The following is a 52,989-nucleotide window of genomic DNA, read 5'->3' on the forward strand; positions in this document are numbered from 1 at the left end:
CCTACAGGGGCGCGCGATCCTCTGTAGGAGCGGCCTTGTGCCGCGAAAGGGTCGCAAAGCGACCCCGGCAATCTTGAAAACCGCAGAAGCCTTGAAAAGCGGCGCAAAGCGCCCCCGTCTTTGGGGCAGCCTCCCCAATACTCTCCACTTGTTTCTCCAACGCACTGATTCAAAACACTTTTATTGATGGCATAACGCTTGCTTCCACCCTCCACAGAACCCTTGAGCCCCGTGGAGGTGCAGCATGGTCATCCCGCTCGAAGGCGCTGTCCCGTGCGCGCCCACCCCTGCCAGCGGAGCGCGGGCATGAACCGCAAGCTGCGCCCAGCCTACCTGGGCCTGCTGCTGGGCACGGCGCTGATCGGCCTTGGCGTCGCCTACGAAAAGCTCTGGTGCGACCCCCGCGAGCTGCTGCAGGAAGCCGCCGACCCCCAAGCCCTGCATACCCTCAACCGCGATGGTGTGACCGTGGAGTTCGAGGCCCGCCCCCTGAGCGGGGGTGAGCTGCGCGAGGGGGATTTTGCCAACATCCGCTTCAAGGTCAGCGACCAGACCAGCGGCCAGCCCTTGTCGGGCATGGCCCCCGGCGCCTGGCTCGACCCCGCGCAGTCGGCGCCGGTCGGCGACCGCGACAGCAGCTGCAAGGCGCGAGTGGCGTTGTTCCTCAAGAGCAGCATCGGCGCTCGTCCTTTGCTCGATCTGAACAGCTACTTCCTGCTGGTGCTGAACAAGGACGCGAGCCTGACCGTGATCGACCCGACCGTGTCGGTGGGCGGGGTCACCAGCACCCTGGCGCGCATCGACCTGCCGGGGCGGCCCATGGACTGGGTGGCCACCGGCGATGACAAGCAGGTGTTCGTGTCCATGCCCGAACGCAACCAGGTGGCGCTGATCGACACCGAGACCTTCACCCGCGTGGCCACCCTGGAGGCCGGCGAGCAGCCGCTGCGGGTGGCGCTGCAACCCGACCAGCGCCTGCTGTGGGTGGGCAACAACAGCCAGGACCCGGCCAAGGGCGGGGTAACGGTGATTGACGTGCCCAGCCGCACCAAGCTCAAGTCGTTCGTCACCGGCTCCGGCCACCACGAGATCGCCTTCAGCGCCGATTCGCGCTTCGCCTTCGTCAGCAACCGTGACGGCGGCACCCTGAGCGTCATCGACACCGCCCAGATGCGTCTGGTGAAGACCCTCGAAGTCGGCCCGCATCCGCTGTCGGTGGCGTACTCGCCCTTGTCGCAGGCGGTGTATGTGGTCGATGGCCAGGAGGGCTCGGTGCGGGTGATCGATGCGCGCAGCCATAGCCTGCGCCATACGGTCAAGGCCGAGCAGGGCCTGGGGCCGATGCGCTTCAGCCACGATGGCCGCTACGGCGTGGTGCTCAATACCCTGGAGAACCAGGCGTTGGTGATAGATGCCAGTACCGACCAGCTGATCCACCGCATCCCGGTGGCCGCCGAGCCTTACCAGCTGACCTTTACCAAGGCCTACGCCTACGTGCGCGGCCTGGCCTCACCGAAGGTGAGCATGATCAACCTGGCAAGCCTCGGGCAGGGGCGCACGCCGATCGTCCAGGGCTTCGAGGCCGGCCCGGCGGCGCCGCGCCAGGCCGGCGACCTGCCGCTGGCCCAGGGGGTGAGCATCTCCCGCGACGACAACTCGGTGTTCGTGGTCAACCCGGTGGACAACACCACCTACTTCTACGCCGAGGGCATGAACGCACCGATGTCGGGCTACAACAACCGCGGCCACCAGGCCCGCGCCGCGCTGGTCGTCGATCGCAGCCTGCGCGAGGTGGCGCCGGGGGTGTATGGCTCGACGGTCAAGCTGCCGGCGGCCGGCACCTTCGACGTGGCGTTCCTGCTCAACCAGCCGCAGATCATCCACTGCTTCAGCACCGAGGTCGCGGCGCTGCCGCAGTCGAGCCTGCGCAAGCGGGCCCATGCCGAGTTCATCGGCACTGCCCGGCCGTTGCAGCAGCACGCGCCCTACATGGCCCAGGTACGCATCCTCGGCGAGGACGGCAAGCCGCGCCAGGGGCTCGATGACCTGAGCCTGCGCTACTTCCTGGCGCCTTCGTCGCTGCCGCGTGACGTGGCGCTGGTCGAGGTGGGCGACGGGCTCTACCAGGCACCGCTGGAGCTGGCCGAGGCCGGCGCCTGGTACCTGCACGTGCAGTCGCCCAGCCTCGGGCGCGCCTTCACCGAAGACAACTACACCAGCCTGCGCGTCCTGCCGGCCGCAGCAAAGCCCAGTACTTCCCAAGGGGAAGCCAGGAGTGTGCGATGACGCGTCTGCATGGCGGAAAACTGCTGGGCCTGAGCCTGCTGCTGGCCAGCAACCTGGCCCTGGCCCACGCCGGCCACGATCACGGCGGCCAGCCCGAGCAACCCCCGGCCGCACGCCAGGAGAAAGCCAGCGTGCGCTTCGCCGACGTGGCGCTGCTGGACCAGGACGGCATGCCAGTGCGTCTGGAGCAAGACCTGGTGGGCGATCACCTGGTGGTCATGGGCTTCATCTACACCAGCTGTACCACGGTGTGCCCGGTGGTCTCGTCGATCATGAGCAAGGTCCAGCAGCAGCTGGGCGGGCGGGTGGGCGAGGAGATCCGCCTGGTATCGATCAGCGTCGACCCGCAGCGCGACGACTCGAAACGCCTGGCCGGCTATGCCCGGGCGTTCCAGCACGGGCCGGGGTGGAGCTGGCTGACCGGTTCGCCCTATGCCATCAGCGAGACGCTCAAGGGGCTGGGCAGCTTCAGCGCCAACCTCAGCGAGCACCCGCCGCTGATCCTGGTCGGGGACGGTCGCAGCGGGCACTGGACGCGCTACTACGGCTTCACCGACCCCAACGTGTTGATCGGCGAGATCAACCGCCTGAGCGCGCGCCGGGTGCACGCCAAGAGCACGGCCATCGCCGGCCAGGAGGTGCGGCCATGAGCGCGCAGACCTCACGCCATGCCGGCATGCGCAGCCTCGACTGGCTGGTGCTCGGCGGCTGCCTGTGGATCCTCGCTTCGGTCGCGTTCGCCCACGAGGGCCACGCGCCGGCACCGCAACCCGCGCCGCAGCCCATGGTTAGCGGCGGCGGTACCCGCGATGCGCAGACCTGGTTCACCGACACCGTGCTCAAGGACCAGGACGGCCGCGAACTGCGCTTCTACAGCGATGTGCTCAAGGACAAGGTGGTGATGCTCAACGTGATCTTCACCCACTGCAACGATGCCTGCCCGCTGATCACCCGCAAGTTGCGCGAGGTGCGCGAAGCCATGGGCGCCGAGCTTGCGGCGCAGGTGACCTTCGTCTCGGTGAGCAGCGATCCGCTGAACGACACGCCCGAGGTGCTCAAGGCGTTTGCCCGCAAGCAAGGGGTGGACGGGCCGAACTGGCTGTTCCTCACCGGCGACAAGGCCAGCGTCGACCTGGTGCTCGGGCGCCTGGGGCAGTTCCTGCCCAGCCCCGAGCAGCATTCGACGCAGTTGATCGCCGGTGATGTGGCAGGCAAGCGCTGGAGCAAGATCCGCCCGGACGCGCCACCGGCGGCGATCGCTCAGCGCATGCAGCTGCTGACCCAACCGCTGGCGGGGCGGTGACTACCATGTACTTACCGACCCCTGTAGGAGCGGCCTTGTGCCGCGATCGGGCGCGAAGCGGCCGTAAATCAGGCGACGCCGATATGCCTGATATACCCCATCGCCTGTCATGGCGGCCGCTGCGCGCCCGATCGCGGCACAAGGCCGCTCCTACAGGGGCACTGTGGCTGGTGCTGCTATGCACCCCAGCCCTGGCCCTGGACCTCACCGACCACGAACAAGCGGGCAAACGCCTCTACCGCGAAGGCCTCTCCAGCAGCGACGCCCAGTTGCTGGCCCGGGTCGGCCCCGCTGACATTAGCGTGCCGGCCAGCGTGCTGCCCTGCGCCAGTTGCCACGGCAACGACGGGCGCGGCCGCAGTGAGGGCGGGGTGCGACCGCCGAGCCTGGACTGGCAGCGCCTGGCCCTCGGCCCGGGCGATCGCGAGGTCAACAACCGACGCTACCCGGCCTATACCGAAGCCAGCCTGGCGCGGGTCGTGCGCAGCGGCGTCGATCCCGCCGGCAACCACCTGGACCCGGCCATGCCGCGCTTCGAGCTGAGCCTGGCCGACCAGCGCAACCTGGCGGCCTACCTCAAGCGCCTGGGCGAAGACCGCGACCCGGGCGTGGAGGAGGGCAGCCTGCGCCTCGGTACCTTGCTGCCCGAACAGGGCCCGCTGGCCGAGGCCGGGCGGACGGTGCGGGCGGTGCTGGAGGATGGTGTCGCTCAGCTGAACCAGGCGGGGGGCATCCATGGCCGTCGACTGCAGCTGATCGCGCTGGACCCAGGGCCGGATCCAGCCAGTACCGCACAGGCGCTGGACCAGCTGATCCAGCGCGAGCGGGTTTTCGCCCTGATCGCGCCCGTGGCACCGCTGCTCGACAGTCGTCAGTTGGCACAAGCGGGCCTGCCGCTGATCGGCGCCACGCCGCGCAGTGGCGGCAGCGCGCAGGTGTTCGACCCTTTGCCGGGCGTACCCGAGCAATTGCTCAGCGTGGCCTTGCATGCCCGCGACAGCCTTGGCCTGGCAGCCGATGCCGTGCAGGTGATCTACGCCGGTGACGACCAGGCCGAGGCGGCGCAGGTTGTACAGCAGCGCTTGCGCCAGTTGGGCTTTCCTGGCGTATCCGCGCAAGCGTTCACCGGCCAGGCGCTGGCGGGCGAGGGCATCGTCTTCCTGGGGCGCGCCCAGGCGTTTGCCGAGCTGGCCGCCAGCCTGCAGGCCGGCGGACGCAACCCATACCTGATGGCCGCGTCGAGCCAGGTGGCCGGTGCCGTGCCGGGGCTGGCACCGGCCTGGTCGCGACGCGTGCTGCTGGCCTATCCGTTCGTGCCTGGCGACTGGACCGCGAGGGGCCGGGCGACCTTGGCCGGCGTGCAGCAGCGCCAGGGGCTGGAACCGCGCCAGGCGTCGCTGCAGGTGAGCACGCTGTGCGCCTGGCAGTTGCTGGTCGAAGCCCTGAAACAGGTGGGGCGCGACGCCAGCCGTGAACAACTGCTCGGCGCCCTGGAACAGTTGCATGACGTCGAGACCGGGCTGACGCCGTTGCTGGGCTTCGGCCCTGGGCGCCGCCAGGGCATGGCCGGCGCCCACGTGGTGGTGGTGAGCCTGCCGGGGCCGGGCTATGTCGAGGTGGCGCCGTATCGTCCGGTACCGGACTCACCATGACCCTTTCAGGAGTGGATGACCATGCGTGTACTGATTGCCTGCCTGCTGTCACTGCTTGCCCTGGCAAGCCACGCCGACACGCCGGCGGCGCGGGTCAATGGCGTGGACATCGGCGTGCTGCGGCTGGAGCGCTATTTCAGCGAATACCTGCAGGCCCAGGGGCGGGCGGTGGCGAGCATCCGCAACCCCAACCTTTACCAGCGCCTGCGCGAGCAGGCCCTGGATGAACTGATCGACAAGGAGCTGCTATGGCAGGAGGCCAAGCGCCAGGGCGTCGAGATCAGTGATGCGCAGCTGACGGCCCGAATCGACGAGGTGGAGGCGGCCTTCGGCAGTCCCGCGGTGTTCGAGCGCCGCCTGGAGGAGGCGGGCTTCGATCGGCGCAGCTTCGCTGACTACACTCGTCAGGAGATGGCCGCCCAGCAGGTCTACGCCCGGCTGACGGCGGTGGTCGAGCCCAGCGAAGCCGAGGTCGCGGCCTTCCATCAGGCCAATCGGCAAAGACTGCAAGGGATGCAGAACCAAAGTGATAATACTTCTGTCTTACCTGAACACGGCCTGCGCCTGGCCAGGGCAGCGCTCGTCGCGCAATTGCAGGCCCAGGCGCGTCAAGCGGTGCGCCAACGTTTGCGTGATTCCGCTACAGTGGAGCGCGCCGATTGAAGCCGCGCCAGGGCGTTCCCCCACTGTTGGGGAATGCCCCAAAGGCAAAGTGCCATCAGCTTCCCCGGTTGTGGGGGGACGGCCTGCCGGCACGGCTTGAAGTGGATTGAAAGCAACAACGATATCAATGACTTGAAAGCGGTGCGCAATGACTTTTCATGCCTGGCACGAAGCCTGCTCAAGCCTCTACAAGGCCGCACTTCGCAGACCGGGAAACCGGGCAGTTCATGGGAGTGGACCTTGGTGAACAGAGTATTGGTAGTCGATGACGAACAGACCCTTGCGCAGAACCTGCAAGCGTATCTGCAGGCGCAAGGCCTGGAGGTCCATCTCGCCCATGACGGTGCCAGCGGCATCGATCAGGCCGAGAACCTGGCACCGGACGTGATCGTGCTGGATTACCGCTTGCCCGACATGGAGGGGTTTCAGGTCCTGGAGACCGTGCGCAGGAACAGGTCGTGTCATTTCGTGCTGATCACCGCCCACCCGACCGCCGAGGTCCGTGAGCGCGCCGCCGAGCTGGGTGTGACCCATGTCCTGTTCAAGCCGTTCCCGCTGATGGAACTGGCCCGCGCCGTCTTCGACCTGATGGGCATCGAGCGCCAGCGCAGGAGCACCGACCAGCCGGCCACGGGGTTCGTCGAACGACGCCAGAACAGGAACGAGTCGTTCCCCTTGCAGTTGTACGATGGCAGCTGGGTCCTGGCCGACCGCCGACGCAACGGCGCCAAGCCTCCCGAACCTGACGACGATCAACTGCTCACCGGGGAATAGCGGCGCCCAAGGTCCCCCAGCCTGCAGCGCCGCCCCTGAGCGGAGTCGCAGGCCATGTCCCAGGCATTCGATACAGATCCACTGGACCCATCGCGGGGCAAGCCCGCTCCCACGCAACTGGCTACGGACTCGTGGGAACGGGCTTGCCCCGCGATTGCTGGCTACCCCCGCGATCTCCTGACCCAGGCCCGCCAGCAAGCCGGCGAAGAGCGCCTGCTGGCCTGTCTGGAACGCCTCGCCGGTGACACGCCCGCCACCTTCACCCAGCGCCTGGCCGCCACCCTGCATTACCCGGCACTCGCCACCCAGACCCTGTTCGCCTGCGCCCCGGCCTTCGACCAGGTCAGCCTGGCGCAATGCCTGAAGCGCGAATTCGCCCTGGTCGAGCACAACGGCGAGCGGGTCGGCGTGTTCGCCGACCCCTTCGACAGTGCCCGCCTGGCCTGGATCGACGACTGCCTGCAGGGCGCGCCGCTGTACCTGGTCCACGCCGCCGACCTGGCCGCGTTCCTGGCCCGCCACGAAGAGAGCTTCCACGCCGTCGACGCCCTCGGCCACGACGCCGAGGCCGGTGGCGAGGCCGACCCGCTGCAGCGCCTGTCGCTGACCAGCATCAGCGAAGACCAGAGCCGGGTGGTCAAGCTGGTCAACTCGACCCTGTACGACGCCCTCAAGCTGCACGCCAGCGACATCCACTTGGGCATGACCGGCCAGGGCCTGACCATCAAGTACCGCATCGACGGCGTGCTCAACGGTGCCGGCAAGGCCAGCGGCAGCGCCTTCGCCGAGCAGGTGATCTCGCGCATCAAGGTCATGGCCGAGCTGGACATCGGCGAGAAGCGCGTGCCCCAGGACGGGCGCTTCAAGGTGGCCATCGGCGAGCGGCAGATCGACTTTCGCGTCTCGATCATGCCGAGCATCTTCGGCGAGGACGCGGTGCTGCGGGTGCTGGACAAGCAGGACCTGTCCGACCAGGTCAGCGGCGTACAGCTGCAGGCGCTGGGTTTCGAGGAGCACACCCTGCGCGCCCTGCGCCGCCTGGCCAGCGAACCCTACGGCATGATCCTGGTCACCGGGCCCACCGGCAGCGGCAAGACCACCACGCTGTACGCCATGCTCAGCGAGATCAACCACGGCGTCGACAAGATCATCACCATCGAAGACCCGGTCGAGTACCAGCTGCCCGGCGTGCTGCAGATCCCGGTCAACGAGAAGAAGGGCCTGACCTTCGCCCGCGGCCTGCGTTCGATCCTGCGCCACGACCCGGACAAGATCCTGGTCGGCGAGATCCGCGACCCGGACACCGCGCAGATCGCCGTGCAGTCGGCGCTTACCGGGCACCTGGTGTTCACCACCATCCACGCCAACAACGTGTTCGACGTGATCGGCCGCTTCAGCCAGATGCAGGTCGACCCCTACAGCTTCGTCTCGGCGCTCAACGCCGTGCTGGCCCAGCGCCTGGTACGCCTGGCCTGCCCGCATTGCGCGGTGCCCTGCGAGCCCGACGACGAACTGCTGGCCGCCTCGGGCCTGGCCCGTGACGCGGTGGCCGGCTGGCGCTTCGTGCGCGCCCAGGGTTGCGGCCAGTGCCGTGGCAGTGGCTACCGCGGGCGCAACGCCATTGCCGAGCTGCTGCACCTGGACGACGACCTGCGGCAGATGATCGTCGAACGCCGCCCGCTCGCGCAGATCAAGCAGCTGGCCTGCCAACGCGGTCTGCGCCTGCTGCGTGCCTCGGCCCTGGACCTGGTCCGCAACGGCCGCACCACACTCGAGGAGATCAACCGTGTCACATTTATCGCCTGATCGGTATTGCGCCGTACTCGGCGCCGAGGGTGTCGGCCTGGGCCGCTGGCACGGTCATCAACACCAGTGGCTGGGCAGTCGCGCCTTCAACTGCGACGCCGCCCAGCCGGCCTGGGCCGCGGCCCTGGAGGCCCTGGCCGGCCTGCTCGACGAGCACCCGGCACGCGGCGCGCAACTGCGGGTGCTGCTCTCGGCCCGCTACAGCCGCTTCTGCCTGGTGCCCTGGAGCGACGCCATAGGCACCCCGGGCGAGCTGGACAGCTACGCCCGGGCCTGCTTCGAACATCTCTACGGCCAGGCCCTGGACGATTGGCGCATCGTCCTGTCGCCGGAGCCGGCAGGCGCCGCGCGCATCGCCACCGCGCTGCCCGAGGCGCTGCTCCAGGGCCTGCAGGCCCTGGGCCGGGAAAGCCGGCTGAGCCTGCGCTCGGTGCAGCCGTACCTGATGGCCGCCTACAACCGCTGCTCGGCACAGCTGGCCCAGGGCGACTTCCTGTTCGTGCTCGCCGAGCCGCGCCGCAGCGTGCTGCTGCTGGCCGCCGGCGGCGCCTGGCAACAGGTGCTGGCCCAGGGCTGCGCCGACAGCGACCAGGCCCTGCAGGCGCTGATCGAGCGCACCTGCGAGCTGTACGGCGAGCAGCTGCCGCGGGTGTACCTGCACGCGCCGGGACGCACGGCGGCCTCGCAGCTGGCGGCGGTGCAGCTGTGCGCGCCTTGCGCCGAGGCCGACCCGCTGTGCGCCATGTGGCGGGCGGTGGCCTGACATGCGCCGCCTCGACCTGGAATTCCAGCCCCGTCACAGCAGCCCCCTGGCCTGGTCGCTGCTGGCCCTGGGCGGCGCCGTGCTGGCGGTGCTGGTGCTGGCCCAGCAGCAACTGGTGAGCGAGCAGGTGGACCTTGAAGGCCGCGTGCACCAGCTCGAACTCAAGCTCGGCCGGCGCCCGGCCACCGCTGCCGTGCAGAGCAGCGCGGTGATCCGCGAGCAGGCCGAGCGCCTGGCACAGATGCGCAGCGTCTCCCAGCAGCTGCAGCGTCCCTGGCAGCAACTGTTCGCCATGCTCGAGGCGATGCCACAGGAAGACGTGGCGTTGCTCAGCCTCACCCCAGACGCACGCAAGGGCCAGGTCCGCATCAGCGCCGAGGCGCGCAACCTCGAGGCGATGCTGCAGTACCACCAGCGCCTGGAGCGCAGCGCCGAGCTGTCCGACGTGTCGCTGCTCAACCACGAAGTGCTGGCCGGGCAGGCCGAGCATCCGGTGCGTTTCAACCTCACCGCCACCTGGGAGACCGGCCATGCGCGTCCCTAGCCTGATTGTCCACGAAGCGCTGCGGCGCCTGGGCCGGGCAGGGCTGGCGGCGCTGCTGGTTGGCGCCCTGGCGCTGGCCATCGCCCTGGCCGGGGTGCTGCCGCACTGGCAGGCGGTGCGCGAGCTGCGCGCCAGCGAGGCCGATGCCAGCGCCCAGGTGCAGCGTCTGGCGCGTGGCGAGCTGAAGGTCCAGGCCCGACCCGAGCAGCAGGCCCTGGACGAACTGCGCCAGCAGTTGCCCGGCCAACCCCAGGCCAGCGAGCTGATCGAGCGCCTGTACCACCTGGCCAGCGCCGAGCGCATCAGCCTGTCCCGCGGCGAGTACGCCCTGGGGGTGGACCCCAAGACCCAGCTGGCGCGCTACCAGATTGTCCTGCCGGTGCGTGGCAGCTACCCGCAGATCCGCGGCTTCCTCAAGGCACTGCTCGGCCAGTTGCCGACCCTGGTGCTGGAAGACCTGGAGCTGCAGCGCAAGCGGATCGGTGACAGGGAACTGACCGGTCGTGTGCGCATGACCCTTTACCTGTCGAGGTCGTGATGAACACTCAGCGTGCGGTGATGTGGGCCGGGTTCCTCGGGGTGAGCGCCGCGCTGGCGTGGGCGCCGGGGCACTGGTTCGGCCTGGAGGACGAGGCGGCCGGCCCGATCGCGGGGCAAGCCCGCTCCCACGCAGCCCCCACCAACGTGGGAGCGGGCTTGCCCCGCGATGAGGCCACTAGCCCTTCACGCGACCTGTTCCCCAGCCAGCAATGGACCCCACCCCAGGCCCTGGCCACCGTCACCGAACAACCCGTGGTCACCGCCCCGGTGGCCGCCGCGCCCACCGCGCCGACACTGCCGTTTCGCTTCATCGGCCGCATGGGCGAACGCGACGACCTGCAGATCTTCCTGCAGAGCGGCGACAAGCTCTACGTCGTGCGCCAGGGCGACGTGATCGATGACACCTACCGTCTGGACCAGGTCTCGGCCACCGAGCTGAGCCTGGTCTACCTGCCACTGCACCAGCCACAGACCCTGTCTGTCGGGAGCGCCCCATGAAATCGTCGAAGTTGTGCAAGCCTGCACCGTTCATGCTCCTGGCCCTGTGCGTGGCCATCGGCGGATGTGGCTCGAGCGCCGCGCGCAAGGACAGCCAGGAGCTGATCAAGGAAGGCCAGTACGAGGCCGGGATCGCCCGCCTGGAAGAGGCCCTGCGCGAGGACCCGCGTGACACCGAACTGAACATCGCCCTGGCCCACGGCCGCCAGGCCGCGGTCGAGGCGCTGCTGACCCAGGCCGACAGCGACCGCGTGCGCCACGACTTCGCTGGCGCGCGCATGGGCTACGGCCGGGTGCTGACCATAGAGGCCAACAACCGCCGTGCCCAGGAAGGCATCCGCCAGCTGGAGCTGATCCGCACCCTCGACGATCGCGTCGCCCTCGGCCAGGCGGCGTTGCGCCAGGGCGACCTGTTCGGCGCCGAGCGCTACATGCGCGAGGTGCTGCGCCTGGATCCGCAGAACCAGAAAGGCCAGATGCTGCGCAGCGACATCGAGAACGTCCAGGCGCGCACCGCCACGCCGTACCCGCAGCTACGCAGCAAGCTGGAACGGCCGGTGACCCTGGAGTTTCGCGATGCTGACCTGAAGACCATCTTCGAGGTGCTGGCCCAGGTTGCCGGGATCAACTTCATCTTCGACAAGGACCTGCGCCCGGACATGAAGGCCACCATCTTCGTGCGCGAGGTGCGCATCGAGGACGCCGTGGCCCTGCTGCTGGAGCAGAACCAGATGCGCCAGAAGATCGTCAACGACAACACCCTGCTGATCTACCCGGACTCGCCGCAGAAGACCAAGGACTACCAGGAACTGGTCATGCGTACCTTCTACCTGACCAGCATCGACGCCAACACCGCGCTGAACATGGTCAAGACCATGCTCAAGACCCGCGACGTGTTCGTCGACGAGCGCCTCAACACCCTGACCATGCGTGACACCCCCGACGCCGTGCGCATGGCCGAGAAACTGCTGCAGTCCCAGGACCAGTCCAACCCCGAGGTGGTGCTGGAAGTGGAGGTGATGGAGGTGGCCACCTCGCGCATCCTCGACCTCGGCCTGCAATGGCCCAACACCTTCGGCGTGCTGACCAGCGACGGCAAGTCGGTGAGCGTGCTCGACCAGCTGCGCGGCATCGACTCCAGCCGCATCAGCATCTCGCCGGCGCCGCAGGCCAAGATCAACGCCCAGGACAAGGACATCAACACCCTGGCAAGCCCCGTGATCCGGGTCAGCAACCGCGAGCAGGCGCGCATCCACATCGGCCAGCGGGTGCCGATCATCAGCGCGACCTCGGTGCCCTCGACCCAGGGCCCGGTGATCACCGAGAGCGTCACCTACCTGGACGTCGGCCTCAAGCTCGAAGTGCAGCCCACCGTGCACCTGAACAACGAGGTGGCGATCAAGGTGGCGCTGGAAGTGAGCAACGCCACGCCCCTGGAGGCGACCCGCCAGGGCACCATCCCGGTCCAGGTCGACACCCGCAACGCCCAGACCAGCCTGCGCCTGCACGATGGCGAGACCCAGGTGCTGGCCGGGCTGGTGCGCAACGACCACAACGCCAGCGGCAACAAGATCCCGGGGCTGGGTGACATTCCCGGCCTGGGCCGGCTGTTCGGCAGCAACAAGGACGACATGAGCAAGTCCGAACTGGTGCTGGCGATCACCCCGCGCATCGTGCGCAACCTGCCGTACCAGAGCCCGTCGGACATGGAGTTCGCCACCGGCACCGAGTCGGCCCTGCAGGTGCGCCAGCTGGCCCAGCCGGTGCCGGCCAGCGCGGTGCCCACCGAGGTGCCGGGCAGCGAGTCGCAGGAGGCGCCGCTGGTGGAAGGGCAGATGGCGGTGGTGCCCGCCAGCCCGAGGCCACGGCCATGACACGCCGCCAGCAGGGCTTCAGCCTGATCGAGGTGGTGCTGACCCTGGCGCTGCTCGGGCTGCTCGCCAGCATGGCCGCGCCACTGACCGAGACCGTGGTGCGCCGGGGCAAGGAGCAGCAACTGCGCGAGGCCCTGTACCAGATCCGCGACGCCATCGATGCCTACAAGCGCGCCTTCGACGCCGGCTACATCGAGAAGCGCCTGAACGGCAGCGGCTATCCACCGAACCTGCAGGTGCTGGTGGACGGCGTGCGCGATGTGCGCAGCGCCAAGGGCGCGAAGTTCTACTTCCTGCGGCGCATCCCCCACGACCCGCTGCGCGCCGCCAAGGCCGACGACCAGGGCGGCTGGGGCCTGCGCGCCTACGACAGCGCGGCCGACAACCCGCGCGAGGGCGAGGACGTGTTCGACGTCTATTCCACGGCCGCCGGCAAGGGCCTCAACAACGTCCCCTACGGGCAATGGTGACGGCGATGAAACCGAGCAAGGGCTTTACCCTCATCGAACTGCTGGTGGTGATGGCGATCATCGCCACCCTGATGACCATCGCCATGCCGCGCTACTTCAACAGCCTGGAGGCCTCCCGCGAGGCCACCCTGCGCCAGAGCCTGGCGGTGCTGCGCGAGGCCCTGGACCACTACTACGGCGACACCGGGCACTACCCCGATTCCCTCGATCAGCTGGTGGAGCAGCGCTACCTGCGCAACACACCGGTCGACCCGATCACCGAGCGCCGCGATGCCTGGCAGCTGGTGCCGCCGCCCGAGGGCGTGGCTGGCGGGGTGGCCGACATCAAGAGTGGAGCCAGCGGGAGGGCGCGTGATGGCAGCCTCTATGCCGAATGGTGAAACCGGCTTCACCTACCTGGGCGTGCTGCTGCTGATCGCCATCAGCAGCGTGGCCTTGGCGGCCACCGGCACCCTGTGGGCCACCAGCGTGCAGCGCGAGCGTGAGCGCCAGCTGCTGTGGGTGGGCGGCCAGTACGCCCAGGCCCTGCGCAGCTACTACCGCGCCTCGCCGGGCCTGGCCCAGTACCCGCAGGACCTGGGCGAGCTGGTGGAGGACAACCGTTTCCCGGCGCCGCAGCGCCACCTGCGCAGGCTCTACCCGGACCCGGTCGGCGGCGGCGAGGCGTGGGGCCTGCTGCGCGCGGTCGATGGCCGTATCACCGGGGTGTACAGCCGCTCCGAGACCGCGCCGCTCAAGCGCAGTGGCTTCGACGCCCAGTGGAGCGCTTTCGAAGGGCTGGAGCACTACAGCGACTGGCAGTTCGTCGCCGAGCAGGCCTTTGCCGAGAGCGCCGGCGGCGCCCGCCAGCACGCAGGCCCGGGAGAGGCGCCATGAAACGCCTGGCCACGTTGCTGTGCCTGTGCCTGGCGCTGCTGCAGGGCCAGGCCCGGGCGGGTGCCGAGGACGAGATGATGGGTTTTATCGTCGACAACACCATCTCGCACATCGGCCACGACTTCTATCACGCCTTCAGCGACCGGCTGCGCGCCACCAGCCGGCTCGACTTCAACCTGGTGGTGCGCGAACGCCCGGATGCCCGCTGGGGCAGCCTAGTGACGGTGGAATACGAGCGCGAGGTGCTGTACCGGCGTTTCCTGCCGCCCAACACCACGCAACTCAACGACGAGGCCATCGCGGCCGCCGACCTGGTCAGGCAGCAGATCGTCCAGCGCAAGCTGCAACGACTGCTGCAGGACACAACTGATCTTGAGAGGGACGAGCTATGAGCACCCACCTTGCACGACGCATCGCCGCCTGCCTGCTGGCTGCCGGCCTCGGTGGCCAGGCCCTGGCCACCGAACTGGTGTACACCCCGGTCAACCCGTCCTTCGGCGGCAACCCGATCAATGGCACCTGGCTGCTGAACAACGCCCAGGCGCAGAACGACTACGACGATCCCGACCTCAAGGACCGCAGCTCGGCATTCGCCGGCACCTCGGCCCTGGAGCGCTTCAGCAACCAGCTCGAGTCGCGCCTGCTCGGGCAACTGCTGGACAACATCAGCAACGGCAACACCGGCAGCATGTCCACCGACGCCTTCCTGATCGACGTCATCGACGACTCGGGGGCGCTGAGCATCAAGGTCACCGACCGGGCCACCGGGGAAGTCTCGATCATCGAGGTCAGCGGCCTGAACCCCTGAGAGGGACGGGTCTTTACTGGGGAGAGAACGCCATGAAACGCCTGCTGAGCACACTGCTGGTCCTCGCCGCCCTGGGTAGCCTGCCAGGCTGCGGCCTGCGCGAGCCGATGCCCGCCGAACAGGACCCCGAGACCCCGACGCTGACGCCGCGGGCCTCGACCTACTACGACCTGGTCAACATGCCTCGGCCCCGCGGCCGGCTGATGGCGGTGGTGTACGGTTTCCGCGACCAGACCGGGCAATACAAGCCGACCCCGGCCAGTTCGTTTTCCACCAGCGTCACCCAGGGGGCGGCGAGCATGCTGATGGACGCGCTCAACGCCAGCGGCTGGTTCGTGGTGCTGGAGCGCGAGGGCCTGCAGAACCTGCTGACCGAGCGCAAGATCATCCGCGCCTCGCAGAAGAAGCCCGACGTCGCGGAAAACATCCAGGGCGAGCTGCCGCCGCTGCAGGCGGCCAACCTGATGCTCGAGGGCGGCATCATCGCCTACGACACCAATGTGCGCAGCGGCGGTGAGGGCGCCCGCTACCTGGGCATCGGCCTGTCCCGCGAGTACCGGGTCGACCAGGTCACGGTCAACCTGCGGGCGGTGGACGTGCGCACCGGCCAGGTGCTGGCCAACGTGATGACCAGCAAGACCATCTACTCGGTCGGGCAGAACGCCGGGGTGTTCAAGTTCATCGAGTTCAAGAAGCTGCTCGAAGCCGAGGTGGGCTACACCACCAACGAACCGGCGCAGCTGTGCGTGCTGTCGGCCATCGAAGCCGCGGTGGGCCACCTGCTGGCCCAGGGGATCGAGCGGCGGTTGTGGCAGGTGGCGGGGGATGGGGCGGGGGACAAGGCGGTGCTGGACAAGTACCTGAGTCAGTATCAGCAGCCGTAAGTCGAGGTTACGCGCTTGCCTGTAGGAGCGGCCTTGCGCCGCGAAAGGGCCGCACAGCGGCCCCGGGATTTGCGCGCTAATGCAAAGATCGGCGGGGCTGCTTTGCAGCCCTTTCGCGGCACAAGGCCGCTCCTACAGGGGAAGTGCATTGCGGGGGGATCCTGGGTCCGGCCTCTTATCGTAGCGTTGCCGAGCTTGAACTATCGCCGGCATGTTCGACTCCGCCCAATGCGCCAGTTGTTCCACCGTGCCGCCCAGTGTCGCGCCCAGTTCGGTCAGGGCGTATTCGACGGTGGGCGGCACGGTCGGGTGTACCTGGCGTTCCACCAGACCATCGCGCTCGAGCCTCTTCAGGGTCTGCGACAGCACCTTTTGCGAGACCCCGGCGATATCCCGGCGCAGTTGGTTGAAGCGCACCCGCTCACCAGCGCTGAGGCGGTCGATGAGCAGCAGCACCCATTTGTCGGCCAGGCGATCGAGCACCAGGCGTGCCGGGCAGTTCGGGGCGAAGACGTCGTAGGCCGGGCATTCGCGGTAGTGGGCCATGGGTTACTCCAAGGTAATCAGGTGAGTGAAAAGTGCCTTCTTGAGCGCTTTGTCGGGGCTGGTTAGGCTGTTGTCCATGGTTCGCGGCCGCGCCATGCCCCCTTGTAAACGCACTGAAGGAAATCAGGATGAACACCGAAACCAAGGCTTCGGCGCTGCGTGCCGCCCGCTGCATCTCCATGCTGCTGCTGACGGCGGCGGCCAATCTGGGCAACGCCAGTGAGCTGGTGACGCCGGCCACGCTGGTGGTCGACCAGAGCCTGCCCGAGGCCCAGGCGCAGCAGCAGATCCTCGCCGCCCGCCGCTACGACACCTTCTGGAACACCGGCGACGAGGCCATGGCCCGCGCCGCGCTGGCCGCCGACTTTCGCGACAACACCCTGCCGCCGGGGCGGGCGCAGGGCGTCGAAGGGCCGCTGGAGGCTTCCCGGACATTCCGCGCGGCGGTGCCGGACCTGCGCTGCGAGGTGCTGCAGATGATCGTCGCGGGCGACCGGGTCACCGCGGCGCTGCGCTTCACCGGCCATTTCACCGGCACACTGGGCGAGCACCAGGGCCAGGGTCAGGCCATCGACTTCATCGCCATGGACATCTATCGCATCGCCGATGGCCGCATCGCCGAGGACTGGCATCTGGAGGACAACCTGGCGTTCATGCGCCAGGCGGGCCTGGTGGGGCTGTAGGAGCGGCCTTGTGCCGCGAAAGGGCCGCGAAGCGGCCCAGCAATATCTGCCTTGAGGCTGAGATCCCGGGGCTGCTGCGCAGCCCTTTCGCGGCACAAGGCCGCTCCTACAGGTTGGGCCTGGCCTGCGATCAGCTGAACACCCGCGGCGGATTGACCGGCGCATCGCCCTGGGCCAGGGTCCAGCGGGCGATGTCGTCCTTGCGCATGAACGCCACCCCGGCATGGCTGCGCGCGTAGGCGAAGAACTGGTCCAGCGCCCGTACCACGGTGGGCGTGCCGCCGATGCGGTCATGGGCCGACAGTGACATCAGCCGGCGGCGCTGGCGGCCTTCGGCGTACAGCACGTCGAACTCGTCCTTGAGCTCCTGCAGCAAGGCCGCGCCAGTCATCGCCGTGGACCCGGCGATGCGGCCGATGTCGTTGTTGCGCAGGGTGTAGGGCACCACGGCGAACGGCTTGCCGCGCACCGGGGTGATCGACGGCTCGTCGCGAGCCAGGTCGTCGATGTGGTAGAGGAAACCCAGGTCCTGGAGGATATTCAGGGTCTCGCGGGAGTGGCGCATCCAGAACGCGTTGAAACCCAGCGGACGTTGCCCGGTGACGCGTTCGATTATGCCGCTGGCCTGCTGGTACTGGCGGCGCTCCTCGGCGGGCGTCAGGCTGTACTGGGGCGCCCAGTGCAGGCCGTGACCGGCGGCTTCGTGACCACGCCGGACCACCTCGGCCGCCAGCTCCGGGTAAGCTTCCACGGCCTTGCCGACCATGTGCGAAGTAACCTTGATGCCGTGCCGGTCGAACAGCGCGAGCAGGCGCGGCACGCCTTCCAGCGGGCCGTAGCGGTACCAGCTGGGGGCGATGGTGTCGGGGTAGCGTGGGTCCAGGGGCGGGAAGGGGCTTTCGGCATGCTCCGGCTGCCCACCCGATTCGAACTGCAACGACACCGATATCACCAGTTGCGCGCCGTTGGGCCAGAACGCCTTGCCATCGCTGCTACCTGGCGTCGTCCCGTTGGTGCTGCCTGGCTCGCTCGCCAGTGCCGCGCCCGCCGCCACGGCGATGCCGCCGGCAAGGGTGCCTTTCATGAAGTCTCTTCTGCTGGTCATCGGTTCGCTCCTGAGTGCGTGGGTTTCGATGCCGGGCAGTGTAATTAGCGAGAAAATCGCTAATAATCAGCCGAAAGGCAAAATCATATTTCGGAAAAAGCGAAAGCCATGCTGGATCAACTGGCGTTGTTCCTCACCATCATCGAAAAGGGCAGCCTGTCGGCGGCGGGCCGTGAACGTGGGCTGTCACCGGCCACCGTGTCCGAGCGCCTTTCGGCGCTGGAGTCGCATTACGGGGTGACGCTGCTGACCCGCAGCACCCGCTCGCTCAGCCTGACCGACGCCGGTCGCCTGCTGGCCGACGGCGCCCGGCGCCTGCTGGCCGAGGCCGACGAGCTGCAGAGCCAGCTGCGCCACGGCCAGCAGAAGATCTCCGGGCTGGTGCGCCTGAGCGCCCCGGTGGACCTCGGCCAGCACTGCATTGCACCGCTGCTCGACCGCTTCCTTGCCGAACACCCCGAAGTGTCGATCGACCTGGACCTGACCGATGGCTACGTCGACCTCGTAGGGCAGGGCATCGACTTCGCCATCCGCTACGGCACATTGGCCGACAGTTCGCTGCGCGCCCGGCCCCTGGGCGACAACCGCCGGGTGGTGTGCGCCGCGCCCGATTACCTGGGCCGGCACGGCACACCACTGCACCCGGACGACCTGGCGCGGCACGACTGCATCGTCATGCGCTTCGGCATCCACACCGAGCGGGTCTGGCCGTTTCGCCTGGGCTCGGCGGCCTATCCGGTCAGCGTGCGCGGCCGGCGGGTCGCCAACAACGGCGAGCAGGTGCGGCGCTGGGCCCTGGCCGGGCATGGCCTGTGCCTGAAGTCGCTGCGCGATGTGCGCGATGACCTGGACAGTGGCCGACTGGTGGAGGTGCTGGGCGACTTCAGCGCCGGGCAGGTGGCGTTGCAGATCGTCTATCCGCCGACCCGGGTGCAGCCGAGGCGGGTGCGGGCGCTGATGGAGGCGATCGTGGCGGAGCTTGGGGCGGGGTATTTGTAGGAGCGGCCTCGTGCCGCGAAAGGGCCGCAGAGCGGCCCCCGGATGTCAGCGTTGACGCAAAGATCGCCGGGGCCGCTACGCGGCCCTTTCGCGGCACAAGGCCGCTCCTACAGTAGATGGACAGTGGCCTGGCTGAACTATAGTGATGGGCGGCCAGTGCGTGACGACAAGGGACTTTGATGGCAGCAGCCAGGAAACACACTGATGACAGCGTCTTCGCGGTGACCGGCGAGGGCCGCGCCGTGTCGTTGTTCCGCCTGGTACTGGGTTTCATGGCGGTGGTGATGCTGGCGTTCGTGCTGATCGAGGGCTGGCGGATCTGGCGCGAGTACCGGCAGGCGTTCAGCGACGCCGAGAACGCGGTCACCAACCTGGCCAGGGCCACCGCCCAGCACGCCGAGGACGCCATCCGCCAGGTGGACGCGATCACCGCCGTCCTGGCCGAGCGCCTGGAAGGCGATGGCTTCGCCCATGTCGATCGACCGCGCCTGCACGCCCTGCTCAAGCAGCAGGTGAAAATCATGCCGCAGTTGCACGGCCTGTTCGTCTACGGCGCCGATGGCAGCTGGATCGTCACCGACAAGGACGCCGTGCCGCCGGGTGCCAACAACGCCGACCGCGACTATTTCATCTACCACCAGACCCACGCCGGTCACCAGGTGCGTATCGGCTCGGTGGTGCGCAGCCGTTCCACGGGCGACCTGATCATCCCCATCTCGCGGCGCCTGGACCTGCCCGATGGCCGCTTCGCCGGGGTGCTGCTGGGCACCATCAAGGTCGACTGGTTCGTGCGTTACTACGGTGATTTCAAGATCGATGAACGTGGCGCCCTGGTGCTGGCCAAACGCGACGGTACCATCCTCGTGCGCCGGCCGTTCGTCGAGCAGGTCATTGGCCGCAGCCTGGCGGGCAGCGAGATCTTCCGTCTTTACCTGCCCTACGCCAGCGAAGGCGTGACCGAAGCGGTGGCGGTGGTTGATGGCACCACCCGGTTGTATGCGTTCCGTGCGCTGTCCAGCTACCCGCTGGTGGTACAGGCGGGCTTGTCCCGCGAGTCGATCGTCGGGCCCTGGCGGCATGACATGATCAAGTCACTGGCCGTGCTGGTCCTGCTGCTGGTCGGCCTGGCCGGCTTCGGCTGGATCGTCCTGCGCCAGTTGCGCGAGCGCATCGCCATCGAGCGCGCACTGCACCAGGCCCACCAGACCCTAAAGGCGCTGGCCCTGAGCGACAGCCTGACCGGTTTGGGCAACCGCCGACGCCTGGACGCGGTGTTCGAGCCGGAGATCCGCCGGGCACGGCGCCAGGGCCGGCCGCTGGCCCTGGTGATGCTCGACCTGGACTACTTCAAGGCCTACAACGACCGCTACGGCCACCCGGCGGGCGACCAGTGCCTGCGGCGTTTCGCCGAGCTGTTGCGCCAGGCCCTGAAGCGCCCCGGGGACCTGGCGGTGCGTTATGGCGGCGAGGAGTTCACCCTGTTGTTGCCCGATACCGATGGCCAGGGCGCCAGCCAGATCGTCCAGGAGATCCTGCAGCTGTTGCGCCGGCTGGCCATCGAGCATGCCGGCAGCCCGCTGGGACACGTCTCGGCCAGTGCCGGTATTGCGGTGGGCGCGCCGACGCTGGAGACGGTGACCCCGGAGAACCTGATGGCGGCTGCGGATGCGGCGCTTTATGAAGCCAAGCGCCAGGGGCGGGATCGCTACTGTCTTGCGGCCAGCGCGGAGCAGCATCCGGCGCATTGAGGCCGCAGGAATCGCCCAGGCATCACCAGCGTTGTGCGGGCATTCGTGGGAGCGGGCTTGCCCCGCGATAGCGTCCGATCAGGCAATGAAGGTGCCTGGACAGGCCTCATCGCGGGGCAAGCCCGCTCCCACGAAAGGTCCCCGTCCGGGGTGTTACTCCACCTCTACCAACACCCCATCACGGCCAAGCCGATAACGCTGCAGGTCCCGGGCCAGGGTCAGGTGCCCGTTGTAGTGCGCCTGCGCCTCTTCGCGTACCTCCTCGATGGAGCCACCACGCCCACCGCCCGACTGGTAGCGAGCACTGAAATGCGTCAGCACCAGGTTCCTCACGCCCGCCGTTTCGGCGAAGCGCGCCACTGCGGCGGCGGTGCTGTGGCCGAAGGTCGCCTGGGCACGCTCGACCACCGGCTGGGTGAAGGTGGCCTCATGGACCAGCACATCCACGTTCGCCGCCAGCGTGCTCAACAGCTCCGGGCGGTCGTTGTCGCCGCAGACGATGATCCGCTGCGCCGGGCGCGTCGGTTGCAGGTAAGTCTGCGGATCAAGCTGGCGCCCCTCGTGCTCGACAGTCCTGCCACGGGCCAGTTGCCCCCACAACGGCCCGGCGGGGATGCCGTCGGCCTGCAGGCGCTGGGTGTCCAGCCGTGGCTCTGGGTCACGTTCCTCGAACACGAAACCGTAGGACGGTACCCGGTGCGACAGCTCGACCACGCCGATCTGCACATTGCCATGTTCCAGCCCGGTGAAGGTCTCGACCGGCTGCATCTGCAGCTCGAAGGGCAGGTAGGTGTCGCTGACCGCCAGGCTCTGGCGCACCCAGGCCTGAAGCTCGGCCGGCAGCACCAGCTGTAAGGGTTCCTTGCGCCCCGACATGCCGGCACTGGCCAGCAGCCCCGGCAAGCCGAAGCAGTGGTCGCCGTGCACATGGGTGATGAGGATGGCGCGCAGGTCGCGCACCGACAGCGGGCTGTGCAGCAACTGGTGTTGGGTACCTTCGCCGCAATCGACCAGGTACCAGCCGGTGCCTGAGGATTCGATGACTGCGGTCGCACTGACGTTGCGGGCCTTGGTGGGCACACCGGAAGAGGTGCCCAGAAACTGCAGGTCCATTGCCTGACTCCTTGATTCGATGTTGTTGCGACCCCGCAGGACGGGGCGCGCGGAGGCTAGCATGGCACTGTCGCAGGGGCCAGTGTGCTCCCAACATCGAGCTTACGCGCTACCAGGCCGGACTAGTAGACACCGCCCTGGGCGCTGGCAGCGGCCCCTTCCTTGAACTTGCCCACCAACGTCTGCAAGCCGCGCATCAGCACCGTGGTGTCGACCCCGACCGCGACGAACGCCGCGCCCAGCTCGATGTAACGGCGCGCCAGCGCCTCGTCGGCGCTGAGGATCCCCGCCGCCTTGCCGGCACGGCCGATGCGCACGATGGCGTCGTCGATGGCCGCCTGCACTTCGGGATGTCCCGGGTTACCCCGGTGGCCCATGGCGGCGCTGAGGTCGGCGGGGCCGATGAACACGCCATCGACGCCTTCGACGGCGCAGATCGCATCCAGGTTGGCCAGGCCTTCGCGGTTCTCCACCTGCACCAGCAGGCACATCTGTTCGTCGGCCTGGTCCAGGTAGTCGGGCAAGCTGTTCCAGCGCGACGCTCGTGCCAACGCGCTGCCGACACCGCGCACACCGTGGGGCGGGTAGTGCATCGCCCGCACCAGCTGGCGTGCCTGCTCGGCGCTTTCGACCATGGGCACCAGCAGGGTCTGCGCGCCGATATCCAGCAATTGCTTGATCAGCGCGGTATCGCCGATCACCGGGCGCACGATGGGTTGGGCCGGGTAGGGCGCCACCGCCTGCAACTGGCCGAGCAGGCTGCGCAGGTCGTTGGGCGCGTGCTCGCCGTCGAGCAGCAGCCAGTCGAAGCCGGCATTGGCCGCCAGCTCCGCGCAGTACGGGTCGGCCAGGCCGAGCCACAGGCCGATCTGCGCCTGGCCTGCGCGCAGGCGTTGTTTGAAGGTGTTGATGGGCATGTCCATGGGCGGTCCTCGTTGAGCGTGTGGGGTCGCAGGTACACTGTGGGAGCGGGTTCACCCGCGAATGCGATGGTGATGCTGATGATGCTTTCGCGGGTGAACCCGCTCCCACGGGAATCTCTGCTGTCTGGGCAGGCGTCAGACGAATCGGCAGGCGATCGAACCGAGTTGATCGTAGTCGACGTGGAAGGTGTCGCCAGGACGGGCGGCCACCGGGCGGGTGAAGGAGCCGCCAAGAATGATCTGGCCGGCTTCGAGGCCCACGTCGTATGGCGCCAGCTTGTTGGCCAGCCAGGCCACGCCCTTGGCCGGGTGGTTGAGCACCGCCGCCGACACGCCGGACTCCTCGATCACGCCGTTGCGGTACAGCACCGCCGGCACCTTGCGCAGGTCGACGTCGCCCGGGCGCACGGCGCGACCGCCCATGACCACGCCGGCGTTGGCAGCGTTGTCGGAGATGGTGTCGAACACCTTGCGGGTGGCACCGCTGAGCGGGTCGACCTGCTGGATGCGCGCATCGATGATCTCCAGGGCCGGAATCACCCACTCGGTGGCGTCGAGCACGTCGAACAGGGTCACGTTCGGCCCCTTGAGCGGCTTGCCGAGGATGAACGCCAGCTCCACCTCGACCCGGGGCACGATAAAGCGCTCGAAGGGAATGTCGCTGCCTTCGTCGAACAGCATGTCGTCGAGCAGTGCGCCATAGTCCGGCTCGGTAATGTTCGAGGAGACCTGCATGGCCCGGGAAGTCAGGCCGATCTTGTGGCCGACCAGCTTGCGGCCGTCCTTGATCTTCTGCGCCACCCAGGCACGCTGGATGGCGTAGGCGTCCTCGATGCTGATCGAGGGGTGTTCCAGGGAGAACTGGCCGACTTGTTCGCGGGTGCGTTCGGCCTGGTCGAGGCGGGCGGCGGCTTGCTGGATGATGCGGGCGTCGAGCATGGAGACCTCAGGGCTGACGGGTGAACAGGGGATGCAGGCTGCTGTGCTTGGCGTCGTACACCTGCGCCTGGCTTTCATCGATCTGCAGGGTCAGCCCGACCGGGCGACGTTCCAGCAGCGCGTCCAACTGCCGACGCAGCACCGCCAGCAGCGCATCGCCGACCTGCCGGTGCACTGTGGCGCTGCGACCGCTGCCCATGCGCAGGTTGGCGTAGACGAAGCCGTAGTCGCCACGACCATCGGCGATCGCCGCGTGGGCGGCCGGGTAGGCCAGCACGCGGGTGCCGCCGGTGGGGAACACCTGGCGATCATGTTCGTCGCGCTGGGCGAGCATGCAGTCGGCCAGGGCGCGGCACAGGCCGGGCATATCGGCGTCGGCTTCGATGTCCGGGCTGTAGAGCAGGACCAGATGAGGCATGACGGTACTCCTTACAGGCGGCTGGTGGCGGTGACGCCGGCCGGGTTCGAGGCCTGGGCGGCGGGGATCGCGCTGCCGTCCTGCGGGGTGACCGGGAAGATCGCGTTGATCTGGCCGGTGCCGGAGGAGCCGAAGTACGGCGTCACCACCTCGGCCTTGGCGTCGTACTGGGACCAGCCCAGGGCGCCGAGCAGCATGGCGGTGTCGTGCATGAAGCCTTCGCCGTGGCCCTTGACTGCGTACTCGGGCAGCATCGCGCAGAAGTCGGCCCAGTCGCCGTCCTGCCACATGCGCACCACGCGGTGGTCGAGGGTCTCCAGGAACGGGCTCCAGACCTTGGTGGCAAAGTCCGGGGCCTGGCCGTTCTGGGCGAAGCGGTGCGACAGCGAGCCACTGGCGAGGAAGGCCACGGTGCCGTCGTAGTGGTCCTCGACCGCCTTGCGCATGGCCCAGCCCAGGCGCGCGCTGTCATTGAGGTAGTGCGAGGTGCACAGGGCCGAGACCGAGATCACCTTGAAGTGGCGGTCGGCGTTCATGTAGCGCATCGGCACCAGGGTGCCGTACTCCGGGGCCAGGGTGGTGGCGTCGTGGGCCATGGTCTCCACGCCCAGGCGGTTGCATTCCTCGGCAAGGATCCGCCCCAGCTCGGGGTTGCCGGGGAAGCCGTAGTCCATGTTGGCGATGAAGTGGGGCAGTTCGTTGCTGGTGTACAGGCCTTCGAAATGCGCGGCGCAGTTGATGTGGTAGTTGGCGTTGACCAGCCAGTGGGTGTCGAACACGACGATGGTGTCCACGCCCAGTTCGCGGCAGCGCCGGCCGATCTCGTGGTGGCCGTCGATGGCCGCCTGGCGAAAGCCCTGGCGCGGGCCGGGCAGTTCGGACAGGTACATCGAGGGAACATGGGTGATCTTGGCGGCGAGAGCGAGTTTGCCCATGGGAATCTCCTGTGATTGTTGTTGTGGCCGCATCGCGGGGCAAGCCCGCTCCCACAAAGTCGTGGGAGCGGGCTTGCCCCGCGATGGCGTCAGATGCCCCAGCGCGGAATGTGATGGCTACCCATGGATATACACACGTTCTTGATCTCGGCGAAGACCTCGAAGCTGTATTGCCCACCTTCGCGCCCGGTACCCGAGCCTTTCACCCCACCGAACGGCTGGCGCAGGTCGCGCACGTTCTGGCTGTTGATGAACACCATGCCCGCTTCGATGCCACGGGCCAGGCGGTGGGCCTTGCCGATGTCCTGGGTCCAGATGTACGAAGCCAGGCCGTATTCGGTGTCGTTGGCCAGTTGCAGCGCCTCGGCCTCGTCCTTGAACGGGATCAGGCAGACCACCGGGCCGAAGATCTCTTCCTGGGCGATGCGCATCGAGTTGTTCACGTCGGCGAACACCGTCGGCTGGATGAACTGCCCCTTGGCCAGGTGCGCCGGCAGCCCGGCCGGACGCTCCAGGCCGCCGGCCACCAAGCGTGCGCCTTCCTCGAGGCCGATGCGGATGTAGCCGGTGACCTTGTCGTAGTGCTGCTGGGTGATCATCGAGCCGACCTGGGTCTGCGGATCGGTCGGGTCACCGACGACCAGGCGCCTGGCGCGGGCGGCGAACTCGGCGACGAACTGCGGGTACACGCTTTCCTGGATGAAGATCCGGCTGCCGGCGGTGCAGCGCTCGCCGTTGAGCGAGAAGATGGTGAACAGTGCGGCGTCCAGGGCACGGTCCAGGTCGGCGTCCTCGAAGATCAGCACCGGCGACTTGCCGCCCAGCTCCATGGAGTACTTCTTCAGGCCCGCCGTCTGCATGATCTTGCGGCCGGTGGCGGTGCCGCCGGTGAACGAGATGGCGCGTACGTCCGGGTGGCGCACCAGGGCATCGCCGGCGGTGGCGCCGTAGCCCTGGATGACGTTGAGCACACCGTTGGGGATGCCAGCCTCGACCGCCAGGCGTCCCAGTTCATTGGCGGTCAGCGGCGACAGTTCGCTCATCTTCAGCACCGCGGTGTTGCCCAGGGCCAGGCATGGCGCGGTCTTCCAGGTGGCGGTCATGAACGGCACGTTCCAGGGCGACACCAGCCCGCACACGCCCACCGGCTGGTAGAGGGTGTAGTTGAGCATCTGGTCGTCCACCGGGTAGGTGTGGCCGTCCATGCGCGTGCACACCTCGGCGAAGAAGTCGAAGTTGTGCGAGGCGCGGGGAATCAGCACGTTGCGCGTCTGGTGGATCGGCAGGCCGGTGTCCAGGGTCTCCAGTTCGGCCAGCTGCGGCACGTTCTGCTCGATCAGCTCACCCAGGCGGCGCATCAGCCGGGCGCGCTCCTTGGCCGGCGTGTTGGCCCATTTGGGGAAGGCTTGCTTGGCCGCGGCCACGGCCTGGGCGACTTCCTCGGCGCCGCCGCTGGCGACTTCGCCGATGGCTTCGCCGGTGGCCGGGTTGTAGTTGATGAAGGTGTCGCGGCTCTCGACTTCGCGGCCGTTGATCCAGTGCTTGATCATGCTGTTGCCTCGTGTGCTTTGCGGGCGAAGAACTCGGCTTCGCTGACGATTCGGTTGACCAGGCGACCAACGCCTTCTACTTCCACCACCACCTCGTCGCCCGGTACCACGTCGGCCAGGCCTTCCGGGGTGCCGGTGGCGATCATGTCGCCGGGCTGCAGGGTCATGAAGCTGGAGAAGTATTCGATCAGGTAGGGGATGTCGAAGATCATGTCGGCGGTGCTGCCTTGCTGTTTCAGCTCGCCGTTGATCCAGGTGCGCAGCGTCAGCTTCGATGGATCCGGCACGTCGGCGACGTCGACGATCCACGGGCCCACCGGGGTGGTGGCGTCACGGTTTTTCACCCGCAGGTTGGGGCGGTAGTAGTTCTCCAGGTAGTCGCGGATGGCGTAGTCGTTGCACACCGTGTAGCCGGCCAGGTAGTCGAGGGCGTCCTCGCGCCTGACGTTGCGCGCCGGCTTGCCGATCACCGCCACCAGTTCGCACTCGTAGTGCATGTACTTGACGTTGTCCGGGCGCCAGGTGACCTGGTCGTGCCCGGTGTAGGTGCCCGGCGACTTGATGAACGCCAGCGGTTCGGTGGGCGGGGTGAAGGCCAGCTCGGCGGCGTGGTCGGCGTAGTTCAGGCCCAGGGCGAACATGTTGCCGGTGGCCGGTGGCAGCCAGGTGACCTGGTCGGCATGGACCAGGCGGCCATCGGCCAGGCGCAGTTGCTGGTCGTCCTCGACGGTGACCTGATGGACCTGGCCGTCGAACTGGATACGGGCGTGCTTCATGGGGCGAGTCCTTGTTCGGCGACGATGGGGTTGGTCAGCTGGCCAAGGCCGTCGATCTCGACCGTCACCCGGTCGCCGGGCAGCACATCGACGCGGCCTTCGGGGGTGCCGGTGATCAGCACGTCGCCGGCATGCAGGGTCATGAACTCGCTGATCTCGGCGATCAGCCGGGCCACGCCGCGCACGCAGTTGGCGGTGTTGTTGTGCTGGCGCAGCTCGCCGTTGACCCACAGGCGGATGCCCAGCGCGTCGGGGTTGCCGACCTGCGCGGCCGGCACCAGCTGCGGGCCGATGGCGCAGAAGCCGTCGCGGCACTTGGCCTTGACCGCCGGGCGGTAGTAGCTGTCCTCGGGCAGGCTGAACTCGTTGACGATGGTGTAGCCGGCCACATGCGCGAGGGCGTTTTCGACGCTGACGCGGCTGGCGTCCTTGCCGATCACCACGCCCAACGCGGGGCCGGGTTGCAGGCGCTCGACTGCCGATGGGTAGGTCACCGGGCGGGCATGCTCGTTGCGGGTGTTCGGAGTCTTGATGAACAGCACCGGTTTGACCGGCGGCTGCAGGTACGGCGCTTCATGGAAGGATGCCAGATGCTGCTGCAGCAGGCCCTGGTAGTTCAGGGCGACGCCGAACAAGCTGCCGTTGGCGACCTCGTGCAAGGCACGGCTCATGCTTTTCTCCTGCGGTGATTGAGGCGACCAGGGGCGCCTCGTGGTGTTTTTGTTAATGTGTTAACGTTATATTTAATATGTTAACGATCGTCAAGGCGTCTACCGCTGGCCGGTGGTGCTACGATGGTTTCCCCGGCGCGTTTCACCGCTGCGAGAACAACAATGAAAGAACGACAGCCGATTCCCAACATCAACATCGGTCAGGTGTACGACCAGCGCTATAGCGACAGCGAGGTGCACTACGACCGCCTGGGCAACCTGGCCGGATTCTTCGGCCGCAACATGCCGGTGCACCGCCACGACCGCTTCTTCCAGGTGCACTACGTGAAGACCGGCAGCGTGCGGGTGTACCTGGACGAGCAGCGCTACCACGAGTCCGGGCCGATGTTCTTCCTCACCCCGCCGACCATTCCCCATGCCTTCGTCACCGAGGCCGACGCCGACGGCCATGTGCTGACCGTGCGCCAGCAACTGGTCTGGCAACTGCTGCAGGCCGAGCCTGGGCTGGCGCTGGGGCCGCGGCTGCAACCGGCGTGCGTTGCCCTGGGTCACCTGCAGGGGGCGGCGGCCGGCGAGGTGCGGCGCCTGGAGCAACTGTTCGACCTGCTTGGCGACGAAATCGGCCATGGCCAGGCCGGGCAGGGCACCGCCGTGCAGGACCTGGCGCGCCTGGTGATGATCAGCCTGCTGCGCCTGGGCGCCAATTCGCTGGAGGCCACACCTGCGCGGCACGAGGACCTGCAGCTGTTTCATCGATTCAATGAGCTGATCGAGCGCCACTACCTCGACCACTGGACGCTGCCGGCCTACGCGGCGGCGCTGGGCGTCACCGAGGCGCGGCTGAACGATGTGTGCCGGCGCATGGCCGACCTGCCGTCCAAGCGCCTGGTGTTCGAACGGCTGATGCAGGAGGCGCGCCGATTGCTGCTGTACACCGGCGGTTCGGCCAACGAGATCTGCTATCGGCTGGGGTTCAAGGATCCGGCGTATTTCAGCCGCTTCTTCCAGCGCCATGCGCAGATGACGCCGGGGGAGTATCGCCAGCGCCAGGCGGGATTGCGTTGACATGGGGCGATCAGCTCCGGGCTACAGGCTTCAACTGATCGTGCAACGAAGGCGGCGCCTGGAAAATAGGCGTTTGCCGGGAGCGCTGGTACTTTTCACAGGGGCTGGACAGCACGGGTGAAAATGGTTTTCACTTTATTAATATCTTAATAAAACCAGCCGTTTATCCTGATGACCACTCCTAGACCTTCCCTGACGTTGACCCTGTTGCAGGCCCGCGAAGCGACCATGGCGTTCTTCCGCCCGGCCCTCAATGCCCATGACCTGACCGAGCAGCAGTGGCGGGTGATCCGCATCCTGCGCCAGCAGGGCGAGCTGGAAAGCCACCAGCTGGCGGACCTGGCCTGCATCCTCAAACCGAGCATGAGCGGCGTGCTCAAGCGCCTGGAGCGCGACGGCCTGGTGGGCCGGCGCAAGTCGCCGGAGGACCAGCGGCGGATCTTCATCAGCCTGACCGTGCGCGGGCAGCAGGCGTTCCTGGCCATGAGCGAGGAGATGGAGCGCAATTACCAGGAGATCCAGCGCCAGTTCGGCGAGGACAAGCTGGAGCAGTTGATGGGGTTGTTGAACGAGTTGAAGAAGGTCAGGCCCTGATGCCGTGCGCAATCCCTGTAGGAGCGGCCTTGTGCCGCGAAAGGGCTGCGTAGCAGCCCCGTCGATTGATGCGTCAACGCTGAAATCCTGGGGCCGCTACGCGCCCCTTTCGCGGCGCAAGGCCGCTCCTACAGGGGTTGCGCACAGATACAGCGAATCATCGAGAATCTTCAGCAACGAAGCCGCCCGCCGCGCATACACCGCCGGGTTCGCATACAGCAGCTCCACATGCAGGCTGTCGATGATCCCCAGGTACGCATCGCCATACAGCTCAAGCTTGTTGCCATCGCTGCGAGCCCAGGCGTGGCGCTCGCGCAGCGCTTGGCAGAAGCCCAGGCGGATCTGCTCCAGGTAGGCCTCGAAGCCGCCGGTGACGATCGCACGGATCGGCGCCGGCGGCAGGAACGCCGTGCGCAGCACGAAGCGCAGGTTGGCCGAGGCGGCGTAGCGCTCGGCCAGGTGCAGCGGGTGCCAGTGCCCCGGCGCCTCGCGGCCCGCCGCCTCATGGCCGAACCCTGCCTCGACGTAGGCGGTCTCGTCCGCCAGCGCCCGTTCGAAGGCGCGCACGAACAACGCGTCCTTGTTGGCGAAGTGGGCATACAGCGACGCCTTGCGCATGCCCGCCAGGGCGGCGATCTCGTTCAGCGACGAGCCGTCGTAGCCATGTTCGGCAAAGTGCTCGACAGCATGGTCGCAGATGCGCGCGGCGGAAGGGGTCAGGGCTTTCAAGGCGGTCACTCCGGATTGGCGCTGGGGTAGGGCGAGGCGCTGATTGTCTTTGCCACGGCGGCGCGGGTCAAACCGACGATGACCAGGGCAGCGGCCGCCAGCAGCCAGGCCCAGGCCAGCGGCCCCAGCGTTGCCAGGTGCCCGGCCAACGGTGTGGCACTGGACGAGATCACCAGTTGCAGGGCACCGAGCAACGCTGCGGTGGAGCCGACGTCACGTTGTTGCGACGACATCGCCAGGGCCATCAAGGTGGCCTCGCAAATGCCTAAGCCGAACAGCGCCAGTACCACGCCCGCCAGCAGCAGCACCAGGTCCGCGCCGGTCAGCCCGGCAAGTACCGCCAGCAGCGCGCCGCCGCCCATGCACAGCGCGCCCCACCAGGCCACGCGAGCCACGCCGTGGCGCGTCACCCAGTAGCCGGACAGCGCCGCGCCGAGCAGGATGGCCACGCCACAGCCCCCGAACAGCAGGCCGAAGTGAGCGCTGGAGAGGCCGAAATGCTGCTGGTATACGTAGGCGGAACCGGCGATGTAGGCGAACAGGAAGAAGAACACCGCCGACAACGCCAGGGCAGGGCGCAGGAACGCGCCGTCGGCGGCGATGCGCGCATAGGTGCGCCATACACTGGTCGGCGCCAGGCGTACCCGCTGCGCCACAGGCAAGGTCTCGTCGAGCGTCAGCATCGAGTTGAGCAGGGTCAGCAGGCCCAGACCGGCCAGCACCAGCATGATCGCCCGCCAGCCGTAGGCCGCGTCGATCACCCCGCCCAGCGCCGGGGCGAGGATCGGCGCCAGGCCTTCGATGGTCATCAGCAGGGCGAAGATCTGCGCCGCCCGCGCGCCGTCGGCGCTGTCGCGCACCATGCTCATGATCACCACCAGCGTCAGCGCGCTGGCCAGGCCCTGGACCAGGCGTGCCAGCAGCAATGTGTCCAGCGATGGCGCGGCGGCGGCGCCGAGGGAGGCCAGGCAGAACACCATCAGGCCCGCGAGCAATGGACGACGACGACCCAGGGCATCCACCACGGGGCCGAACAGCAGCTGGCCGGCGCCCATCGCCAGCAGGAACACGGTCAGGGTCAGCTGCACCTGGGTATAGCCGGTGGCGAAGTCGCGGGCCATTTCCGGCAGGCTGGCCAGGTACATGTCGATGGCCGAAGGGCCGAGGGCGCCGATCAGGGCGAGGGAGGCGGCGAAGCGCAAGTTGGAAGCAGGCATGACTGGAAAATCCGTTGGCAAAAATAAACCTACCGACCGGTAGGTTGTGCAAATTATGCCAGAGTGCGTGAAGGGGTCAACCATGGCAGCGTCCGCTTGCGTCCCAGATACAGGGCATCGGCATGTTTAGCGCCACCGGTCCGATCACCCCGGAATAATCCGAATCCCTCCTTATCGCTGTACTCCCAACTCTGTACGGCATGCAGCCGTGCATCCCCCAGCCACATGAGGTTTTGCAACCATGGCCAATAAAGACAGCAACATGACCGGTCGCCAGGACAGCAACAAGACCGGCAGCCAGGGTGGATCGAAGAACCCGGGCAATTTCGCCAACGACCGCGAAAAAGCATCCGAAGCCGGTCGCAAGGGCGGCCAGAGCAGTGGCGACAACCGCCAGACCGAGTCCGGCCGCAAGGGTGGCCGCTCGTAAGTGAAGGGCACGCGGTGCCGGGTTCGCCTGGTACCGCGCATATCCCGACTTGGATCGGCCGAAAACATCGAGTAAACCTTTGACATGCTGTGCAGTCATTCCTTGTATGAGCCCCTACATGCGGGCCAAGGAGGTGGCTGATGAAACTCGTCTGCCTGTTGCGTGGCTGCCAATGGCGCAGCCTGCTGGTCCGGGAAATCGCCGGGCTTGACTGCCAGTGCTGCGAGCGCTGCGGCGCGTTGCGCTACAGCCAGCCCGGCCAACCGTTCGACGCGTAGGAGCCGACCATGCCCCGGGCAATCTGGAAAGGTGCGATCAGCTTCGGCCTCGTGCATATCCCCGTCGCCCTCAACACCGCCGTGCGTACCGAACGCGTCGACTTCGACTGGCTCGACAAACGCAGCATGGAGCCGGTGGGCTACAAGCGGGTGAACAAGGTGACCGGCAAGGAGATCGACAAGGCGCACATCGTCAAGGGTGTGGAGTACGAGAAGGGCCGCTATGTGGTGATCAGCGAGGAGGAGATTCGCAAGGCCCGGCCCGAGGCGACCCAGACCATCGAGATCTTTTCCTTCATCGATGCCGGGGAGATCCCGCTGCAACAGTTCGACACGCCTTACTACCTGAGCCCTGACCGCCGCGGCGGCAAGGTCTACGCCTTGCTGCGCGAGACCTTGCACAGCACCGGCAAGGTCGCCCTGGCCACCGTGGTGCTGCACACCCGCCAGCACCTGGCGCTACTGCGCCCCCTGGAGGACGCGCTGGTGATGATCACCCTGCGCTGGCCCGAGGAGGTGCGCGGCCTGGAGTCGCTGGAACTGGACAAGAGTGTGACCAACAGCAAGCTGGACAAGCGCGAACTGGACATGGCCAGGAAGCTGGTGCAAGACATGAGCGGGCCATGGACGCCCGACGAGTACCATGATGCCTTTCGCCAGACCATCCTCGACCTGGTGGAAGAGAAGGCCAGCAAGGGCAAGATCGAGACCGTGGACAAAAGCGAGGGCGCGCCGGCGGAGAAGGGCGCGGACATCATCGACCTTACCGAGCTGCTCAAGCGCAGCCTGGGTGGCAAGGCCAGGGCGAAGAAACCGGCGACCAAGCGACCGCGCAAAGCGTCATAGCGGTTGCGCAGAGGTTACGGCAGTTGCCCTTCCAGTCCATTCAGGTAGTCCCCGAAGCCCTGGCGAGCGCGGCTGTCCCGGCGACTGCTGGTGGCCACGCTGTGCGCCGCCGTCCAGACGATCTGCGCGCCACTGGCCTCGAGGGCCAGCACCAGTTGCACATCTTCGTGGGCCGGCAACGGCTGGAATCCACCGACGCGCTCATAGGCCTTGGTGCAGACGCCCAGGTTGGCGCCGTGAATATGCCGGTGCCCGTCCCGGGCCTGGTAACGGCTACGGTACAACTGGCGCAGGGCGGCGCCGTGCCAGGGCTGCCAGCGCTCGATGTGCACCGTGCCGCAGACCGCGTCGGCATGCCATTGCAGTTGCGACACCAGCCAGTGCCCAGGCACGCGGCTGTCGGCATCGGTAAAAGCCAGCCACTGGGCGCCGCGCTCGATCATCCACGCCGCGCCCAAGCGCCGGGCGAAGCCGACGTTGCCGGCCTGCAGTTCCAGGGTGTGCACGCCATGACGACGAGCGATGCGCGCGCTGGCGTCGACGCAGCGATCGAGCACCACCAGCACCTCGACCACCAGGCCCGCCGCCTCGGCCCGCGCCACCGCCAGCTTGACGGCGGCCAGGCAGTGCCCGAGGCGGCGGGCCTCGTTGTGGGCCGGAATGATGACGGCGATCATGGGCAGGTCTCGTCCAGGTCCACGAGGCTGGGCTGGCACGACCAGTACTCGAGCAGGAAATCCGCCTCCTCGTGGCACAGCAGCGGGTACAGCGGCAGGTGTCGGGCCAGCAGACCATGGACTTCGCGACCATCCTGCGGGCAACCGGCGATGGGATGGCGCCAGTGGCAGGCCAGCAGGCCGCCGCCATGGCTCAGGCTGGCCACCGATTGCTCGATCACCTGCAGCCACTCGGTGGGGTCCAGGTAGTAGCCGATCTCGCTGAGCACGATCAGATCGAACTGCCCGCCCGGCCAATCGCCCGGCAGGTGTCCCTGTTCGACGCGGGCATGGCTCACGCCTGCCAGCCGCTGGCGGGCCAGGGCCACGGCGGTGGCGTCGATGTCCTGGCACAGCAGGTCGGCGCAGCGCCCGGCCAGCAGGACGCTCAATTCGCCGTTGGCGCAGGCTGGCTCGAACACGCGCGCGTAGCACTGGCGCGGCAGGCTGGCCAGGGCCAGGTCGCGCTTGCGTCGTTCGTACCAGCGGGTGCGAAAGGCCCACGGGTCATCGTTGCCGGCATACAGGTCGGCGAAGTACTGCGCGTCGAGGCTCATGGCGACTCCATTGACAGGAAGACCAGTTCGAAGGGTTGCAGCAGGCAGGCCTGCAGCTGTTCGGGCAGTACCGGCGGACGATCGCCATCGGGCTGCAACTGGCTGGCATGGGCGGCCAGGGCCTCGCGCTTGCGCGCCAGGCGCGTTTCGTCGAGCTGGAGGCGATATGCCTGGGGCCAAGGCAGGCGCGGATGGTCGGGAACGGCCCAGTGCCAGGCCCACACGGGTACTTCGGCCAACTGCGCGCGGCGCGACTGGGCCGCCCGGGCGCAGGCGCGGCCGGCGGCTTCATGATCGCAGTGCCCATCGCCACGCCAGGTGGTCAGCAGCAGGTCGTCGGGTTGGAGCAACTGTTCCAGGTGCGTGACCAGGAAAGCCTCGTCGCGTGGCAGGGCGCCGTCCTTGAGATTGAGTCGTCGCCAATCGACGCGGTTGAGGTCCAGCTCCAGCTTGTGCAGGGCATGGCGGCTCTCAAGGGGGCGCTGATGGCGCAGGCGGTGCTCGGTCCACTGGCTGGAATGCGGATGGCTGGCCTCGCCGTTGGTGGCGGAAATCAGCACCAGGTCCTGTTCCCGGCCGTGGAAGCTGGCCAACAGGCCGCCGGCCATGAGGATTTCGTCGTCCGGGTGCGGCGCCAGCAGCACCAGCCGTCTGCCGGGCGGGCACAGTCGGTCGGGTGTCAGCCAGGTGGCCCGGGCCAGGTGCGCGGATTGCTGCCAGGCGCTCCATGGCGTGCCGTCAGCGGTCTGAATCAGATTCTGGCTCATAGTTGCCATGCTCCTGCAGGCATGTCGGTCAGTTGCCGCCCCTGCTCGGCCAGGTCGCGTTCTGCGTGACTTTGCCGCAGGTATACCGGCAGGTCGGCGCTGAGCCGGGCAAAATGGCTGCTGCAACAGAACGGTGTGGCGCCCAGCGCCCGGCCGACATGCTGGATGACCAACTCGACCGCCTGCTCGACCTGGGCGCGGGTGCGGCGCACCTCGAAACTGGCATCGTCGTGAGGGTGCCGGTCGATCCAGGCGGCGCATTCGCGCAGGGCGGCACGGGCCCCGAACAAGGCGGCATCGACCGCGCCCAGGTGGGCATCGGCGTGCGGGTCGGGCCGGGGTTTGCGGCAGTGTTCGCGCAGGTAGTCCGCCAAGGCTTCGGCGGCGCCGTACCAGCAGGCGGCGATGCCCGCGCCGCCGTGCCAGAAGCCCGGACGGGACAGGTACTGGCCGGGCTTGCCGATGGCCAACCCCGGCGAGTCGTCGAACGCGATGGCGACACTGGTGGTGGTGGCCATGCCGACGGCCTGCCAGTGGTCGGCATGGATGCGCTGGCTGGGATGGCGCAGCTCGATGGCCACCAGTTGAGGCTGGTCGTCTTGCCAGGCGGTCAGCAGCGCACGGTCGATCTGCAACGCCCCCGAACACCAGGCCTTGCGGCCTTGCAGGCGAACCTGCTCGCCGTTCCGTTCGACGATGAGGGTGCGGGCATCCGGCGGTTCGGCAGCCCACACGCCCCAGGTCCCTTCACCGGCATGATGAGCGGCGCCGCACTCGGCAAGGATCGCCAAGGCGTCGGTATGGCCTTCGTAGAGTTTGGCCAGGCTGAGATCGCAAGCGGCGACCCGCGCCAGTGCCCGCCAGCGCTCCAGGGTCTGCCCCTGGCCCGGCAAGGGGAGCAGGTCGAGGTGTTCGCGCTGCAGAGCCTGCAGCAGCTCCGGCAGCAAGGGTTCGAGTTCGAGGGGCTGCGAACGAGCAGCGAGCCGGTGTAGCAGCTGATCAAAGTGGGTCGATTCCATCAGGCAATCCCCAGTTGCTTGCGCATGCGCACGGTGATCGACTGGCGGGTCCTGGCCATGTCGGCCCACGGATCGTCCACCTCGGCAAGCCGGGCCTGCAGGTTGCCGATGTTCCATTGGTTGGCGCCTTTAAGCTGAGTCAGTTCCTCGCGCCAGATCGGCACCGACACTGGCAATCCCTCGCGGGCGCGCAGCGAGTAGGCGGCCACGGTGGTGGCGCCCTTGCCGTTGCGCAGGTAGTCGATGAAGATCCGCCCGACCCGGTTCTTTGGCCCGGACACGGCGCTGAGGCGATCGGGGAACAGGCCGGCCATGTGCTCGACCAAGGCGTGGCTGAAGTCCTTCACCTCGTCCCAACCGGCGCGCCGGGTCAACGGCACGACAAGGTGCATGCCCTTGCCGCCGCTGGTCTTGAGGAACACCTTCAGGCCCAGCTCATCGAGCAGGGTGAGAGTCAGTTGGGTGGCCTCGAGCATGGCCTTCCAAGGCAGTGCGGGATCAGGGTCGAGGTCGAGTACGAAGCGGTCGGGCTTGTCGAAGTCCTTGGTGGTGGCATTCCAGGTGTGCAGTTCGAGGGTGTTCATCTGCACCGCGCCCAGCAGGCTGTCGGCGCGGTTGAGCACCATGGCCGCCTGGCCGGCCTGGGCCTTGCTGTAGCTGAGCACGTGGGGGATGTGCAACTGGCCGGCGTTCTTCTGGAAGAACAGCTCGCCGCCCAGGCCATCCGGTGCCCGGACCAGGGCCACGGGCCGATCCTTGAGCTGCGGCAGCAGCCAGTCGGCGACCTGGGCGTAGTACTGTGCGACCTGGCGTTTGGTGGCCCCGGTGGTTGCGTCGACCACGCGGTCGGGGTGGGTCAGGCGCAGGGTGCCCAGGCCCTCGGGTTGTGCTACGTGCTTGGCGGGCATCGCTGGCTCCAGGTCGATGGCGGTGGCGGGCTTGTCGTCGCGCAGACCGTGGAACACTGAATGGCGGACGATGCCTTCGCGGGTCATCTGGGCGTAGGCGACTTCTGCCAGCAGTTGCGGTTTGAGCCAGTGCACGCCGCGGGCTTCGGCTCCGGTGGGAGGGCTGGCCAAGGGCGGCTTGGCGGTCTGCAGCGGTTTCAGTCGGGTGAGGATGCTGTCCAGGGTGGCGGCGCTGAAGCCGGTGCCGACCTTGCCGGCGTAGCGCAGCTGGCCGTTGTCATGGTCGTGCAGGGCCAGCAGCAGGGCGCCAAAGCCGTGGCGGCTGCCCTTGGGGTCGGTATAGCCGACGATCACGAATTCCTGGCGCTGCTTGCACTTGAGCTTGATCCAGTCGCTGCTGCGCCGGCCGATGTACGGGCTGTCGGCACGCTTGCCGATCAGCCCCTCGAGCTCCAGCCGACAGGCGCTGTCGAGCAGCGAGTCAACCGGCTCGTTGAAATCGGTGGAATACCTGAGCAGCGGCGAAGCGTTGTCTTCCAGCAGCTTGACCAGGGTGGCGCGACGGGCCTGTAGCGGCAGTTCGCGCAGATCCTCGCCGCCCAGCCAGGGCAGGTCGAACAGGTAATAGGTGATGCGTTCGTCGTGCTCGGAGTCGAAGGCGTTCTGCAAGGCCTGGAAATCGGCCACGCCGTTGTCGTCGACCACCACCATCTCGCCGTCCAGCCACGCCGTGTCGACCCCCAGTGCCTTGAGCGCCTTGACCTGACGAGGCATCTTCGCACTCCAGTCGTGGCCATTGCGGGTAAACAGGCGTACGTCGTCACCGTCGATGCGCGCCAGGATCCGGTAGCCATCGAACTTCACTTCGTAACGCCAGTCGCCGCTGGGAGGTGAGTCAAGCAACGTCGCCAGTTGTGGCTGGAGCAGCGCCGGCAGGGCTTTGCGACCGGCCTTGCGCTTGCGCGTGGAAGCGGTTGCCTTGGTCGGGCGCCGCGGTGGCAGGGTGCGCTCGCTCAGCACACTGTCCGGCAGGGCCTCGACGATGCGGTAGTCGGATTCGCTGCGCGCCTGTCCGTCATGGGATTTGACCAGCATCCACTGCTCTTTCTTGCCAGCCAGGTGGGTGCGGAACAGGTTCCAGATTCCCGACAGCTTCTCGCCTTGCAGGCGAAAGCGCAGCTTGCCCTTGGCATAGGTTTCATGCGGATCGCCCTCGGGCTCCCAGACACCCCGGTCCCAGACGATCACATCACCGGCGCCGTAATGGCCTTCGGGAATGTGTCCTTCGAAGTTGGCGTAGTCCAGTGGGTGATCTTCCACGTGCACCGCCAGGCGCCGGACCTTGGGGTCGAGCGAGGGCCCCTTGGGGATCGCCCAGCTCTTAAGGGTGCCGTCGAGTTCCAGGCGAAAGTCGTAATGCAGGTGGCTGGCATCGTGCTTCTGGATGCAGTACTGCAGGGCGTGGGCCGAGCGTGACCTGGCGCGCTTGCCAGCCGGCTCGGGCGTGGCGTTGAAATCGCGCTTGCGCTGGTACTCCTGCAGGGGCTTGGCCATGGCGGGCTCCGGGACGGTTCGCGGGGTCTCAGGATTGGGAGGCGGCGGTGCGGCGCGGAGTTCAAAAAAAGCGCGGGGCGGTGCCTGTGAAGAAACTCTGAATCATTGCTTGGTGGGGGCAGTCGACCGTGTGAAGCCCACTGACGGAGAACGTTCATGCCTGGACCCGATGACCCAAGACCGCAGGTTGATATAGACGACACCGAGGACCGCATGGGCAGCGTCCACGAGCTGGATTTCAGCGAGCGCCGCGATGAGCGCCAGGGGCGTGTCGGCGACGAGCGTCCGGCGCGCGAGATCGCCGAGGACTACCCGCCCCGGCGCGTCGCCGAAAGCGGCATGACCGGTGGCGAGACCCTGGGCGACAGCCTGCACGAGGACAATGTCACCCTCGACGATTTGAGCCCGGATACGCTGTTCGATGAAACCGGCGCTCGAGACCCGCATGAACCAGGCACAGGCAGCGGACCTGCCGACCAGACCCTGCGCCAGGTGGAGGCCCACGAGATCGGTGGTGGCATCGGCCTGGACGAGGCCGAACTGGCCCGCTCGGCGCCGTTGGATGGTGAGCCGTGGGTCGATGAGGTGGTGCCTGATGACGACAGGAGAGAGCCGTGATGAATGAGCAACGCTGTTCCTGCAACCACTGTTCCTGCACCGTGGATGCCAATGCCGTGGTCCAGGATGGCAAGGCCTATTGCTGCGAAGCCTGTGCGACGGGGCATCGCGATGGGGAGCCTTGTCGTATGGCCGATTGCAAATGTGGTGAGATGACCCGGCCGAAGGAGAGTAATGTCGATAACGCGCTGGATGAAATATTCCCGGCGAGTGATCCTATATCGCCATAAGGTTCTTTCACTCTCGACGGCCCTTTCGTTGAAATCTCCGGTGAAGAGCGAATTGCTACATCAATGTACGCACAGCAGCAGTAGTTATTTTGATCTTGATCTTGATCTTGCTTCTAAGTGCGCGATAGTTCAGGCGCCGCCAATTGCGACTTCAGGAGGCCGAGTGGAGTTCTTGCGGAGGGAGGTGACGGCCATGGATGGCCGTCAAGCGCTGCGCCCCAGGATGGGGCGTTCAGCGCGGTCCTCCCGGGAGCAAGAACGAAGCGAGGGAACCCCGGAGCGAAGCGTAGGGGCCGGATGATGGAGCGAGGATTTTTTGGTTCCTTTTTGATCCTTCAAAAAGGGACCCGCCGTAAGGGCGGAAAGGTGACTTTGCGTCACCATCGCAAATGAATGCGCATATAACTTTCAATACACATGCTCTAGAAGTCAAAGTCAAAGTCAAAGTCAAAGTCGGCCGGTGCTGGTTTTAAGGGTTGTAAGTGCATTCATTTGCAATGTCGACGCATAGTCACCTTTTCGCCCTTACGGCGAGTTCCTTTTTGAAGGATCAAAAAGGAACCAAAAAATCCTCGCTCCATTCATCCGGCCCTACGCTTCGCTCCGGGTCCCCTCACTCCGGCCTTGCTCCCGGGAGGACCGCGCTGCAGGGCCCATCCTGGGCCCCAGCGCTTGACGGGCATCCATGCCCGTCACCTCCCTCCGCAAGGCCTGCGTTCGGCCTCCTGAAGTCGCGAAGGTACGGGCGGCGCCTGGGCTGACGCAGCTGTCGCTAGCGGGCTATGGGGCTAAACTTTTGATCGGCAACGGCAACGGCAACGGCAACGGCAACGGCAACGGCAACGGCATAGGCTGAGCTTGCCTCGTTGGGACTTCGGCGTTGTTGCGCTCACAATCGCTACGCGCCTGGCCCAGGCTCGGGGTGTCGCAGTAATAGGTGATGATCCGCGCATCCTTGGGCACGGCAGGGCGGGTGGAGGGCTCGTCACGCCCTGTGGCATCGGGGTTGGCCAAGTACCTCCCAGGCCCGAAGGGCCTTCAGCGCTTGTCGAGGGCCGGCCCGGCCTGTTGGCGCAAGGCCTTGGCGCGCTTCTCGAGGATCAGGTAGGTGACCACCGCCAACAGCAGCGGAATCAGGTAGTACAACGTTCGATAACCCAGCAGCGCGGCGACCAGCGAGCCCTGGCCGAGCTGGCCGTGGAGCAGGGCGAGGAACACGGCCTCCAACACGCCAAGCCCGGCGGGAATATGCGCGACCACGCCCGCCACGCAGCTGATCAGCAATACCCCCAGCACCGAGGGATAGAACAGTTCCGGCGGCAGCAGCAGGTGGATCAACGCCGCCATCAAAGCCCAGTTGCTGGCCCCCAGGACCACCTGGCCCAACGCCAGGCGCATGCTCGGCAGAGTGACTTCGTGCCCGCGCAGCTCCCACGTTCGCCGCTTGGCGAAGGCACAGGCGAACAGGTAAGCCAACGTGATCGCCACCATCATGACGCCTATCAGGCGCAGGCCGCCGGCGCCCACCGCCCAGCTATCCGGCAGCTTGACCAAGCCCAACGCGAACACCGTTCCGGCCAACAGCAGGTAACCCATCCAGTTGGTCAACAGGCCCAGGGTGAGGATGCGCGTGATGGTCGGGGTATCCAGCCCCAGCCTGCCGTACAGGCGATAGCGCAGGGCCACCCCGCCGACCCAGGTGGTAAAGTTGAGGTTGAACGCATAGCAGACGAACGCCACCGGCAGCACCTGGCGGGCCGGCAGGCGATGGCCGGTGTAGGCGCGGGCGAGCAGGTCGTAGCTGGCGAACACCAGATAGCTGCACAGGGCCAGCAGCAACCCCTGGGCCAGGGTCGAGGGTCGGTAGGCCAGCAGTGACTGGCGCACTTCGTTCCAGTCCAGGTTACGCGCCAGGGTGAACAGCAGCACCGGGATCAACACCAGGAACAGTACGCTCAGCAGGCGTTTGCCCCAGGTCTTCCAGCGTGGCGTGGCCATCAGGTCTTGCCCCCGTGGTAGTCGGCCGGGGCCTCGCTGGCGGCTTGCAGCGACTGCAGGCGCTGCCGATGCGCGGGGAACCAGCCGGCGATACGCGGGAAATAGCGGGTGATGTGGAAACCCAGGAAAATCAAGGGTGCGCGCCACCAGTAGCCACGCACCATGCGCTCCAGCGTCACGGTCTTGCAGTGTTCGCGGGTGAGCTCGCTCAGGTGTTGGTAGAGCTCGTCGTTGAACGCCCGGTCGCGGATCAGCAGGTTGGCTTCGAGGTTGAACGACAGGCTCAGCGGGTCGAGGTTGCTCGAGCCCACCGTGGACCAGTCGTCGTCCACCAGCGCCACCTTGCCGTGCAACGGACGCTGGCAGTACTCGTGGATGCGCACATCGTCGCGCAGCAGGTAGTTGTAGAGCAGCCGCGAGAGGGCGCGTACCCAGCGCATGTCTGGTTGCCCCTGGAGGATCAGGGTCACCTCGACCCCGCGCCGGGCGGCGTTGCGCAGTTCGCGCAGCAGGCGATAGCCGGGGAAGAAGTAGGCGTTGGCCACGACGATACGTTGCCTGGCCTCACGGAAGACCTGCAGGTAGCAGACCTCGATATCGTTGCGATGGCGCCGGTTGTCGCGCTCCACCAGCACGGCGCTGGCCGGGCCTGCGGCGGTGCAGGTCGGCTGTACCAGGCTGGTGGTATCCAGCACTGGTGCGAGCATGCGGCAGGAGGATGCGTGCACCTGGGCCACCACCGGGCCGACGACCTCCACCGCGTAGTCCTGCTTGGCCTGCGGACCGAAATCACCGAGGTGGTCGGCGCTGTAGTTGATGCCGCCGATGAACGCGCGTTGCCCGTCGATCACCAGGATCTTGCGGTGCAGGCGGCGGAACAGGTTGGTGCGCATGCCGGCCAGCCGTGGTTGCGGATCGAACGAATGGAAACGCACCCCGGCCTCGGTCATCGAGGCGATGAAGTCGTCGGGCAGGTCCGCGGTGCCGTAGCCGTCCACCGCCACCTCGACCCGCACCCCGCGCCGCGCGGCGTCGATCAGGGCCTGGCGCAAGGGTTGGCCGACCTTGTCGTCGTAGATGATGAAGGTTTCCAGGAGGATTTCCTTGCGCGCCTGGGCCACGGCCTCGAACACGCGCGGGTAGTACTGCTCGCCATTGATCAGCAGTTCGACACGGTTGCCGTCGCTCCAGGACTGCTTCATAGCGTCACCTGCGCCACTAGCGGGGCATGGTCGGAGAGGTGCGACCACGGGTACCTGGCCAACACTTGCGCCTCGCAGGCCTGAGCATTGCGCAGATAGATGCGATCCAGGCGCAGCAGGGGCAGGCGGGCGGGAAAGCTGCGCGCTGGCTTGCCAAAGGCTTCGCGCAGATGGCCCGACAGCCGCGCATCCGCTTTCAGGCGCCAGTCGTTGAAGTCGCCAGCGACGATGACCGGTTCGTCCGCCGGCAGGCTGTCGAGCAACGCCAGCAGCAGGTCGACCTGGCGCTGGCGATGGTCTTCGCGCAGCCCCAGGTGCACGCAGATCGCGTGTACCTGCTCATGGCCGGGTACTTCGAGCTGGCAGTGCAGCAGACCGCGCTCCTCGTTGCCGTGGATCGAGACGTCCAGGTTGTCGTAGGCGCGGATCGAAAACTTCGACAGCAGGGCGTTGCCATGATCGCCATGGGGATAGACCGCGTTGCGCCCGTAGGCGAACTGCGGCCACATGCTGTCGGCGAGAAATTCGTACTGTGGGGTCTGCGGCCAGGTGGGGTGGCGCTCGGCATGCTGTTGATGGCTGCCGTGGACCTCCTGCAGAAACACCAGGTCGGCGCCTGTCGAGCGGACCGCCTCGCGCAGCTCCGGCAGGATGAAGCGGCGGTTGAACAGGGTAAAGCCCTTGTGCACGTTGAGGGTCAGCACCGTCAGGCGGTGCACGGCGCTGACCTTGTCGATGATGCAGCGGGGGGCGGGCAGGGTCCCGTTCATAGCGCCCCCTGGCACAGTCCCCTGGGGTAGAAGCCCTTGCGCCATGGGCCATAGCGCCAACCGGAAATACCAATGCGGATCTCGCTCACGAGGGCTTCCTACGTTCGTGTACTTATCAGTAGCGACCGGTAGCGGAGCGAGAGGGTTCAGCAGGATTGACGAGTGGCGCTGGCTGGGAAACCGGTTCACCTCTGGCTGATGACCATGCTGCACCAAGGTGCCGTCATCCGTCGGATTGTTCCTCGGGTGGCACCTGGCCTTCCGGCCAGTCGGGTACCTTATGTTCCGGAGCGGGCGTTGGGACCTTTTCGCCGGGATCGTGCGGTACTTCATCGACATAAGGGTCTGGATGGTTGGGGTCGATCATGGCTGTTACCTCGTTAAAGCATTCGCGGCCTCACATACCGGCAGGACCGGAACCGTTCGATACGATCCAGGGCGAACGATGTCGCCCTGGTTGGACCCCTTCGGAATCAGCGTTCCTTGTCCATGCCCTGGTCTTGGTCGCGTTGTTGACCACCGACTTTTCCAGTGTCGGTAAGGTTCTCCCTGTCATCAGGCTGTTCCACCGATTGCCCGCCTTTTCGCCCGGTATCCTGGGACTGCGCCCAATCCTTGTCGGTCTTGTTATCAGGCCGTTGACCGCCTTGCTGGCCGCCTTTCTGCCGGTCGGTCATGTCGCCTGCTGAGCCGTGGCCGCCTTGTTGGCCGGCGTTGCCCATATTGTTGTCGGCGCTACGGTCGCCGCCCTTGTCCTGATTGTTAGCCATGATGGCTTACCTCTGGTCGAACACAGGAAGGTCTGTGTTCAGTTATGACTGGGCTGTCAGTCATCGCAGTAAAAATATTCTCGGTTTTTCGGACCAGTTGCCTGAAGGACCGCGAGGCAAATATTTAGCGGGTGAACAACAGCAGTGCAGGGAGGCGCCCTGCACTGTGAGAACACCTGCCGAAGGGGGCGAGAAAAACCGGAACTTTGCCCGCCTTGTGGGTCTCCACCGCATGCCGGCGTGCAAATCGAGGTGAGTCCATGAACAGCGACAACGATACCGACGACAATCGACCACAATCCCCGGTGCAACCGGAGGATGACGAGCCGCAGGTGCAATCAGACGACCCGGACATAGGCCAGCCTGGCGAAGCCGGGCAATCGGCCTGAAGGAGATCCAGCCATGAAATTCGACCGGTTTGCCCAATGGCTGGCCAACCACAGTGGACGCCCGGTGACTTTCGCCATCGCATTGATGCTGATCATCGCCTGGGGCGTGAGCGGGCCGTTGTTCCACTTCAACGATACCTGGCAACTGGTGATCAACACCTCGACCACGATCATCACCTTCCTGATGGTGTTCCTTATCCAGAACACCCAGAACCGCGACAACGATGAGTTGCACATCAAGATCGACGAGCTGCTGCGCACCACCAAGCGGGCGCACAAGGCACTGCTCGACCTCGAGGACATGGGGCCGGCCGAACTGCATGCGCTGCGCAAGCATTACCAGCGAATGGGCGAGCACGACACGACGGTGCCGGGCAGTGACTCTGCGCAAAAGAACACGCCTGACTGACCCTGGAGGACGACATGGCCAGACACATCATCCACTACACCGGCCCGATCAACTCCGCGACCTGCGGCAACCTGATCAGTACCTGCTCCAAGGCTTTGCAGCAGGGCGCCGAGGTATTGCAGCTGAATATCGCCACCATGGGCGGCGAGTGCAGCTACGGTTTCACCCTGTACAACTTCCTGCGCGCCTTGCCGGTGCCGGTGCATACCCACAACCTGGGCACGGTCGAATCGATGGGCAATATCCTGTTCCTTGCCGGTGTTCACCGTACGGCCTGTGCCTGCAGCAAGTTCCTGTTTCATCCCTTCCACTGGACCTTGCACGGTTCGGTAGACCATGCGCGCATGGCCGAATACGCCATGAGCCTGGACTACGACCTGCGCCTGTATGCGCAGATTGTTGCCGAGCGGACCGAAGGTGCCAGCGAAGTGCTCGACGTGCCGCGTTATTTGATGGCCTATCCGCGCATCCTGGAGCCGCAGGAGGCGCTGGCCAGCGGGATGATCCATGCCATCGACGAGTTGCCGATCGCTGCGGATGCGGTGCAATGGAGCGTGCATGCGTGAGCCCGGACGGCCTGCGCGGCGGGACCAGGCAAACCAATCCGGGCAACTTTGTAATGGGCTGGCCCTCCCTTCAGTCTGCCTGACAATTTATTGAATTTTCATGGAACACCACGATCAGTCAAAGAGTCATCCATGGAGAAGAGGAGGGCCTGCGGCAATGCCAAGTCCCCAGCTGTACACCATTGAATATCGGCTGCACGGAGAGCCGCGGCGGTTCATCATCCGCCAGGAACACATGGACAACGCCGAAGCCTGGCACTGGGCCAGTTGCGATGCGGGATTGGGGATCATCCCGAAGTTCGGACGGGAAAAGATCAAAAAGGTCAGCCGGCCGATGGCCGAGCGGCATGGCATTACCGATGTGCACTGGCGGGTGTGAACCCGCGCAGGGAACAACGCCCGACAGCGAGTCACATATCCTGTGGGAGCGGGTTTACCCGCGAATAAAGCAACGCGGTATATGGCACCGGCTGCGCCGGTGTTCGCGGGTGAACCCGCTCCCACAGGGCCCCGCGACAGCTGACAGCCCGATCTGCGCTTAATTGCCCGAATATTTGACCGCCGCCGCCGTGCGGGTCGGCACATTGAGGGTCTTGAGCAGCGAAGACACATGAATACGCACCGTGAACGGCGAGATATCCAGCGCACGTGCGATCTCCTTGTTGGTCTTGCCTTGGGCGATCAGGCGCAACACGTCCTGCTGGCGGTGGGTGAGCTGTTCCAGCTCGCTGGAAGCCCCCAGTTGCGGCAGCAGGCCGCTGGGCAGGTAGTTGACCACCACCTCGCCGGCGCGGATGGCGAGGATGGCCGTGCCGATCTCCGCGGGGCTGACGCTCTTGCCGATGAAACCATCGACGCCGGCGGCCATGACTTCGCAGATCACCTCCGGGTCGTCGACCATCGACACCACGATCAGCGTGGTACGCGGCAGTTGCCGGCGCAGCTCGGCGAGGCGACCGATGCAGGTCAGGCCGGGAAAGCGCAGATCGAGGATCAGGGTATCGGGCGTTGTGCCCAGGGTCGCCAGGCGCAGCACGTCGGCCAGGCTGCCGGCTTCCTCCAGCCGGGCTTCGGGCAGGATGCGCCGCACGGTGTTGACCATGGCTTCCCTGAACAGCGGATGGTCATCTGCCACGATGATGCGACAACTCACGTCGAGGAACTCCCTGTCGTCCGACACATGCTAATTTAGCAGTCAACTGCGGCATTTTCCCATGATGCTTGCCGCAAATGCCGACTGGCGCACAAGGACGTTACCCCATGAAGTTCGAAAAGAACAACGAACTGGACCAGGCCAACCTGCGCATCATCGTCGCCTCCTGCGCGATCAGCTACGTGGCGCTGCTGGGCTTCCTGCCGGGTCGCTCGCCGGCCACCTATCTGCCGGTGATACTCTACTACGCCGCTTTCGTGGTGGTTTCGATCGGCATGCGCCAGGCTATCAAGCGCTGGCCGGGGCATTATCCGGCGCGGCGGATCTTCGGCATGCTCGGTGACTACACCGGCACCAGCTTCGGCCTGGTGGTCGGCGGCGAAACCGCGCTGCCGCTGTATGCGGTGATGGTGTGGATCAACCTGGGCAACGGCATGCGCTTCGGTTCGCGCTACCTGGCCATTGCCACTGTGCTGGCCCTGGGGGCGTTGTTGGTGGTTTGGCGGCTGACCCCCTACTGGCAGGAGCAGCCGTTTCTACTGCCGATGCTGCTGACCACCAGCACCCTGATCCCGTTCTATGCCCACCTGTTGCTGGAGCGCACGCGCAAGGCCACGGCCCTGGCCGAGGCCGCGACCCGCGAGAAATCCCGCTTCCTGGCCCAGGCCAGCCACGACCTGCGCCAGCCGATCCACTCGATCGGCCTGTTCACCGCCTGCCTGCGCGAGGCACGCCTGGGCGAGGAGGAGCGGCGCCTGGTGGACAGCATCGACCGCTCGCTGCTCAACGTCTCGCAGCTGTTCCGCTCGATTCTCGACCTGTACACCCTGGACAACGGCCGGGTGCAGCCGAAATGGGAGACCTTTGCCGTGGACGGCTTCCTGCGCGAGCTGCTGCGCCAGAACAGCGAGGCGGCGCGCTGGGCCGGGGTCGAGATGCGCCTGGTGCCGAGCCGTCACTGGATCCGCGCCGATCCGGGCATGCTGGCGACCATGGTGCAGAACGTGTTGTCCAACAGCTTCAAGTACGCCACCGGACGCCGGTTGCTGATCGGCGTGCGGCCTTGCGGGCAGGGCCTGGCCATCGTTGTCTGCGACCAGGGTCGGGGGATTGCCGAGGAGCACCAGGACCGGGTGTTCGAGGAGTTCTACCGGGTGCGCGAGGCACGCGACAAGGATGTCGAGGGGGTTGGCCTGGGTCTGGCCATCGTCAAGCGCCTGGGGCGGTTGATGGGCCTGCAGGTCAGCCTGCGCTCGCGCCTGGGGCATGGCACCTGCGTGACCCTGCAGGGGTTGGCCAGGGCCCCTGCGCAAGTGCCGCGGGCCACGCTTGAGCAGGCCGTGCAGGCGGGCCTGCTCACCGGGCTGCGGGTGTGCCTGGTGGAGGACGACCACAACGTGCTGCAGGCCACCAGTGCCTTGTTGCAACGCTGGGGGTGCGAGGTGCAGGCCGAGAGTTCGCCCCATGGCCTGGTCAGCGACTGTGATGTGATCGTCGCCGACTATGACCTGGGACCGCAGGCTACCGGCATTGACTGCATCGACCAGTTGCGCGCGCAGCGCGGTGCCGATGTGCCGGCGCTGATCATGACCGGTCACGACATCGACAGGCTGCAGGGCGCCTTGCACGCGCGGGGTATCGCGGTGCTGGCCAAGCCGGTGCGACCTGCCGAGTTGCGCGCGGCGTTGCGCGCCCTGCGCGAGACGGCAGCGGCGCCGGCGGTTCAGGCCGGCGCTTGAGGGTGTCACTGGAAGACGGGGGCCTGGCCTTCCTTCCAGCAAGTTGGTGACGGGGTGTAGATGCCCATGCCGGCCACGGCGACCAGACCGCCGCTGGGCACCTGGCAGTCAAACTGGCCCTTGGAGGTGCTGGCGGTGAAGTAGGTGGTGTTGGAGTCGCTGCGCAGGTTGCTGACCTTGCTTACCGGCACGCCGAGGGTGACCTCGGTACGCTGCTTGAGGGTGTCGGCGCTGGGGCTGGCGGTCTGGCAACCGGCCAGGGTGGCGAGGCCGGCAAGCAGGACCAGGGACTTGAAGGGGAAGGACATGGGGATCATCGCGTTGCTTCCTTGGCATTGTTCTCGGTACGGCGCACCCACCGCCAGGAAGGGGGGCTGGCTATGGGGCGATGGGCCGACTATAGCGCCGAGGGAGCATTGCGCGATGTAGGGCGGATGTGCGAGGTGGCATAGTGATGGCAATTTCAAGGTGTTGAGACTTGGCGTCCGGCTTGGAATTGCCGGGGCTGCTTTGCAGCCCTTTCGCGGCACGAGGCCGCTCCTACAAGGGGGCGCGAATCTCCTGTAGGAGCGGCCTTGTGCCGCGAAAGGGTCGCAAAGCGACCCCAGTAATCGCAAGACCTTGAAAGGGATGGCCGCCTATCGCCAAGCCCCTCGCAACCCAACCACGCTCACCGCTTCACCACCAACGTCAAGATGTCATAACTGGCCACCAGCTCACCCAGCTGGTTGGTCACCTCCACATCCCACGCCACCACCCCTTGCGCCTGCCCCTGCGGACTGGTCTTGCCCTGGTCGATCTTGCGCTTGCAGGTCAAGCGCGCCTGGATGGTGTCGCCGATCCCCACCGGGGTAATGAAGCGCAGGGTGTCCAGGCCATAGTTGGCCAGCACTGGCCCTTCGCCCGGAGAAACAAACAACCCGGCCGCCGCCGACAGCACGAAGTAACCGTGGGCGATGCGCTTGCCGAACTGCGACTGCTTCGCCGCGATCTCGTCGAAGTGCATGTAGAAGTGATCGCCCGACAGGCAGCCGAAGTTGACCAGGTCGGCCTCGGTCACGGTGCGGCGGTGGGTCAGCAGCGATTCGCCGATGCGCAGGTCGTCAAAATGACGGCGGAACGGGTGCACCTCGGTCTCGATCACCTCGGCGCCGCGCACGTATTCGCCGGTCACCGCCATCAGCATGCTCGGCGAGCCCTGCACGGCGGCGCGCTGCAGGTAGTGCTTGACCGCGCGCAGCCCGCCCAGCTCTTCACCGCCGCCCGCACGGCCGGGGCCGCCGTGCTTGAGTTGCGGCAATGGCGAGCCATGGCCGGTGGATTCCTTGGCCGCCTCGCTGTCGAGCACCAGCAGCCGCCCGTGCCAGGCCGCCGCCACCGGAATGGCCTTGGCCGCCACGGCGCGGTCGGCGGTGACCAGCGATGCCACCAGGCTGCCCTTGCCGCGGGCGGCCAGGGTCAGGGCTTCGTCGAGGTCGTCGTAGGCCATCAGCGTGCTCACCGGGCCGAACGCCTCGATATCGTGGGCGCCGCCCTCGGCATGCGGGTCGCGGGCCAGCAGCAGGGTCGGGGCGAAGAACGCGCCCTCGGCCACGCCATCGCCGACCGGGGTGAAACCGTCACTGGCCCCCAGCAACTGCTCGCAGCTGTCCAGCAATTGGCGCACGCGTTCGCCGACATCGCGCTGCTGGTCGTGGGAGGCCAGCGCGCCCATGCGCACGCCCTCGACCGCAGGATCGCCCACCACCACCTTGCGCAGGCGTTCGCGCAGGCGGCTGGCCACCGCGTCGAGGTGCCTGGCCGGGACGATGGCGCGGCGGATCGCCGTGCATTTCTGCCCGGCCTTGGTGGTCATCTCCCGCGCCACTTCCTTGATGTACAGCTCGAACTCCTCGCTGTCGGGGCTGACGTCCGGGCCGAGGATGGCGCAGTTGAGCGAGTCGGCCTCGGCGGTGAAGGGCACCGAGTGGCGGATCAGGTTCGGGGTCACGCGCAGCTTGGCCGCCGTGTCGGCGGAACCGGTGAAGGTCACCACGTCCTGGCCCTGCAGGCGGTCGAGCAGATCGCCGGTGCTGCCGATCACCAGTTGCAGGCTGCCGGCCGGCAACAGGCCCGATTCGTTCATCAGACGCACCACGGCCTCGGTCAGGTAGCTGGTCGAGGTGGCAGGCTTGACGATGCACGGCATGCCGGCGAGGAAGGTCGGGGCGAACTTCTCCAGCATGCCCCAGATCGGGAAGTTGAAGGCGTTGATATGCACGGCCACGCCTGTGCGCGGCACCAGGATATGGCTGCCGGCGAAGTGGCCGTTCTTGCCCAGCGCAATTGCCGGGCCTTCATGCACCAGGTTGCCCGACGGCAGTTCGCGCCGGCCCATGCTGGAATAGGCGAACAGCGTGGCGTTGCCGCCCTCGATGTCGATCCAGCTGTCGGCGCGGGTGGCGCCGGAGTGGTGGGACAGGGCGTAGAGCTGCTCCTTGCGCTCGGCCAGGTACAGCGCCAGGGCCTTGAGGCGGGCGGCGCGCTGCTGGAAATCCATGGCCAGCAGTTGCTTGAGGCCCTGGGCCCGGGCGAAATCCACGGCTTCGGCGAAGTCCGGGCGCTCTTCGTGGCTGTAGGCCAGGACGTGGCCGTCGAGGGCGCTGCGCAGGGCCTGGGCGCCGTGCTGGCCGATCCAGCGGCCGGCGATGAAGCTTTGCAGGGTAGGGGCGGCGGACATGCTGTTCTCCTTTGAAGGGGCGCGGTTACCACAGCGCCACGGTGTAGCCGATGATCAGGCGGTTCTCGTCCACGGCATTGGTCAGGCCATTGCCGGAACGGAAGGTGACATTGCGCCAGCGCAGGCTGACGTCCTTGAACGGGCCGCTCTGGATGACGTAGGTGATGTCGGTGTCGCGCTCGCGCTCGCGGCCATTGCTGAGCGTGGCGGTTTCGGCGTGGCGGCCGTCGGTGTAGCGGGTCATGAAACTCAACCCGGGAATGCCCATCGCGACGAAGTCGTAGTCGTAGCGCAGTTGCCAGGAGTCGAGCCCGGCGCGGGTGAAGGTGTTGTAGGTGACCAGGTTGACGGTGTACGGATCGCCGCCGTTGAGGAACGGGAAGGCGCTGTCGCCGGACATCTGCTGCCAGGTGGCGGTGAACTTGTGGGCCTTCACGCCCAGGGTGAACATGGCGTTGAAGTTGCGGTTGTCGATGCGCCCGGCGCGCTCGGCGCCATCGCCGCGGCTGTCGAAGTAGCGCAGGTCGCTGCGCAGGCTGACGCCTTCGGCCAGGGGCTGGGTGTGCAGCAAGCCCACATACTGCTGGCGGTAGATGTCCTCGAGCTTGGCGTAGTAGTAGCTGACGCTGGCCTGCGGGCTAATGGCGTAGCTGCCGCCACCGAAATCGAAGTGGTCGCTGCTGGCGGCGCCGTAGCCGATGTCGTCGCGCCCGGAGGAGTCGCGCAGGTTGGCCTTGGTCAGGCGGCCGCCGTTGAAGGTCAGGCCGTCCAGCTCCTGGCTGGTCAACAGGCCGCCCTGGAAGGTCGAGGCCAGCAGGCGGGTGTCGTTGTACACCACCACCGGCAGGATCGGCTGCAAGGTGCCCAGGCGCAGGGTGCTCTTGGACACCCGCAGTTTGCCGGTCAGGCCCAGTTCGCTGTAGTCGTCCACCGGCTCCAGGCTGCGCGGCCCGTAGGGCAGCAGGCCGGTGTTGCGCCGGTCGCGGCTGGAGTCGAGCTTGATGCCCAATTGGCCCATGGCGTCCACCCCGACACCGACCGGCCCCTCGGTGAAACCCGACTCGAAGCGGGCGGTGAAGCCCTGGCCCCATTCCTCGGCCTTGCTCTGCGGGGCGTTGCCCTGGCGGAAGTCGCGGTTGATGTAGTGGTTGCGCAGTTCCAGGCGTGCGTGGCTGTCAGCAATAAAGTCCGCCATGGCTGGCAAGGGCAGGGCGAGGGTGGCCAGCCAGGCGGCTGACTTGAAGTGCGTGCGGTTCATTGTTGTTGTACCCGACATTGTTATTGTTCTTGAGGTCAGTGCTTGCTGGCGCCGGCGGCGCCGATACCGGTCATCGAGCGGATGAACTGGGCCAGGTAGCGCCCACGTTCTTCGCGCGCCCGCTCCGAGCTGTCGGTGACCGAGAAGGCCCAGGCGGCGAGGAAGGCCAGCGACATGGAGAACAGCGCCGGGTTGCTGTAGGGGAACAGCGCCCGCTCGTTGTGCAGCACGTTGACCCACACCGCCGGCCCCAGCACCACCAGGACGATCGCCGAGACCAGCCCGGCCAGGCTGCCGCCCACCGCACCGCGGGTGGTCAGGCCTTTCCAGAACATCGAGAG

General features: G+C 66.9%; 61 protein-coding genes (1 of these 61 only partly in view). 34 read left to right on the forward strand and 27 right to left on the reverse strand.

Going from position 1 to position 52,989, the window contains the following annotated elements:
* The first annotated feature begins 306 nt into the window (after window positions 1–306).
* From NMG10_RS01375 to NMG10_RS01460, 18 genes are all read left to right on the forward strand, one after another.
* Window positions 307–2,286 carry a cytochrome D1 domain-containing protein gene (locus NMG10_RS01375; RefSeq protein WP_254463541.1) on the forward strand — a complete coding sequence of 660 codons (1,980 nt, stop codon included), beginning with the start codon at window positions 307–309 and terminating at the stop codon, window positions 2,284–2,286.
* Window positions 2,283–2,936: an SCO family protein gene (locus NMG10_RS01380; RefSeq protein WP_203646734.1), complete on the forward strand. Its 654-nt coding sequence runs from the start codon at window positions 2,283–2,285 to the stop codon at window positions 2,934–2,936. The genes NMG10_RS01375 and NMG10_RS01380 overlap by 4 nt, the downstream gene beginning before the upstream one ends.
* Entirely contained in the window at window positions 2,933–3,589 is a 657-nt protein-coding gene (locus NMG10_RS01385) for an SCO family protein (RefSeq protein ID WP_254463543.1), read from the forward strand. The genes NMG10_RS01380 and NMG10_RS01385 overlap by 4 nt, the downstream gene beginning before the upstream one ends.
* An 83-nt stretch (window positions 3,590–3,672) precedes the next feature.
* Entirely contained in the window at window positions 3,673–5,241 is a 1,569-nt protein-coding gene (locus NMG10_RS01390; RefSeq protein WP_254463545.1) for an ABC transporter substrate-binding protein, read from the forward strand.
* A gap of 21 nt (window positions 5,242–5,262) precedes the next feature.
* Window positions 5,263–5,904 carry a SurA N-terminal domain-containing protein gene (locus tag NMG10_RS01395; RefSeq protein WP_254463547.1) on the forward strand — a complete coding sequence of 214 codons (642 nt, stop codon included), beginning with the start codon at window positions 5,263–5,265 and terminating at the stop codon, window positions 5,902–5,904.
* A gap of 240 nt (window positions 5,905–6,144) precedes the next feature.
* Window positions 6,145–6,678, forward strand: coding sequence for a response regulator (locus NMG10_RS01400; RefSeq protein WP_203646729.1), 534 nt, complete (start codon window positions 6,145–6,147; stop codon window positions 6,676–6,678).
* Window positions 6,679–6,732: 54 nt separating this feature from the next.
* Entirely contained in the window at window positions 6,733–8,484 is a 1,752-nt protein-coding gene (locus tag NMG10_RS01405) for a GspE/PulE family protein (RefSeq protein WP_254463549.1), read from the forward strand.
* Window positions 8,465–9,247, forward strand: coding sequence for a hypothetical protein (locus NMG10_RS01410; protein WP_203646728.1), 783 nt, complete (start codon window positions 8,465–8,467; stop codon window positions 9,245–9,247). The genes NMG10_RS01405 and NMG10_RS01410 overlap by 20 nt, the downstream gene beginning before the upstream one ends.
* A gap of 1 nt (window position 9,248) precedes the next feature.
* Window positions 9,249–9,791: a PilN domain-containing protein gene (locus NMG10_RS01415; protein WP_110739465.1), complete on the forward strand. Its 543-nt coding sequence runs from the start codon at window positions 9,249–9,251 to the stop codon at window positions 9,789–9,791.
* Window positions 9,778–10,329: a type 4a pilus biogenesis protein PilO gene (gene pilO, locus NMG10_RS01420; RefSeq protein ID WP_232855122.1), complete on the forward strand. Its 552-nt coding sequence runs from the start codon at window positions 9,778–9,780 to the stop codon at window positions 10,327–10,329. Before NMG10_RS01415 ends, pilO begins: the two co-directional genes overlap by 14 nt.
* Window positions 10,329–10,829, forward strand: a complete 501-nt coding sequence (locus NMG10_RS01425) for a hypothetical protein (RefSeq protein WP_203646725.1) — start codon at window positions 10,329–10,331, stop codon at window positions 10,827–10,829. The genes pilO and NMG10_RS01425 overlap by 1 nt, the downstream gene beginning before the upstream one ends.
* Window positions 10,826–12,703: a secretin N-terminal domain-containing protein gene (locus tag NMG10_RS01430; protein ID WP_232855120.1), complete on the forward strand. Its 1,878-nt coding sequence runs from the start codon at window positions 10,826–10,828 to the stop codon at window positions 12,701–12,703. Before NMG10_RS01425 ends, NMG10_RS01430 begins: the two co-directional genes overlap by 4 nt.
* Window positions 12,700–13,173: a type II secretion system protein gene (locus NMG10_RS01435; RefSeq protein ID WP_232855119.1), complete on the forward strand. Its 474-nt coding sequence runs from the start codon at window positions 12,700–12,702 to the stop codon at window positions 13,171–13,173. The genes NMG10_RS01430 and NMG10_RS01435 overlap by 4 nt, the downstream gene beginning before the upstream one ends.
* 5 nt (window positions 13,174–13,178) lie before the next feature.
* On the forward strand, window positions 13,179–13,553 hold the full coding sequence (locus NMG10_RS01440; RefSeq protein WP_096050074.1) for a type II secretion system protein: 375 nt from the start codon (window positions 13,179–13,181) through the stop codon (window positions 13,551–13,553).
* Complete coding sequence (locus NMG10_RS01445; protein ID WP_254463551.1) at window positions 13,528–14,049, forward strand: type II secretion system protein; 522 nt, start codon at window positions 13,528–13,530, stop codon at window positions 14,047–14,049. The genes NMG10_RS01440 and NMG10_RS01445 overlap by 26 nt, the downstream gene beginning before the upstream one ends.
* Window positions 14,046–14,441 carry a curli production assembly/transport protein CsgE gene (gene csgE, locus NMG10_RS01450; RefSeq protein ID WP_254463553.1) on the forward strand — a complete coding sequence of 132 codons (396 nt, stop codon included), beginning with the start codon at window positions 14,046–14,048 and terminating at the stop codon, window positions 14,439–14,441. The genes NMG10_RS01445 and csgE overlap by 4 nt, the downstream gene beginning before the upstream one ends.
* The gene (locus NMG10_RS01455; protein ID WP_050705917.1) at window positions 14,438–14,857 is read left to right on the forward strand and encodes a curli assembly protein CsgF; all 420 of its coding nucleotides are present in this window, start codon (window positions 14,438–14,440) and stop codon (window positions 14,855–14,857) included. Before csgE ends, NMG10_RS01455 begins: the two co-directional genes overlap by 4 nt.
* A 32-nt stretch (window positions 14,858–14,889) precedes the next feature.
* On the forward strand, window positions 14,890–15,741 hold the full coding sequence (locus NMG10_RS01460; RefSeq protein ID WP_186735546.1) for a CsgG/HfaB family protein: 852 nt from the start codon (window positions 14,890–14,892) through the stop codon (window positions 15,739–15,741).
* A gap of 132 nt (window positions 15,742–15,873) precedes the next feature.
* On the opposite strand, the gene NMG10_RS01465 is transcribed toward NMG10_RS01460, so the two are convergent.
* Window positions 15,874–16,287 (reverse strand): helix-turn-helix domain-containing protein, encoded by a 414-nt coding sequence (locus NMG10_RS01465; protein ID WP_232855117.1) that lies wholly within the window; start codon window positions 16,285–16,287, stop codon window positions 15,874–15,876.
* Between the two features lie 179 nt (window positions 16,288–16,466).
* On the opposite strand from NMG10_RS01465, the gene NMG10_RS01470 reads away from it, so the two are divergent.
* A complete protein-coding gene (locus tag NMG10_RS01470) occupies window positions 16,467–16,970 on the forward strand; it encodes an ester cyclase (protein ID WP_254463763.1) in 504 nt (167 codons plus the stop codon).
* Window positions 16,971–17,100: 130 nt separating this feature from the next.
* Here the strand turns inward: NMG10_RS01470 and NMG10_RS01475 are convergent, their stop codons facing one another.
* Window positions 17,101–18,075, reverse strand: a complete 975-nt coding sequence (locus NMG10_RS01475) for a polysaccharide deacetylase family protein (protein WP_254463555.1) — start codon at window positions 18,073–18,075, stop codon at window positions 17,101–17,103.
* 108 nt (window positions 18,076–18,183) lie between these two features.
* On the opposite strand from NMG10_RS01475, the gene NMG10_RS01480 reads away from it, so the two are divergent.
* Together NMG10_RS01480 and NMG10_RS01485 are read left to right on the forward strand one after the other, a co-directional pair.
* The gene (locus NMG10_RS01480) at window positions 18,184–19,074 is read left to right on the forward strand and encodes a LysR family transcriptional regulator (RefSeq protein WP_254463557.1); all 891 of its coding nucleotides are present in this window, start codon (window positions 18,184–18,186) and stop codon (window positions 19,072–19,074) included.
* A 179-nt stretch (window positions 19,075–19,253) separates the two neighbouring features.
* A complete protein-coding gene (locus NMG10_RS01485) occupies window positions 19,254–20,822 on the forward strand; it encodes a sensor domain-containing diguanylate cyclase (RefSeq protein WP_254463559.1) in 1,569 nt (522 codons plus the stop codon).
* 153 nt (window positions 20,823–20,975) lie between these two features.
* Here NMG10_RS01485 and NMG10_RS01490 read toward each other — a convergent pair whose 3' ends face one another.
* The 8 genes from NMG10_RS01490 to NMG10_RS01525 form a co-directional block, all read right to left on the reverse strand.
* On the reverse strand, window positions 20,976–21,935 hold the full coding sequence (locus NMG10_RS01490) for a ribonuclease Z (RefSeq protein WP_254463560.1): 960 nt from the start codon (window positions 21,933–21,935) through the stop codon (window positions 20,976–20,978).
* A gap of 122 nt (window positions 21,936–22,057) precedes the next feature.
* The gene (gene hpaI / locus NMG10_RS01495) at window positions 22,058–22,858 is read right to left on the reverse strand and encodes a 4-hydroxy-2-oxoheptanedioate aldolase (RefSeq protein ID WP_254463562.1); all 801 of its coding nucleotides are present in this window, start codon (window positions 22,856–22,858) and stop codon (window positions 22,058–22,060) included.
* Between the two features lie 135 nt (window positions 22,859–22,993).
* Window positions 22,994–23,797 (reverse strand): 2-oxo-hept-4-ene-1,7-dioate hydratase, encoded by an 804-nt coding sequence (gene hpaH, locus NMG10_RS01500; protein ID WP_203646706.1) that lies wholly within the window; start codon window positions 23,795–23,797, stop codon window positions 22,994–22,996.
* A 7-nt stretch (window positions 23,798–23,804) separates the two neighbouring features.
* On the reverse strand, window positions 23,805–24,215 hold the full coding sequence (locus NMG10_RS01505) for a 5-carboxymethyl-2-hydroxymuconate Delta-isomerase (RefSeq protein ID WP_232855110.1): 411 nt from the start codon (window positions 24,213–24,215) through the stop codon (window positions 23,805–23,807).
* An 11-nt stretch (window positions 24,216–24,226) separates the two neighbouring features.
* Window positions 24,227–25,150 carry a 3,4-dihydroxyphenylacetate 2,3-dioxygenase gene (gene hpaD / locus NMG10_RS01510; RefSeq protein WP_203646703.1) on the reverse strand — a complete coding sequence of 308 codons (924 nt, stop codon included), beginning with the start codon at window positions 25,148–25,150 and terminating at the stop codon, window positions 24,227–24,229.
* Between the two features lie 89 nt (window positions 25,151–25,239).
* Window positions 25,240–26,700 carry a 5-carboxymethyl-2-hydroxymuconate semialdehyde dehydrogenase gene (hpaE, locus tag NMG10_RS01515; RefSeq protein WP_234562779.1) on the reverse strand — a complete coding sequence of 487 codons (1,461 nt, stop codon included), beginning with the start codon at window positions 26,698–26,700 and terminating at the stop codon, window positions 25,240–25,242.
* The gene (locus NMG10_RS01520) at window positions 26,697–27,476 is read right to left on the reverse strand and encodes a fumarylacetoacetate hydrolase family protein (protein WP_254463564.1); all 780 of its coding nucleotides are present in this window, start codon (window positions 27,474–27,476) and stop codon (window positions 26,697–26,699) included. Before NMG10_RS01520 ends, hpaE begins: the two co-directional genes overlap by 4 nt.
* Window positions 27,473–28,147 (reverse strand): fumarylacetoacetate hydrolase family protein, encoded by a 675-nt coding sequence (locus NMG10_RS01525; RefSeq protein ID WP_254463566.1) that lies wholly within the window; start codon window positions 28,145–28,147, stop codon window positions 27,473–27,475. Before NMG10_RS01525 ends, NMG10_RS01520 begins: the two co-directional genes overlap by 4 nt.
* Before the next feature lie 162 nt (window positions 28,148–28,309).
* On the opposite strand from NMG10_RS01525, the gene hpaA reads away from it, so the two are divergent.
* On the forward strand, window positions 28,310–29,212 hold the full coding sequence (gene hpaA, locus NMG10_RS01530) for a 4-hydroxyphenylacetate catabolism regulatory protein HpaA (RefSeq protein ID WP_028688922.1): 903 nt from the start codon (window positions 28,310–28,312) through the stop codon (window positions 29,210–29,212).
* Between the two features lie 171 nt (window positions 29,213–29,383).
* A complete protein-coding gene (gene hpaR / locus NMG10_RS01535) occupies window positions 29,384–29,806 on the forward strand; it encodes a homoprotocatechuate degradation operon regulator HpaR (RefSeq protein WP_203646685.1) in 423 nt (140 codons plus the stop codon).
* Window positions 29,807–29,902: 96 nt separating this feature from the next.
* On the opposite strand, the gene NMG10_RS01540 is transcribed toward hpaR, so the two are convergent.
* Window positions 29,903–30,535: a TetR/AcrR family transcriptional regulator gene (locus NMG10_RS01540; RefSeq protein WP_254463567.1), complete on the reverse strand. Its 633-nt coding sequence runs from the start codon at window positions 30,533–30,535 to the stop codon at window positions 29,903–29,905.
* Between the two features lie 5 nt (window positions 30,536–30,540).
* Entirely contained in the window at window positions 30,541–31,752 is a 1,212-nt protein-coding gene (locus NMG10_RS01545) for a multidrug effflux MFS transporter (protein ID WP_234562782.1), read from the reverse strand.
* A 241-nt stretch (window positions 31,753–31,993) separates the two neighbouring features.
* Between NMG10_RS01545 and NMG10_RS01550 the strand changes: the two genes are divergently transcribed.
* The 3 genes from NMG10_RS01550 (at window position 31,994) to NMG10_RS01560 (ending at window position 33,306) form a co-directional block, all read left to right on the forward strand.
* Window positions 31,994–32,182, forward strand: coding sequence for a general stress protein (locus NMG10_RS01550; RefSeq protein WP_203646680.1), 189 nt, complete (start codon window positions 31,994–31,996; stop codon window positions 32,180–32,182).
* Window positions 32,183–32,322: 140 nt separating this feature from the next.
* Window positions 32,323–32,460 (forward strand): PSPA7_2676 family Cys-rich small protein, encoded by a 138-nt coding sequence (locus tag NMG10_RS01555; RefSeq protein WP_203646679.1) that lies wholly within the window; start codon window positions 32,323–32,325, stop codon window positions 32,458–32,460.
* A 9-nt stretch (window positions 32,461–32,469) separates the two neighbouring features.
* A complete protein-coding gene (locus tag NMG10_RS01560) occupies window positions 32,470–33,306 on the forward strand; it encodes a Ku protein (protein WP_254463569.1) in 837 nt (278 codons plus the stop codon).
* A gap of 14 nt (window positions 33,307–33,320) precedes the next feature.
* On the opposite strand, the gene NMG10_RS01565 is transcribed toward NMG10_RS01560, so the two are convergent.
* From NMG10_RS01565 to ligD, 5 genes are read right to left on the reverse strand one after another with little or no spacing between them, the layout of a single operon-like run.
* Window positions 33,321–33,983, reverse strand: coding sequence for a glycosyltransferase (locus NMG10_RS01565; protein ID WP_254463571.1), 663 nt, complete (start codon window positions 33,981–33,983; stop codon window positions 33,321–33,323).
* Window positions 33,980–34,579: a bifunctional 2-polyprenyl-6-hydroxyphenol methylase/3-demethylubiquinol 3-O-methyltransferase UbiG gene (locus tag NMG10_RS01570; RefSeq protein WP_254463572.1), complete on the reverse strand. Its 600-nt coding sequence runs from the start codon at window positions 34,577–34,579 to the stop codon at window positions 33,980–33,982. The genes NMG10_RS01565 and NMG10_RS01570 overlap by 4 nt, the downstream gene beginning before the upstream one ends.
* The gene (locus NMG10_RS01575) at window positions 34,576–35,346 is read right to left on the reverse strand and encodes a PIG-L deacetylase family protein (RefSeq protein WP_254463574.1); all 771 of its coding nucleotides are present in this window, start codon (window positions 35,344–35,346) and stop codon (window positions 34,576–34,578) included. Before NMG10_RS01575 ends, NMG10_RS01570 begins: the two co-directional genes overlap by 4 nt.
* Complete coding sequence (locus tag NMG10_RS01580; RefSeq protein ID WP_232855102.1) at window positions 35,343–36,365, reverse strand: acyl-CoA dehydrogenase; 1,023 nt, start codon at window positions 36,363–36,365, stop codon at window positions 35,343–35,345. Before NMG10_RS01580 ends, NMG10_RS01575 begins: the two co-directional genes overlap by 4 nt.
* Complete coding sequence (gene ligD / locus NMG10_RS01585; protein WP_254463576.1) at window positions 36,365–38,827, reverse strand: DNA ligase D; 2,463 nt, start codon at window positions 38,825–38,827, stop codon at window positions 36,365–36,367. Before ligD ends, NMG10_RS01580 begins: the two co-directional genes overlap by 1 nt.
* Window positions 38,828–38,983: 156 nt before the next feature.
* Between ligD and NMG10_RS01590 the strand changes: the two genes are divergently transcribed.
* From NMG10_RS01590 to NMG10_RS01600, 3 genes are all read left to right on the forward strand, one after another.
* Entirely contained in the window at window positions 38,984–39,445 is a 462-nt protein-coding gene (locus tag NMG10_RS01590; RefSeq protein WP_254463578.1) for a phosphotransferase system, HPr-related protein, read from the forward strand.
* On the forward strand, window positions 39,445–39,675 hold the full coding sequence (locus NMG10_RS01595; RefSeq protein ID WP_254463580.1) for a metallothionein: 231 nt from the start codon (window positions 39,445–39,447) through the stop codon (window positions 39,673–39,675). The genes NMG10_RS01590 and NMG10_RS01595 overlap by 1 nt, the downstream gene beginning before the upstream one ends.
* Window positions 39,676–40,360: 685 nt before the next feature.
* Entirely contained in the window at window positions 40,361–40,531 is a 171-nt protein-coding gene (locus tag NMG10_RS01600; protein WP_254463582.1) for a hypothetical protein, read from the forward strand.
* Window positions 40,532–40,713: 182 nt separating this feature from the next.
* On the opposite strand, the gene NMG10_RS01605 is transcribed toward NMG10_RS01600, so the two are convergent.
* From NMG10_RS01605 to NMG10_RS01625, 5 genes are all read right to left on the reverse strand, one after another.
* Window positions 40,714–41,673, reverse strand: a complete 960-nt coding sequence (locus NMG10_RS01605; protein WP_254463584.1) for a lysylphosphatidylglycerol synthase domain-containing protein — start codon at window positions 41,671–41,673, stop codon at window positions 40,714–40,716.
* Entirely contained in the window at window positions 41,673–42,875 is a 1,203-nt protein-coding gene (gene clsB, locus NMG10_RS01610; RefSeq protein ID WP_254463586.1) for a cardiolipin synthase ClsB, read from the reverse strand. The genes NMG10_RS01605 and clsB overlap by 1 nt, the downstream gene beginning before the upstream one ends.
* Window positions 42,872–43,645, reverse strand: a complete 774-nt coding sequence (locus NMG10_RS01615; RefSeq protein ID WP_254463588.1) for an endonuclease/exonuclease/phosphatase family protein — start codon at window positions 43,643–43,645, stop codon at window positions 42,872–42,874. The genes clsB and NMG10_RS01615 overlap by 4 nt, the downstream gene beginning before the upstream one ends.
* Window positions 43,646–43,868: 223 nt before the next feature.
* Complete coding sequence (locus NMG10_RS01620) at window positions 43,869–44,012, reverse strand: hypothetical protein (RefSeq protein WP_254463590.1); 144 nt, start codon at window positions 44,010–44,012, stop codon at window positions 43,869–43,871.
* Window positions 44,013–44,118: 106 nt separating this feature from the next.
* A complete protein-coding gene (locus NMG10_RS01625) occupies window positions 44,119–44,415 on the reverse strand; it encodes a hypothetical protein (protein WP_254463592.1) in 297 nt (98 codons plus the stop codon).
* Between the two features lie 260 nt (window positions 44,416–44,675).
* On the opposite strand from NMG10_RS01625, the gene NMG10_RS25945 reads away from it, so the two are divergent.
* The 4 genes from NMG10_RS25945 to NMG10_RS01640 all read left to right on the forward strand — a co-directional run bounded on the left by NMG10_RS25945 (window position 44,676) and on the right by NMG10_RS01640 (window position 46,158).
* Window positions 44,676–44,804, forward strand: a complete 129-nt coding sequence (locus tag NMG10_RS25945) for a hypothetical protein (protein WP_267812455.1) — start codon at window positions 44,676–44,678, stop codon at window positions 44,802–44,804.
* Window positions 44,805–44,817: 13 nt separating this feature from the next.
* Window positions 44,818–45,213 (forward strand): low affinity iron permease family protein, encoded by a 396-nt coding sequence (locus NMG10_RS01630; RefSeq protein ID WP_203646667.1) that lies wholly within the window; start codon window positions 44,818–44,820, stop codon window positions 45,211–45,213.
* A 14-nt stretch (window positions 45,214–45,227) separates the two neighbouring features.
* A complete protein-coding gene (locus NMG10_RS01635; protein WP_203646666.1) occupies window positions 45,228–45,779 on the forward strand; it encodes an ATP-dependent Clp protease proteolytic subunit in 552 nt (183 codons plus the stop codon).
* Between the two features lie 157 nt (window positions 45,780–45,936).
* Window positions 45,937–46,158 carry a DUF6555 family protein gene (locus tag NMG10_RS01640; protein ID WP_186713273.1) on the forward strand — a complete coding sequence of 74 codons (222 nt, stop codon included), beginning with the start codon at window positions 45,937–45,939 and terminating at the stop codon, window positions 46,156–46,158.
* A 159-nt stretch (window positions 46,159–46,317) separates the two neighbouring features.
* On the opposite strand, the gene NMG10_RS01645 is transcribed toward NMG10_RS01640, so the two are convergent.
* The gene (locus NMG10_RS01645; protein WP_203646663.1) at window positions 46,318–46,932 is read right to left on the reverse strand and encodes a response regulator transcription factor; all 615 of its coding nucleotides are present in this window, start codon (window positions 46,930–46,932) and stop codon (window positions 46,318–46,320) included.
* A gap of 107 nt (window positions 46,933–47,039) precedes the next feature.
* Between NMG10_RS01645 and NMG10_RS01650 the strand changes: the two genes are divergently transcribed.
* Entirely contained in the window at window positions 47,040–48,671 is a 1,632-nt protein-coding gene (locus tag NMG10_RS01650; protein WP_203646661.1) for a hybrid sensor histidine kinase/response regulator, read from the forward strand.
* Window positions 48,672–48,676: 5 nt separating this feature from the next.
* Here NMG10_RS01650 and NMG10_RS01655 read toward each other — a convergent pair whose 3' ends face one another.
* The 4 genes from NMG10_RS01655 to NMG10_RS01670 all read right to left on the reverse strand — a co-directional run.
* Window positions 48,677–48,988 (reverse strand): hypothetical protein, encoded by a 312-nt coding sequence (locus tag NMG10_RS01655; RefSeq protein ID WP_232856177.1) that lies wholly within the window; start codon window positions 48,986–48,988, stop codon window positions 48,677–48,679.
* 353 nt (window positions 48,989–49,341) lie between these two features.
* Window positions 49,342–51,390, reverse strand: coding sequence for a phenylacetic acid degradation bifunctional protein PaaZ (paaZ, locus tag NMG10_RS01660; protein WP_254463594.1), 2,049 nt, complete (start codon window positions 51,388–51,390; stop codon window positions 49,342–49,344).
* Between the two features lie 25 nt (window positions 51,391–51,415).
* A complete protein-coding gene (locus NMG10_RS01665; RefSeq protein ID WP_254463596.1) occupies window positions 51,416–52,648 on the reverse strand; it encodes an OprD family porin in 1,233 nt (410 codons plus the stop codon).
* A 35-nt stretch (window positions 52,649–52,683) separates the two neighbouring features.
* A protein-coding gene (locus NMG10_RS01670) for a cation acetate symporter (protein WP_244670900.1) crosses the window boundary here: on the reverse strand, window positions 52,684–52,989 show its end. It continues 1,257 nt past the right edge of the window; 306 of the gene's 1,563 nt are visible here — the last part of the coding sequence; its start codon lies beyond the right edge, outside the window — the gene reads right to left on this strand; its stop codon occupies window positions 52,684–52,686.

It is taken from the genome of Pseudomonas sp. DVZ6 (assembly GCF_024259445.1).
GTDB lineage: Bacteria > Pseudomonadota > Gammaproteobacteria > Pseudomonadales > Pseudomonadaceae > Aquipseudomonas > Aquipseudomonas peradeniyensis.

Bases quoted from the DNA above. Each gene is read 5' to 3' on its own strand.
- hpaR (WP_203646685.1), top strand. From the start codon at position 29,384: ATGACCACTCCTAGACCTTCCCTGACGTTGACCCTGTTGCAGGCCCGC.
- NMG10_RS01415 (WP_110739465.1), top strand. From the start codon at position 9,249: ATGCGCCGCCTCGACCTGGAATTCCAGCCCCGTCACAGCAGCCCCCTG.
- NMG10_RS01475 (WP_254463555.1), bottom strand. From the start codon at position 18,075: ATGACCAGCAGAAGAGACTTCATGAAAGGCACCCTTGCCGGCGGCATC.
- NMG10_RS01505 (WP_232855110.1), bottom strand. From the start codon at position 24,215: ATGCCTCATCTGGTCCTGCTCTACAGCCCGGACATCGAAGCCGACGCC.
- hpaE (WP_234562779.1), bottom strand. From the start codon at position 26,700: ATGATCAAGCACTGGATCAACGGCCGCGAAGTCGAGAGCCGCGACACC.
- NMG10_RS01650 (WP_203646661.1), top strand. From the start codon at position 47,040: ATGAAGTTCGAAAAGAACAACGAACTGGACCAGGCCAACCTGCGCATC.
- ligD (WP_254463576.1), bottom strand. From the start codon at position 38,827: ATGGCCAAGCCCCTGCAGGAGTACCAGCGCAAGCGCGATTTCAACGCC.
- NMG10_RS01605 (WP_254463584.1), bottom strand. From the start codon at position 41,673: ATGGCCACGCCACGCTGGAAGACCTGGGGCAAACGCCTGCTGAGCGTA.
- NMG10_RS01550 (WP_203646680.1), top strand. From the start codon at position 31,994: ATGGCCAATAAAGACAGCAACATGACCGGTCGCCAGGACAGCAACAAG.
- hpaH (WP_203646706.1), bottom strand. From the start codon at position 23,797: ATGCTCGACGCCCGCATCATCCAGCAAGCCGCCGCCCGCCTCGACCAG.
- NMG10_RS01625 (WP_254463592.1), bottom strand. From the start codon at position 44,415: ATGGCTAACAATCAGGACAAGGGCGGCGACCGTAGCGCCGACAACAAT.
- NMG10_RS01635 (WP_203646666.1), top strand. From the start codon at position 45,228: ATGGCCAGACACATCATCCACTACACCGGCCCGATCAACTCCGCGACC.
- NMG10_RS01570 (WP_254463572.1), bottom strand. From the start codon at position 34,579: ATGAGCCTCGACGCGCAGTACTTCGCCGACCTGTATGCCGGCAACGAT.
- NMG10_RS01525 (WP_254463566.1), bottom strand. From the start codon at position 28,147: ATGAGCCGTGCCTTGCACGAGGTCGCCAACGGCAGCTTGTTCGGCGTC.
- clsB (WP_254463586.1), bottom strand. From the start codon at position 42,875: ATGAAGCAGTCCTGGAGCGACGGCAACCGTGTCGAACTGCTGATCAAT.
- NMG10_RS01390 (WP_254463545.1), top strand. From the start codon at position 3,673: ATGCCTGATATACCCCATCGCCTGTCATGGCGGCCGCTGCGCGCCCGA.
- pilO (WP_232855122.1), top strand. From the start codon at position 9,778: ATGCGCGTCCCTAGCCTGATTGTCCACGAAGCGCTGCGGCGCCTGGGC.
- NMG10_RS01600 (WP_254463582.1), top strand. From the start codon at position 40,361: ATGCCCGTCACCTCCCTCCGCAAGGCCTGCGTTCGGCCTCCTGAAGTC.
- NMG10_RS01595 (WP_254463580.1), top strand. From the start codon at position 39,445: ATGAATGAGCAACGCTGTTCCTGCAACCACTGTTCCTGCACCGTGGAT.
- hpaI (WP_254463562.1), bottom strand. From the start codon at position 22,858: ATGGACATGCCCATCAACACCTTCAAACAACGCCTGCGCGCAGGCCAG.
- NMG10_RS01620 (WP_254463590.1), bottom strand. From the start codon at position 44,012: ATGATCGACCCCAACCATCCAGACCCTTATGTCGATGAAGTACCGCAC.
- NMG10_RS01480 (WP_254463557.1), top strand. From the start codon at position 18,184: ATGCTGGATCAACTGGCGTTGTTCCTCACCATCATCGAAAAGGGCAGC.
- NMG10_RS01385 (WP_254463543.1), top strand. From the start codon at position 2,933: ATGAGCGCGCAGACCTCACGCCATGCCGGCATGCGCAGCCTCGACTGG.
- NMG10_RS01555 (WP_203646679.1), top strand. From the start codon at position 32,323: ATGAAACTCGTCTGCCTGTTGCGTGGCTGCCAATGGCGCAGCCTGCTG.
- NMG10_RS01405 (WP_254463549.1), top strand. From the start codon at position 6,733: ATGTCCCAGGCATTCGATACAGATCCACTGGACCCATCGCGGGGCAAG.
- hpaD (WP_203646703.1), bottom strand. From the start codon at position 25,150: ATGGGCAAACTCGCTCTCGCCGCCAAGATCACCCATGTTCCCTCGATG.
- NMG10_RS01655 (WP_232856177.1), bottom strand. From the start codon at position 48,988: ATGATCCCCATGTCCTTCCCCTTCAAGTCCCTGGTCCTGCTTGCCGGC.
- NMG10_RS01615 (WP_254463588.1), bottom strand. From the start codon at position 43,645: ATGAACGGGACCCTGCCCGCCCCCCGCTGCATCATCGACAAGGTCAGC.
- NMG10_RS01425 (WP_203646725.1), top strand. From the start codon at position 10,329: ATGAACACTCAGCGTGCGGTGATGTGGGCCGGGTTCCTCGGGGTGAGC.
- NMG10_RS01490 (WP_254463560.1), bottom strand. From the start codon at position 21,935: ATGGACCTGCAGTTTCTGGGCACCTCTTCCGGTGTGCCCACCAAGGCC.
- NMG10_RS01435 (WP_232855119.1), top strand. From the start codon at position 12,700: ATGACACGCCGCCAGCAGGGCTTCAGCCTGATCGAGGTGGTGCTGACC.
- NMG10_RS01460 (WP_186735546.1), top strand. From the start codon at position 14,890: ATGAAACGCCTGCTGAGCACACTGCTGGTCCTCGCCGCCCTGGGTAGC.
- NMG10_RS01580 (WP_232855102.1), bottom strand. From the start codon at position 36,365: ATGGAATCGACCCACTTTGATCAGCTGCTACACCGGCTCGCTGCTCGT.
- NMG10_RS01630 (WP_203646667.1), top strand. From the start codon at position 44,818: ATGAAATTCGACCGGTTTGCCCAATGGCTGGCCAACCACAGTGGACGC.
- NMG10_RS01470 (WP_254463763.1), top strand. From the start codon at position 16,467: ATGCTGCTGCTGACGGCGGCGGCCAATCTGGGCAACGCCAGTGAGCTG.
- NMG10_RS01565 (WP_254463571.1), bottom strand. From the start codon at position 33,983: ATGATCGCCGTCATCATTCCGGCCCACAACGAGGCCCGCCGCCTCGGG.
- NMG10_RS01465 (WP_232855117.1), bottom strand. From the start codon at position 16,287: ATGGCCCACTACCGCGAATGCCCGGCCTACGACGTCTTCGCCCCGAAC.
- NMG10_RS01375 (WP_254463541.1), top strand. From the start codon at position 307: ATGAACCGCAAGCTGCGCCCAGCCTACCTGGGCCTGCTGCTGGGCACG.
- NMG10_RS01590 (WP_254463578.1), top strand. From the start codon at position 38,984: ATGCCTGGACCCGATGACCCAAGACCGCAGGTTGATATAGACGACACC.
- NMG10_RS01445 (WP_254463551.1), top strand. From the start codon at position 13,528: ATGGCAGCCTCTATGCCGAATGGTGAAACCGGCTTCACCTACCTGGGC.
- NMG10_RS01640 (WP_186713273.1), top strand. From the start codon at position 45,937: ATGCCAAGTCCCCAGCTGTACACCATTGAATATCGGCTGCACGGAGAG.
- csgE (WP_254463553.1), top strand. From the start codon at position 14,046: ATGAAACGCCTGGCCACGTTGCTGTGCCTGTGCCTGGCGCTGCTGCAG.
- NMG10_RS01545 (WP_234562782.1), bottom strand. From the start codon at position 31,752: ATGCCTGCTTCCAACTTGCGCTTCGCCGCCTCCCTCGCCCTGATCGGC.
- NMG10_RS01455 (WP_050705917.1), top strand. From the start codon at position 14,438: ATGAGCACCCACCTTGCACGACGCATCGCCGCCTGCCTGCTGGCTGCC.
- NMG10_RS01380 (WP_203646734.1), top strand. From the start codon at position 2,283: ATGACGCGTCTGCATGGCGGAAAACTGCTGGGCCTGAGCCTGCTGCTG.
- NMG10_RS01395 (WP_254463547.1), top strand. From the start codon at position 5,263: ATGCGTGTACTGATTGCCTGCCTGCTGTCACTGCTTGCCCTGGCAAGC.
- NMG10_RS01575 (WP_254463574.1), bottom strand. From the start codon at position 35,346: ATGAGCCAGAATCTGATTCAGACCGCTGACGGCACGCCATGGAGCGCC.
- hpaA (WP_028688922.1), top strand. From the start codon at position 28,310: ATGAAAGAACGACAGCCGATTCCCAACATCAACATCGGTCAGGTGTAC.
- NMG10_RS01520 (WP_254463564.1), bottom strand. From the start codon at position 27,476: ATGAAGCACGCCCGTATCCAGTTCGACGGCCAGGTCCATCAGGTCACC.
- NMG10_RS01560 (WP_254463569.1), top strand. From the start codon at position 32,470: ATGCCCCGGGCAATCTGGAAAGGTGCGATCAGCTTCGGCCTCGTGCAT.
- NMG10_RS01485 (WP_254463559.1), top strand. From the start codon at position 19,254: ATGGCAGCAGCCAGGAAACACACTGATGACAGCGTCTTCGCGGTGACC.
- NMG10_RS01665 (WP_254463596.1), bottom strand. From the start codon at position 52,648: ATGAACCGCACGCACTTCAAGTCAGCCGCCTGGCTGGCCACCCTCGCC.
- paaZ (WP_254463594.1), bottom strand. From the start codon at position 51,390: ATGTCCGCCGCCCCTACCCTGCAAAGCTTCATCGCCGGCCGCTGGATC.
- NMG10_RS25945 (WP_267812455.1), top strand. From the start codon at position 44,676: ATGAACAGCGACAACGATACCGACGACAATCGACCACAATCCCCGGTG.
- NMG10_RS01430 (WP_232855120.1), top strand. From the start codon at position 10,826: ATGAAATCGTCGAAGTTGTGCAAGCCTGCACCGTTCATGCTCCTGGCC.
- NMG10_RS01440 (WP_096050074.1), top strand. From the start codon at position 13,179: ATGAAACCGAGCAAGGGCTTTACCCTCATCGAACTGCTGGTGGTGATG.